Annotated in this window: 50 protein-coding genes (1 of these 50 only partly in view); 10 read left to right on the top strand and 40 right to left on the bottom strand. The window is 55.2% G+C overall.

Annotation, left to right across the window (positions count from 1 at the left end; genetic code table 11):
- The 12 genes from E8D52_05815 to E8D52_05760 form a co-directional block, all read right to left on the bottom strand.
- Nucleotides 1–104, bottom strand: the 5' end (the start) of a protein-coding gene (locus E8D52_05815; GenBank protein TKB68528.1) for a c-type cytochrome. 454 nt of this gene lie to the left of the window's left edge; only the first 104 of its 558 coding nucleotides appear in the window; it begins with the start codon at nucleotides 102–104; its stop codon lies off the left edge, out of view.
- Nucleotides 105–146: 42 nt separating this feature from the next.
- Nucleotides 147–1106: a polyphosphate kinase 2 gene (gene ppk2, locus E8D52_05810; protein ID TKB69415.1), complete on the bottom strand. Its 960-nt coding sequence runs from the start codon at nucleotides 1104–1106 to the stop codon at nucleotides 147–149.
- 123 nt (nucleotides 1107–1229) lie between these two features.
- Entirely contained in the window at nucleotides 1230–1589 is a 360-nt protein-coding gene (locus tag E8D52_05805; protein ID TKB68527.1) for a sulfur reduction protein DsrE, read from the bottom strand.
- 71 nt (nucleotides 1590–1660) lie between these two features.
- Nucleotides 1661–2128, bottom strand: a complete 468-nt coding sequence (locus tag E8D52_05800; protein TKB68526.1) for a hypothetical protein — start codon at nucleotides 2126–2128, stop codon at nucleotides 1661–1663.
- A 198-nt stretch (nucleotides 2129–2326) separates the two neighbouring features.
- A complete protein-coding gene (locus E8D52_05795) occupies nucleotides 2327–2821 on the bottom strand; it encodes a hypothetical protein (protein ID TKB68525.1) in 495 nt (164 codons plus the stop codon).
- Nucleotides 2822–2865: 44 nt separating this feature from the next.
- Nucleotides 2866–4275: a c-type cytochrome gene (locus E8D52_05790; GenBank protein ID TKB68524.1), complete on the bottom strand. Its 1410-nt coding sequence runs from the start codon at nucleotides 4273–4275 to the stop codon at nucleotides 2866–2868.
- An 11-nt stretch (nucleotides 4276–4286) separates the two neighbouring features.
- A complete protein-coding gene (locus tag E8D52_05785) occupies nucleotides 4287–4703 on the bottom strand; it encodes an OsmC family protein (protein TKB68523.1) in 417 nt (138 codons plus the stop codon).
- Entirely contained in the window at nucleotides 4700–5230 is a 531-nt protein-coding gene (locus E8D52_05780; protein TKB68522.1) for a hypothetical protein, read from the bottom strand. The genes E8D52_05785 and E8D52_05780 overlap by 4 nt, the downstream gene beginning before the upstream one ends.
- Entirely contained in the window at nucleotides 5227–5766 is a 540-nt protein-coding gene (locus E8D52_05775; GenBank protein ID TKB68521.1) for a hypothetical protein, read from the bottom strand. The genes E8D52_05780 and E8D52_05775 overlap by 4 nt, the downstream gene beginning before the upstream one ends.
- Before the next feature lie 109 nt (nucleotides 5767–5875).
- Nucleotides 5876–6691 (bottom strand): c-type cytochrome, encoded by an 816-nt coding sequence (locus tag E8D52_05770; GenBank protein TKB69414.1) that lies wholly within the window; start codon nucleotides 6689–6691, stop codon nucleotides 5876–5878.
- A 49-nt stretch (nucleotides 6692–6740) separates the two neighbouring features.
- Nucleotides 6741–6959: a DUF2892 domain-containing protein gene (locus E8D52_05765; protein TKB68520.1), complete on the bottom strand. Its 219-nt coding sequence runs from the start codon at nucleotides 6957–6959 to the stop codon at nucleotides 6741–6743.
- 86 nt (nucleotides 6960–7045) lie between these two features.
- The gene (locus tag E8D52_05760; GenBank protein TKB68519.1) at nucleotides 7046–7435 is read right to left on the bottom strand and encodes a cytochrome c; all 390 of its coding nucleotides are present in this window, start codon (nucleotides 7433–7435) and stop codon (nucleotides 7046–7048) included.
- A 405-nt stretch (nucleotides 7436–7840) separates the two neighbouring features.
- Between E8D52_05760 and E8D52_05755 the strand changes: the two genes are divergently transcribed.
- From E8D52_05755 to E8D52_05740, 4 genes are read left to right on the top strand one after another with little or no spacing between them, the layout of a single operon-like run.
- Nucleotides 7841–8785: a fatty acyl-AMP ligase gene (locus E8D52_05755; GenBank protein ID TKB68518.1), complete on the top strand. Its 945-nt coding sequence runs from the start codon at nucleotides 7841–7843 to the stop codon at nucleotides 8783–8785.
- Nucleotides 8593–10350 carry a hypothetical protein gene (locus E8D52_05750; GenBank protein TKB68517.1) on the top strand — a complete coding sequence of 586 codons (1758 nt, stop codon included), beginning with the start codon at nucleotides 8593–8595 and terminating at the stop codon, nucleotides 10348–10350. The genes E8D52_05755 and E8D52_05750 overlap by 193 nt, the downstream gene beginning before the upstream one ends.
- Before the next feature lie 48 nt (nucleotides 10351–10398).
- On the top strand, nucleotides 10399–12060 hold the full coding sequence (locus E8D52_05745) for a cyclic peptide export ABC transporter (GenBank protein TKB68516.1): 1662 nt from the start codon (nucleotides 10399–10401) through the stop codon (nucleotides 12058–12060).
- Nucleotides 12061–12075: 15 nt separating this feature from the next.
- A complete protein-coding gene (locus E8D52_05740; GenBank protein TKB68515.1) occupies nucleotides 12076–12855 on the top strand; it encodes a 4'-phosphopantetheinyl transferase superfamily protein in 780 nt (259 codons plus the stop codon).
- 80 nt (nucleotides 12856–12935) lie between these two features.
- Here the strand turns inward: E8D52_05740 and E8D52_05735 are convergent, their stop codons facing one another.
- The 17 genes from E8D52_05735 to E8D52_05655 form a co-directional block, all read right to left on the bottom strand.
- Complete coding sequence (locus E8D52_05735) at nucleotides 12936–13370, bottom strand: OsmC family peroxiredoxin (protein ID TKB68514.1); 435 nt, start codon at nucleotides 13368–13370, stop codon at nucleotides 12936–12938.
- A gap of 40 nt (nucleotides 13371–13410) precedes the next feature.
- Nucleotides 13411–13953: a hypothetical protein gene (locus tag E8D52_05730; protein ID TKB68513.1), complete on the bottom strand. Its 543-nt coding sequence runs from the start codon at nucleotides 13951–13953 to the stop codon at nucleotides 13411–13413.
- On the bottom strand, nucleotides 13908–14549 hold the full coding sequence (locus tag E8D52_05725) for a hypothetical protein (GenBank protein ID TKB68512.1): 642 nt from the start codon (nucleotides 14547–14549) through the stop codon (nucleotides 13908–13910). The genes E8D52_05730 and E8D52_05725 overlap by 46 nt, the downstream gene beginning before the upstream one ends.
- A 21-nt stretch (nucleotides 14550–14570) precedes the next feature.
- A complete protein-coding gene (locus E8D52_05720; protein ID TKB68511.1) occupies nucleotides 14571–15533 on the bottom strand; it encodes an MCE family protein in 963 nt (320 codons plus the stop codon).
- Between the two features lie 104 nt (nucleotides 15534–15637).
- Nucleotides 15638–16444, bottom strand: a complete 807-nt coding sequence (locus E8D52_05715; GenBank protein TKB68510.1) for an ATP-binding cassette domain-containing protein — start codon at nucleotides 16442–16444, stop codon at nucleotides 15638–15640.
- 116 nt (nucleotides 16445–16560) lie between these two features.
- Nucleotides 16561–17679 carry an ABC transporter permease gene (locus E8D52_05710; protein TKB68509.1) on the bottom strand — a complete coding sequence of 373 codons (1119 nt, stop codon included), beginning with the start codon at nucleotides 17677–17679 and terminating at the stop codon, nucleotides 16561–16563.
- Nucleotides 17676–19502 (bottom strand): ATP-dependent zinc metalloprotease FtsH, encoded by a 1827-nt coding sequence (hflB, locus tag E8D52_05705; protein ID TKB68508.1) that lies wholly within the window; start codon nucleotides 19500–19502, stop codon nucleotides 17676–17678. The genes E8D52_05710 and hflB overlap by 4 nt, the downstream gene beginning before the upstream one ends.
- A gap of 47 nt (nucleotides 19503–19549) precedes the next feature.
- The gene (locus E8D52_05700; protein ID TKB68507.1) at nucleotides 19550–20518 is read right to left on the bottom strand and encodes a DUF1207 domain-containing protein; all 969 of its coding nucleotides are present in this window, start codon (nucleotides 20516–20518) and stop codon (nucleotides 19550–19552) included.
- A 167-nt stretch (nucleotides 20519–20685) separates the two neighbouring features.
- On the bottom strand, nucleotides 20686–23085 hold the full coding sequence (locus E8D52_05695) for a phosphoketolase family protein (GenBank protein TKB68506.1): 2400 nt from the start codon (nucleotides 23083–23085) through the stop codon (nucleotides 20686–20688).
- Nucleotides 23086–23105: 20 nt separating this feature from the next.
- Nucleotides 23106–24308 carry an acetate/propionate family kinase gene (locus E8D52_05690; protein ID TKB68505.1) on the bottom strand — a complete coding sequence of 401 codons (1203 nt, stop codon included), beginning with the start codon at nucleotides 24306–24308 and terminating at the stop codon, nucleotides 23106–23108.
- 224 nt (nucleotides 24309–24532) lie between these two features.
- Nucleotides 24533–24997: a response regulator transcription factor gene (locus E8D52_05685; protein ID TKB68504.1), complete on the bottom strand. Its 465-nt coding sequence runs from the start codon at nucleotides 24995–24997 to the stop codon at nucleotides 24533–24535.
- A 224-nt stretch (nucleotides 24998–25221) separates the two neighbouring features.
- Complete coding sequence (locus E8D52_05680) at nucleotides 25222–25887, bottom strand: response regulator transcription factor (protein ID TKB68503.1); 666 nt, start codon at nucleotides 25885–25887, stop codon at nucleotides 25222–25224.
- Between the two features lie 68 nt (nucleotides 25888–25955).
- A complete protein-coding gene (locus E8D52_05675; GenBank protein TKB68502.1) occupies nucleotides 25956–27518 on the bottom strand; it encodes a PAS domain S-box protein in 1563 nt (520 codons plus the stop codon).
- Nucleotides 27519–27702: 184 nt separating this feature from the next.
- Nucleotides 27703–31029, bottom strand: coding sequence for an efflux RND transporter permease subunit (locus tag E8D52_05670; protein ID TKB68501.1), 3327 nt, complete (start codon nucleotides 31027–31029; stop codon nucleotides 27703–27705).
- 92 nt (nucleotides 31030–31121) lie between these two features.
- Complete coding sequence (locus E8D52_05665) at nucleotides 31122–32324, bottom strand: efflux RND transporter periplasmic adaptor subunit (GenBank protein TKB68500.1); 1203 nt, start codon at nucleotides 32322–32324, stop codon at nucleotides 31122–31124.
- A 70-nt stretch (nucleotides 32325–32394) separates the two neighbouring features.
- Entirely contained in the window at nucleotides 32395–32583 is a 189-nt protein-coding gene (locus tag E8D52_05660) for a DUF2892 domain-containing protein (GenBank protein TKB68499.1), read from the bottom strand.
- 170 nt (nucleotides 32584–32753) lie between these two features.
- Nucleotides 32754–33221 carry a hypothetical protein gene (locus E8D52_05655; protein TKB68498.1) on the bottom strand — a complete coding sequence of 156 codons (468 nt, stop codon included), beginning with the start codon at nucleotides 33219–33221 and terminating at the stop codon, nucleotides 32754–32756.
- Between the two features lie 571 nt (nucleotides 33222–33792).
- Here E8D52_05655 and E8D52_05650 point away from each other — a divergent pair.
- The 6 genes from E8D52_05650 (at nucleotide 33793) to E8D52_05625 (ending at nucleotide 44749) form a co-directional block, all read left to right on the top strand.
- Nucleotides 33793–35067 carry a hypothetical protein gene (locus E8D52_05650; GenBank protein ID TKB68497.1) on the top strand — a complete coding sequence of 425 codons (1275 nt, stop codon included), beginning with the start codon at nucleotides 33793–33795 and terminating at the stop codon, nucleotides 35065–35067.
- A 631-nt stretch (nucleotides 35068–35698) separates the two neighbouring features.
- Complete coding sequence (locus E8D52_05645) at nucleotides 35699–38869, top strand: hypothetical protein (protein ID TKB68496.1); 3171 nt, start codon at nucleotides 35699–35701, stop codon at nucleotides 38867–38869.
- Between the two features lie 382 nt (nucleotides 38870–39251).
- The gene (locus E8D52_05640; protein ID TKB68495.1) at nucleotides 39252–39722 is read left to right on the top strand and encodes a hypothetical protein; all 471 of its coding nucleotides are present in this window, start codon (nucleotides 39252–39254) and stop codon (nucleotides 39720–39722) included.
- A 94-nt stretch (nucleotides 39723–39816) separates the two neighbouring features.
- On the top strand, nucleotides 39817–40761 hold the full coding sequence (locus E8D52_05635; GenBank protein ID TKB68494.1) for a hypothetical protein: 945 nt from the start codon (nucleotides 39817–39819) through the stop codon (nucleotides 40759–40761).
- 203 nt (nucleotides 40762–40964) lie between these two features.
- On the top strand, nucleotides 40965–42197 hold the full coding sequence (locus E8D52_05630) for a hypothetical protein (GenBank protein TKB68493.1): 1233 nt from the start codon (nucleotides 40965–40967) through the stop codon (nucleotides 42195–42197).
- Between the two features lie 290 nt (nucleotides 42198–42487).
- Nucleotides 42488–44749 carry a hypothetical protein gene (locus E8D52_05625; GenBank protein ID TKB68492.1) on the top strand — a complete coding sequence of 754 codons (2262 nt, stop codon included), beginning with the start codon at nucleotides 42488–42490 and terminating at the stop codon, nucleotides 44747–44749.
- Nucleotides 44750–44901: 152 nt separating this feature from the next.
- On the opposite strand, the gene E8D52_05620 is transcribed toward E8D52_05625, so the two are convergent.
- The 11 genes from E8D52_05620 to E8D52_05570 form a co-directional block, all read right to left on the bottom strand.
- Nucleotides 44902–45204, bottom strand: coding sequence for a hypothetical protein (locus tag E8D52_05620; GenBank protein TKB68491.1), 303 nt, complete (start codon nucleotides 45202–45204; stop codon nucleotides 44902–44904).
- A 301-nt stretch (nucleotides 45205–45505) separates the two neighbouring features.
- A complete protein-coding gene (locus E8D52_05615; protein TKB68490.1) occupies nucleotides 45506–45982 on the bottom strand; it encodes a hypothetical protein in 477 nt (158 codons plus the stop codon).
- A gap of 39 nt (nucleotides 45983–46021) precedes the next feature.
- A complete protein-coding gene (locus E8D52_05610; GenBank protein TKB68489.1) occupies nucleotides 46022–46282 on the bottom strand; it encodes a hypothetical protein in 261 nt (86 codons plus the stop codon).
- 133 nt (nucleotides 46283–46415) lie between these two features.
- Nucleotides 46416–47456 (bottom strand): aromatic ring-hydroxylating dioxygenase subunit alpha, encoded by a 1041-nt coding sequence (locus tag E8D52_05605; protein TKB68488.1) that lies wholly within the window; start codon nucleotides 47454–47456, stop codon nucleotides 46416–46418.
- Between the two features lie 14 nt (nucleotides 47457–47470).
- Entirely contained in the window at nucleotides 47471–48193 is a 723-nt protein-coding gene (locus E8D52_05600; protein TKB68487.1) for a chlorite dismutase, read from the bottom strand.
- A 201-nt stretch (nucleotides 48194–48394) separates the two neighbouring features.
- On the bottom strand, nucleotides 48395–49339 hold the full coding sequence (locus E8D52_05595) for a hypothetical protein (protein ID TKB68486.1): 945 nt from the start codon (nucleotides 49337–49339) through the stop codon (nucleotides 48395–48397).
- A 236-nt stretch (nucleotides 49340–49575) separates the two neighbouring features.
- Nucleotides 49576–50439 carry a 2OG-Fe(II) oxygenase gene (locus E8D52_05590; protein ID TKB68485.1) on the bottom strand — a complete coding sequence of 288 codons (864 nt, stop codon included), beginning with the start codon at nucleotides 50437–50439 and terminating at the stop codon, nucleotides 49576–49578.
- 706 nt (nucleotides 50440–51145) lie between these two features.
- Nucleotides 51146–52555: a sigma-54-dependent Fis family transcriptional regulator gene (locus E8D52_05585; GenBank protein ID TKB68484.1), complete on the bottom strand. Its 1410-nt coding sequence runs from the start codon at nucleotides 52553–52555 to the stop codon at nucleotides 51146–51148.
- Nucleotides 52556–52568: 13 nt separating this feature from the next.
- Entirely contained in the window at nucleotides 52569–53033 is a 465-nt protein-coding gene (locus E8D52_05580; GenBank protein ID TKB68483.1) for a response regulator, read from the bottom strand.
- Between the two features lie 133 nt (nucleotides 53034–53166).
- Nucleotides 53167–55458, bottom strand: a complete 2292-nt coding sequence (locus E8D52_05575; GenBank protein TKB68482.1) for a PAS domain S-box protein — start codon at nucleotides 55456–55458, stop codon at nucleotides 53167–53169.
- A gap of 68 nt (nucleotides 55459–55526) precedes the next feature.
- Complete coding sequence (locus tag E8D52_05570; GenBank protein TKB68481.1) at nucleotides 55527–56906, bottom strand: sigma-54-dependent Fis family transcriptional regulator; 1380 nt, start codon at nucleotides 56904–56906, stop codon at nucleotides 55527–55529.
- Nucleotides 56907–57671 lie beyond the last annotated feature (765 nt).

The raw sequence follows: 57671 nt of genomic DNA, 5'->3' as shown, positions 1-57671 counted from the left end.
TTATCGGCAGGTACGATCGGCTGCATCATGTGGCGCTCTGCCGCACCGGCAGGGACCGCACAGCACAGCGCAGCGACCATGAACATCGACAGACTCGTCTTCATCCTCTCGTTCCTTTCGTCGTCGGTGCCAACTACCTTCCGACATTACAGATCCAGTTCCACCATTTTTCGGTGGAATCGGACGATCACGTTCGGATCGGGCGTCAGCCTGATCTGCGCTTCGTCCTTTCCTTTGTAGGGGAGCAGGTTCAGGACATAGCGCAAGCTTTCCAGTCGCGCAGCCTGCTTGTCGTTCGCCTGCACGATGATCCATGGGCTAAAGGTCGAGTGCGTTTTGCTGAACATTTCCTCTTTGCAGCGGGTATACGCGTCCCACAGCTCCTGCGCCTTCTCATCGACCGGACTCAGCTTCCACTGCTTGAGCGGATTCTGCCGCCTCGCTTCGAATCGCTTGGCTTGTTCGTCCTTGGAGATGGAGAACCAGAACTTGATGATGGTCACACCGTCTTCATAGAGCATGTGCTCGAATTCCGGTACCTGTTGCAGAAATCGCTGGTGTTCCTTTTTTGTACAGAATCCCATCACCGGTTCGACCACGGCACGGTTGTACCAACTCCGGTCGAAGAAGACGATTTCACCCCTGTTGGGGAGCTGGTGAATATAGCGCTGGAAATACCATTGGCCCCGTTCTGCATCGGTCGGCTTCGGCAGCGCCACGACGCGCATCGCGCGAGGATTCAGATGCTCGGTGAACCGGCGGATCGTGCCACCCTTCCCGGCCGCATCCCGTCCTTCCACCAAAATGGCGATACGCTCCCCACTGCTCTGCACCCACCGTTGCAGCCTGACCAGTTCAACTTGTAGTTGCCTCAACTCCTGCTCGTACAACAGGGTCTTGCGCACTTCTTCGACATCGACGGCTTTGTTTGCGAGGAGCTTCAGAAACCCTTTCCTTGTGTTGACCCTTCGGAGATCATCCGCAGTCAAGGCGTAGCCCGGCTCACCAATACGTCCGAGCCCCTGGGCGATCAAGGTGCTACGCGGGACCTGGTACCCGTCCCCCTCCCGCGGCACCCTCGTGGGAATCGTCTCCAGCCCATTCATATCTTCGTCGACCTGCTTCTCTTCGTCGACATTTGCTGGAGCTCTCCGCTCTTTCCGTTCTTTAGACTTCCCGGCCGATTCGCCATCAGCTGCCATGCGAGGACTCCTTCATTGCGTCTTCGATCAGAACATCACGTTTCGATCGCGCTCGGCCACAGCTTTGATATAGTCCGGCATCCCCTTGATGGATGCGCCGGCCACGAGATCAGTCGCACTAACCTGTCTAGCCACGGCACAGGCACCACAAACCCAGACCGGCACACCTGCCGCCTGGATGGCGGCAAGCAGTTCTTTCAACGGAGTCAGGTTTACACCGGTGATATGATCAGCGACACCTTTCCGACCCAAGGTGACGGCTTCGTTCCACAGCCAGAGCACGACATCATGCCCCTGCTCTTTCGCCGTCTTCGCCGCCATGAACGGCAATGTTGCCATTGTGGGGTCGTCCGTTCCTCGACTACCTGAAATAATGAACGTTGCCATGAATGACTCCTTGAATAGCTGTAGATTCTACACAACGTAGATCTTTGCCACGAAACGGTGCTGCGCTCTGGCTATTGCCCCACAATAACTCTGCCCCCTAGATCTACATCGGCTCGATGGAGAGGACAGTAGAATCGATAGGTCACCGTCTCCCCCTCGGCAGCGATCACATCGCTCGCCATCCGGTCCCTGTCGATTACGCTCTGCTCGGTCCCCTCTGGCGCAATAGTAATCCGAACCGGCCTGGTGATCCGAGCACCGTTTTCCTCTACCGACTCAAACAACCCCGGGGCTTCGAACACATGAGTCCGTACAGTTGGATTATCAAACCGAAAAATCAACGGCTCCCTGAAATCCGTGCTGCGGTGAATGATGATTTCACTGGGAAGCCACACCGCTTGCTGATCTTCCACATCACGTGCCACAAAGGCAATCTCCTTCGCCCATCCGGTGAGCGGCATGACAAGCGAACCTGTACTGACCACCAGTCCAAGATATATGACCGCGAGATGAGCGGAGCGTCTCCTGACCCAGTTCATGTGGGGTCTCCTTCATCCACTGCAGGACCGGCACAGCCGCTCACCCCAGCGTTACCTATCACAAAAACAGCTCCGCCAGTCCTGGCTCACTTCGGCAGATCTTCGCCGGCCAGGACTGGAGCTCTTGCCCTCTCACAGGGGAGATGCCCGCTTCCACACGTGCAGTGAGCGCGTTTCAGAGCGAGACAGGGATGCGACTCAGCCCCCTCCGACATCCCCTCGGGTTTCAATGACAAACAGTTCTCCTTTCACTTCAGGATGGATGTCGCACCATAGGGCGTGTCGCACACTTTCGGCTCCACCTGTCATCGGATCGAAGTTCGTGGGCGCCGTGGCAAAACGGAGTGTCATGGTCTTTCCCGCATCGACATGAAAGGCCTTGAACTGTTTTCCTCGCACTTCGAGACCACCTTCCACCTTCACGGGAATATTCTTGAACAACGCGGACGCCAACCCGTGCGTGACGGAATCCTGGTTTCGGACAACGATGATCGTCTCCTGCGACGGCATCGTGAACCCGGCAGTCTCATAGCCATGCTGACGATCCTTGATGATGATCTCCACCTTGGAGGGCGGCGCTGCCATCCCCGCAGCCTGTGCATAGGCACGATCATGACTACCAGCCAATACCGCCCACGCAGCGACAGCAAGCACCACGGCTGACTTCGCCGCCCCAGATCGATGCACTCTCATAATCTGCCTCCTTGTTGATAGATATACCTGCACTCTTCTCACTTCTACTTAGCTAGACTTCTGATGTAATGGATGAGTTGCCACACCTGCTCATCCGGCAATGTGCCAAACGGCATCATGCCTGTTCCTGGAGAACCATTCTTGATGATCCAGAACAGTTGCCCATCGGGTAAGTCTTTCATCATCGCGCCACAGGTAAAATTTCGTGGTGGCGGCATCAGGGCTGCGCCCATCACCCCTTTGCCATCACCTTGCTCACCATGGCACATGACACAGGCGACCGGCTGGGCCGTTTTCAGGAAGAGCTCTTTGCCCGCCTGGATTGAACCGGCAGAAGCTGGAACTGGATTCGCTTTGCTCAGGGAATCGCCCGGCGCCTTGGCTGTCTTTCTCGGTTGCACGCACGCACTGCCCTGACCATCTCCTGGTGCAGTGGCGAGATCCGGCACACCCTTGAATGTCACTTTCAAATAGGCAATCACATCCGCCACGCCCTGTTGACCGATCGTCAAATTCCAATAGGGCATGTTCGGCGATTTGCCTACTGCCGGTCCGCCATGATTGATGACGTTGTAGAGGTATTCGATCGGGAGCTTTTCGAATGGAATGTTGGCATGTATCGCCGGTTTTGGTTCCAGACCGGAAGCTGCTGGTCCGTCGCCTTTGCCCGTTGGACCGTGACACTGCGAACAATACTCTCTATAAACCACCTTCCCTCGATCCACGCTGGCCATCTCGAATTCACGGCTTGTCCATGGCTCGTAGTACTGAAAGTCCGGGACTCCTTGAACCATGAGATAGCCGATCACGGCACGCAGTTGCGGCTCCGTGGCATCTGCTAAAAACTCGCCGCTGTGTGGCGTGAAGTCTTGCGGGTTCAATCCGAACCGAAACAGCCAGTCCTTGTCGTACCGTTGACCAGACTTCTGCAATGCCGCGCTCTGTGGCCCTCCGATCAACTTGCCGTTCTCCTCGATCGTGTGGCAGCCAAGACAGGCGTGGGCTTTAAAAGCCGCCGCACCAAACTTCACGTCGAATTTGGTGACTTTCGAGAGATCGAACGCGCCGATGGTGACGCGCGGATCTTTGTTGTGTTCGGCAAAGTAATCCGCGAGTGCGTTCGCCTCCGACTCCGTGACCATCGGGTGCTTGGACGGAACGGTGGTCAGGTCCCACATATATCCCTTCGCATAGAGCGGAGCTTCCTTACCGGTCAACCAACGGATGAGCCACGACCGTTGGTACTTGCTGCCGGCCCACATCAAGTCAGGCGCGTGAAGCTTGAAGCGCGAATCCGGCTGACCTTCCAGCCGGTGACATTGCACACAGGTCTGTTGGATCAGCTCCTTCGCGCGCGTGTGATCGCTCCCAAATGACAATTGCGGGGACGACATGAGTCCCACCAACATGAGCGCAGCGCTTCCAACGACCATCCGAATTCTCACATTCAACATCGCTGCTCCTTTCACGAGGATTTCTCACCACGAGGATGAGGATTGAGTTCGATCGCCACGCCGGCAGGCACCGCGAGGGATTGATGCACAGTGCAGCCATGCGCGACCTTCAAGAGGCGTTCTTTTTGTTCTGCGTTGATGCGATGGGGTAGATGAATCCCGATGTCGATGCGACCAACACGGTGTGGAACTTCGGCCATCGTCCATTCCGCATCGACCATCAAGCCCTCTCGGGAAATGCCGTGCCGCCCACAGAATTGCCCGACGAAGTACGCCACACAACTCGCGACGGACCCGACAAAGAGTTCGACCGGACCCATTCCGGCATCCTGCCCTCCATCCTCCACCGCCTGGTCGGTAATAATTCGATGCTTGCCACTCACAACGTCGTAGCGTGTCCCGCCGTGAAAGGTCGCCGTGAGTTTCATCGTGTCCCTCGTGGTTCTGGGAGTTTCGCTGCTCCCCACAAACACAGCAGGCCCAATGGCCCTGCCACAAATAGCCCGCTTATCCCAATCGAGTCATGAATCGTCACCGGACCGAATCCCCCCAATGCGGCTAAAGACGACTCGAGATCCGGAAATAGGAAGGCAAACGTCAATGCGCCGAGCAAGCCGCCGAGCATCGTCATCCACGCATCGAGCTTCCCTTCAGCCGCCGCCGCGAGCGCTGTCCCTGGACAATAGCCCGTGACGGCAAATCCCACGCCGAAGATCACGCCTGCGATGAGGATCCCCGGGAGATAGAGATCCTTGACCTTCAGATGAGCGACACCCAACGCATCCAATCCATGAACCCCGATCAACCCGACACCGATGGCTGTCATGATGACCTTCATGATCGTCAAGTCTTTGAGCCGCAAGGTGTTGAGGATCTTTGTATAGCTCGACGCCCCGGAGAGTTGGAGGACCGCGCCAAAAGCCGCTCCAAGAAGGAGCCCTAGAAGCAAGTTCACTGTTTCACCTGCTCAGGGTACAACCAGCGGGCCGTAACAATTGCACTGGCAAACAACGCGGCTGAAAAAATGAATGAACTCACGGCCAACTGCGAGACCCCGCTGATCATGTGGCCGGATGTGCATCCCCCTCCAAACCGAGCTCCGAACAGCAGAAGAAAACCTCCGATAAACGACCACGCCAGACGCTTTCCCGGCGCCTGTCCAAATCGATAGGCCCACAGCGGAGGCACCACTCGGGTACTGAATCGTTTCGTGATCGCTGCAGCCAGAAACGCACCGATGGGGATCCCAATGACGAAGAAGAATTCGTAGGTGGCCAAGGTCCATCCCTTGCTGGCTTCCTTGAGATATGGGCTGTCATCGGCAAGGTCTGGACTCAGCGCATGCAACAGCACACCGTCTAACACCACATACTGCGTCGAGACTCCGATCGGTTGCACGAGTGCCACGGCGATGAGCAGAACAATCCCGATTCCGAGACCCCCGGCCCACCAGGGCAAAATTGGAACAACGTGCGTGTCAGGATTGATCATCTTCCTCTTCCCGTCCTTCGGTGTTCATATCGTATGAAAGCCACAATGTTGTGTTTCATGTGAGCTCACCATTCACAACTCAACAGTCACCTAGGCGACTCTCCCGATCTCAATAGGGTGCATCCGCCGGCTTGCCGCCCTTCGGCCAATCGTGAATCTTGTCGGGAAAGTCCGGTCGAGGCTGTGTGTTGATATAGACTGCAGCATCGATGGCTTCGTCATCGGTCACTGTCCAGCCCCAGCCTCGCGGCATGTTGGCCTTGATAAATGCAGCGGCTACGCTGATTCGTGCCATGCCTGCACCAATGTTGTACGAACGAGGCCCCCACACAGGCGGTGCCGTCATGGTGCCTTGCCCATCGGAACCGTGGCAGAAGACACACTTTTTCTCATAGACCTTTTTGCCGTTGAGAGGGTCAGGCTGATGGGTCGAGATGAGGCGTGGGATTCCTCGCCATGGGACCTCAACGCCGGGCGGCATATTCTGTGATAACCATGTGACGTACGCGACAATGGCCGTGAGCTTTACGCTGTCGGGCGGCAGAGGTTTTCCATTCATACTACGTTCGAAACACTCGTTGATTCGATCGGCTAGCGTCATCTGTCGGCCGGCTCGTTCACGATACTGTGGGTAAAGAGTGGCGATACCGACGAAGGATGCAGAATTCGGGTTGAGTCCCGCATCTAAATGACAATTGGTGCAGTTGAGCGCGTTTCCAACATACCGTTTCCCATATTCCTGCGTGTCGACGATCATCTTGTAGCCCAGGCGAATCTGCTCGCCTCTCAGATCACCTGGAATCGTTTCGGGCGATGGCGGGACAAACAGCGCATCGACTGGCGACCCCACGATCCGACGAACAACCCCCTCCTCACTCTCCGTCACTCGTGGAGGTGGGACACAACTGATCGTCCCCACTAACATACTCACCAACACGACGCCTGCAATGACCGGTCGGCTCACAGCATTCACCTCATTTCTTCATACCGGACGCCCGAGAGCAGGTGCTAATTCCGAACAACGTAAACAGCGGACAATATCCCAGCGCTCCCGTGAGCAGCAGTATGGCCCCCACCGCAAGTGCTGTTCCCGCTACTGCCGTCGAAAGCCCAGCAAAGATGCCGATCATGATGACCAGCAGCCCTGCTCCAATTCGTATAGGTCTCTCAATCCCTCCAACATTGCACGTCATGGCATTACCTCCTCATCAAACAATGGAGTTGATCGTATTTTCCTGACACCCTCGTATGAGACAAATCCTACCCATTAGATTCAACTTTATGGTTGCCCACCGGACTCCACCCCGAATGTGCGCACATAGGCCAGGACATCCCAAATTTCCTCATCGGAGAGCGCATGTTTCCACGCACCCATGGCGGTATTGGGTTTTCCTCCATGAATTCGTCGAAACAAGGTCCCGTCGAGGCGACTTTGAACGGTGAGCGAGGTCAGATCCGCCGGAGGTGGAACGAGTTTAATTCCGAGTGCACCTTTCCCGTCGATTCCGTGGCAGCGGATGCAGGTGTTCACGTAGATTTCGCGTCCACTGACTGGATCACCGCCCTTGGCCGAGACAGCAAGTTCTTTCACGCCAAGATTGCTGAACCCCAGCCCGAACAGACCGGCTAACATTGCGCAACAGACTACCAGTCGTCGTGTGATCTGCATTTGCACTCCCTTCGAGGGCCAAACCTTGCGATCAATGTGCCATTGTCTCTCAAGAGATCTAGGGAGTTTTCTCCTTATTCGTCAAGCATTTATATGGTTTTGCTACGATGGTTCTGGGAATTAGGGCCTGAACTGACGACAAATACCCCAGGACCTTCTCGCCCACTGGCGCAAGATGCTACAGCCTTCACAACAGAGCGTGACCTGTGCATCAGTTTGCGGAAAGGGTTTCTCCTCCAGGCAAGAGGGCTCGCCACACTACACGGTAGTCAATTTCTGAACCGGTTTCAAAACGAGAAAGTCTTCCCATTTATGATCAATTATTCTAAGTTTGTACTCGTCGTTAGACAGATAGTTGATTGCTGTTATTCTTAGCGATTCAAGGGCAGCCTGCGTCTCGCATCCATGGCTAAACTTCCACCTCGGGCGATCCACAACCTTCCAGATTTCTTCGAGCATCGATGCCGGCAACAGCCGGATGAGCTGGCCTATGCCCTGATTCGTGACAACCTCGAGATTGAGAGCCAGCTGACCTATGGCCAGCTTGAGCAGAGAGTCCGTGCCCTAGCAAGCCATCTCGCCCAGGCGGTTCCACAAGGAACCAGAATTCTTCTGCTCTACCCACAGGGGATCGACGTCGCCTGCGCCTTTTGGGCCTGTGCTTGTGCCGGGCTCATCGCCGTTCCTGCTCCGGCTCCCGACCCCATCAGACGGAAGCATAGTCTGCAGAGACTGCGCGCCATTATCGACGATGCTGACGCAGCGCTCGTACTCACAACCTCAGGTATTCACGCCCTGTCTTCGGAGCTTTCACTCACAAGAGCTGCAGATCCCATCAAGTGGATGGCAACCGATCAGGCCGACAGTGCTGCCGAGTCAGTCGAGTTCTCACGGCCTGCCAACAGCTCTCTCGCGTATTTGCAATATACCTCAGGATCGACGGCCACCCCTCGTGGCGCCATGGTCAGTCATGGAAACGTGCTCGCGCATTGCAAGGCCTTGAAGCGGGCCGGCGGATTATCCGACGGGAGCCGGATGCTCTCCTGGCTGCCGTATTTTCACGACTATGGATTGCTGCATGGCATCCTCGTCCCGTTTTATGCCGGGATTCCGTCCTATTTGATGTCCCCCGTCACGTTTCTCCGGCGACCCTTGCGTTGGCTGGAGGCGGTGTCTCGATTGGAGATTACACAAAACCAGTGGGTCCCGCCGTGGCAATCCCTCGTCGCCATTCAGCCCAGCGGATCAGGCATCCCCGTGTTTTTGGTTCCGGGAGTGGGTGGGATCCATTCCTGCAGCCGGCCCCAATCGGAGTCTCCGGTGAGCTGTATATCGGCGGCCATGGATTAGCCCGAGGCTATCGGGGGCAGCCTGACTTAACAGCGGAGCGGTTCATCCCGCATCCATGTTCTCCAGAGCCCCTCGCCAGACTCTATCGAACGGGAGACGTGGCACGGTATCGCTCAGATGGACGCATCGTCCATCTCGGTCGGATGGATCACCAGGTCAAGATCCGAGGGTATCGGATCGAATTGGGTGAGATCGAGACTGCGCTGAGCCGTCATCACGCGGTCCGTCAGGCGGCCGTCACGGCACGGGACGATCAGCAAGGAGGCAAGCAGTTGGTGGCGTATCTGGTCGGCCATGACGGCCTCATGCCAAGCCAGGCAGACCTGCGTTCATTTCTCCACGCACAGATTCCTGATTACATGATTCCGTCGCTCTTCATGTTTCTGACGGAAATGCCCTTGACGGCCAATAACAAAGTCGACCGGAACGCATTACCCGCTCCTACGCTCGCTCCCTCACCCGCTGTCGTGCATGTCCCACCGAGCAATCATCTCGACGTCCAAATGGCGGCCTTGTGGCAGCAGGTATTCAGCATCAATCCGATCGGAATTCACGACAACTTCTTTGATCTCGGCGGCCACTCACTCAAAGCCGCCCAGTTGTTCTATCTCATTGAACAAGTGTATGGACGCCATCTGCCTCTGGCCACTCTGTTTCAAGCCCCGACCATTGCCACCCTCACAGCGGTGCTGACACAAAACCAGTGGGTCCCGCCGTGGCAATCCCTCGTCGCCATTCAGCCCAGCGGGGCTGCAGTACCGATTTTCATGGTGCCCGGAGTTGGGGGTAATGTCTTGGTCTTTGCTCAGCTAGCAAAGCTGCTGGGGCCGAATCAACCCTCCTACGGATTACAGGCACGAGGACTAGACGGAAAAGAGGCGCCGTTTACATCGGTGCCGGAGATGGCGAGTCATTATGTTGCACAGATCCGTCGCTTTCGCCCGAACGGGCCGTATACCGTCCTTGGCAGCTGCACCGGCGGACTGATCGCGTATGAAATGGCTCAGCAACTGGTCGAGCAGGGACAGGCCGTCACACTTGTGGTAATGGACACATGGCATCCATCCACATATCGCCCACATCGTTATAAGTTGCCGATGACATTTGGGCTGCCCCTGTATCTACTGTGGAGGATAATGCGTACTATTCCCAGCCTCGTTCGTTTGCCGGTCAAAGACTGGGTTTCATTTCTCCAACCTAAATGCAAGAGACTCATGTCGTTATCGCAAACCAATGTCGCTAAGGATGAGCTGCTTGTCGAGTTCCAAGTCGGACAAGTGACCCGAGCCACGCTCCAGGCTGTGGCTCGCTACGACGTTCGCAAATACCCTGGGCATATTCTCAATATGATGGCATCAAAACGGTATGTCGCTCAGTCGGTAACGGATACCAGACGTATCTGGTCAGACTTTGGTGGCGAAGGGAGCAAGACCGTGCAGGTTGCAGCTAGCAATTCAGGACAGCTCCTTGTCGCGCCACATGTGGAAGAAGTGACAAAGCATCTCGAGGCTTTCCTTGGCGAGGATACTCAAAGCAAGCCAACCCCTTTGGCCAACGTCATTTAGGTGTGCACATCCACTCTCCTTTCCTGGTGGCAGTGAGGCTAGTCAACGATGCCCTTTGGACGATTTTTCCGCTTTATCGTGCAACGGTCGAGCTCCATGGCCTGGCTCATGCTCTGTGTCGGCGTCCTGTCTGGGCTATTGAGCGCCGGAGTCTTAGCCCTCATCAATTATGTGGTTCATCATCCCTCTGACCATTCCCTTCTTGTACTGCTAGGGTTTGTCGGCCTTGTCGCCAGCAAGATTCTGGCAAACCTTGGATCCCAGGTTCTGCTCGTCCGCTTTTCACAAGACACAATCCTGGACCTCTCGTTGTCTCTCTGCGCAAAGATCCTGCGGGCTCCGCTACTTCGTTCCGAGCAACGAGGGGCCAACCATATTCTAGTCACCTTAACGGATGACGTGAGTTGGGTTACCTGGGCAATCCAATGTTTCCCTAGTTTTCTCATGAATGGCGCACTTGTGTTGGGCTGCGGAATCTTCCTTGCTTGGTTGTCATGGAGCGTATTTCTAGCAGTGCTCGGAGTTGCTGTCGTGAGCGTCGTAGTACATCAGTGGTTACACACCAGTGTCCGCGACATCATTGCCGCATCCCGTGATGCCAGAGCTGAGTTGTTTCAGCGATTTCGCTCACTCACCGACGGGCTAAAGGAGCTGTTGATGCATCGGGCGCGGCGACAGGAGTTTGTCGATGAGGAAGTGCGAGGAGCGGCAGAACTCTATAGAAAGACGAATCTGGAAGCAACGCGGATACAAGCGCTGCTTGGAGCCTGGAATGCGGTCTCCCTCTACTCCCTCATCGGTTTCATCATTTTCCTATTTCCATCTTTTGGGCTTATCTCTTCAGAGGCACTGACTGGATACATTGTCGCCATGATCTATATGATGGGCCCCATTTCGAGCATCATCAGTACGGCACCAACTCTCGAACGAGGTCAAGTGGCATTGGAAAATATTGAACGATTGGGCATATCGCTGGATGTCTGTCCAGAGGACGTCCAGACGAGACACCTGATAGGTCTCGAGCCTGAGAGCTCTCCCATCGTGCAATGGACCGATGTCGTGTTTTCTTACGGGCAAGATACTGATGCCGAAACGCCCTTCACGCTGGGTCCCATCAGCCTCGAGTTATGTCCAGGCGAATTGGTGTTCATCATCGGAGGGAATGGAAGCGGGAAATCCACACTCGTAAAAGTTCTTTCGGGGTTGTATCAGCCGCTACGAGGAGACGTGAAACTGGCTGGTACGATGATCACTGATGCCAATCGAGAGTGGTACCGCGAACACTTCTCAGTCATATTTTCAGACTTTTACCTCTTCAAGAAACTCCTTGGTCATTCGGATTCTCAGGTCCATAGCCTCACGCCTCAATACTTGCGATTGCTGCATTTGGATCACAAAGTCACTGTACGCGATCGCACCTTCTCAACCCTTGATCTCTCTCAAGGACAACGCAAACGGTTGGCGCTTATTACGGCCTACCTGGAGGATCGCTCGATCTACGTGTTTGATGAATGGGCGGCGGATCAAGATCCGCAGTACAAGGAGGTGTTTTACAAGACATTGCTTCCAGACCTACGCGCGCGAGGGAAAACGGTCATCGTGATTACTCACGATGACCGGTATTTCCATCTCGGCAACCAGGTCATTAAATTGGATGACGGGAAGATTGTGGAGCATGTGAAGGACAGCGACGCAAGGATGACAACATGATGTCGGGACGTGTACATGTGGAACTGCAAGATGCTGATCTCGTTCCAATCACTTGAGCGCCTAGCCGATACACGTCGGCGAAATCATATCTATCTTTCATCGAACACCGTTCATCTGTGGGGGATCGAGCTCGACGGATCGCAGCGCTGTCTGGAGCAATGCACCAGCTGGTTGAATGAAAGCGAGCGGCACCAAGCGGCGCGCCTTGTTCGGGACGATATCCGGCAGCGTTACGTGCTGGCTCACGGAGGCTTGAGAGTAGTGCTGAGTAGGTACCTTGGAATCACTCCGGATGTGGTCGCGCTGGAGCGCAGTGCAACAGGCAAGCCCTTTCTGATGAGGGAACTACGAGATCGGTCAGCGATCACGTTCAATTTGTCTCATGCCTATGGCCGTGCGCTCATCGCAGTCTCACAGGTGCAGGAAGTTGGAGTGGATCTTGAATGTGTTCGTCCAGAAGTCGAGGTTGCAAAATTATCCAAGCGCTATTTTACTCATTCCGAACACATGGCGATCATGGAGGCTCCTGAGGAACAACGCGCCGCGAGATTCTTCCGCTACTGGGTTGCGAAAGAGGCACTGCTCAAGGCGCAAGGTATCGGTCTCCGGGGACTGCCCGACTGCGAAATACTTCTTGAGACCGACGGAGCCAACACAGAAATTCAAGCCCGATTGGGTGCACAGTTCACGGATACGTTCCGAGTTCGCCTTCTCCCTTGTGAAAAAGGATGGGAAGCAGCGGTGGCTGCCCAGAGCTTAGACTCGGTTATACAGTTCGATCTGGAGCAGGAGTAAACGCTCTCCGTTGACTGTAACCTCCAACTCCACTTTCGTGCTCACCAACACAAGCCTCAGTGACAAGGAGTTCTGCAGTGCTAGTGAATGACCGGCTCCACGATTACTGCGGCTTTCATCGAGTTGGAAATCAAACAATTCCGCTCGGCTTTTTCAATCAGCTCCTTGGCTTTACCCGCATCCTCCCCAGACTTCAAAGTGATGGAAGGCCTGATCGTGATGGTGGTGAATTGAAATTTCCCCTCCACCAACTCCAATCGACCTTCCGCCGCGCTTTCATAGGCAGAGAAGGCGAGTCCAGCTCGCTCCGCCACGGCTAGAAACGTCGTCATCAAACAGATGTTCGCGGAGGCCACAAAGAGATCTTCAGGAGACCAAATGCCCTCATGCCCCTTGAACTCCGGCGGAGTCGCCACTTCCACATCAGGTTTCCCTTCACAGGAGATGACCCCTTTACGTTGCTCGGTCCACTTCACCGCAGTGTGATAGATGTACACTTTGCTCTTCTGGTCCATGTGCGCTCCTCTGCTGAGGATACCGACTGCCCGCTCTTGGCTAGGGTTTGATATAGGCCCAGCCTTGTTCTTGTCGTTCGAGAAGCCTGACTATCGCCGGCACCGTCTCGCCTACTTCGCTGATTAAATCTTCCCGCATCACCTGCATCGTCTTCATGGTATTGGAACAGGCCGTATAGTTCACGCCGTATGTCTTCTTTAAATCAGCCAATTCAACAGCAAATGCCGTGCCCTTCTTGAGCAGTAACGGGAGGCCTGCCCCATGCACGACTAGCTCAAGTGTGAGGTTGTGTGTCCCTAATTCCTGGTAGAGGTTCCTGATATTATTCAGCGCGCCCCGTTGGACTTTGTCGTCGCCTGAATTGAGATGCATGACGACACGGTGCTGCTGATTTGCTGAATGTTCCGATACCGGCTCCACCCCCCAGGCCTGTCGCTCAAACATCAGGCAGGCACAGCACGCGATCGAGAGCAGGACCCATTTCCACGAAATATTCTCACTCACCGGCGGTGCCTCGTCATTCCGCCTCCACCCTTTTAACGACTGCACTCGGGCGAATGTTCTACACATTGCCGAAGCCATGCCACGATCTGGTCGAGCAATCCAGCCACGGCGCGGTTGGCGGCCAGCACACCTCCGTAGGCATTCTCGCTCGGAGCATTCTCGACCACTTCAAAGGCCCGCGCTCCCACAATCATGGACTCTTTCAGGTCGACGAATTGCGCACGGATCGTCACTCTGACGCGGCTCGGTTGCTGGAGAAACTCCTGCTGTACGACAAATCCTGAGGAGTCCAGGCGATAGTCCCCTCGAATCGAGCTCGGCAGGGGAATCACGGCCCGCCATACCCCACTGTGATTGAGCCCCTGGATCATCAAAGGACTAAGCATCTGCACCGGGCTATCGGCCCACTGATTGACGGCAAACGCTTCCAATTGATATGGGCGCTTCATGTACACCATGCGCTGCGTCTCAAATCCGGGCTCTGCCTGAGGCGGACTCACAAGCAACACCGACTCCGCAATCCCATCATGGCGAGCCTCGCGGTTCCAGCCGTCAAGGCTCAACTGATACGTGTGGATTTCTGGAGAATCCGTACGGAGCGACAGGCAACCGGTTGCGGTCACAACCAAGACCGCGCACGCTACTTGTCTCAACCGATCTATCATCATCGCCATAGCACCCAACGCTTCTCGATATTATTCGCCTGGGCCGCGTACAGACGGTTTTTTTCCAAACACTAACGAGCTCGGCTCTCGCTCCACCTCTCGGGCCACACGAGTCAACGTACTCGTGAGTTGTCTGAGCTCCGTCACTAATAAACCGGCTTCAGGCAGAGTTCGCCGCGTGAATTGCTGGAGCTCGGGTCTGGCTTCATTGACGACCATTCCCACGGTCTTGCTGGTGCGAGCTAGTTCGTCCGTCGCCGTACCGAGCGCCGCGACACTTTTGTTGATTCCCGCGAGCAAGGCAGGAACCTGCTCATTCAACGATGCCGTCAGCTTGACCAGATTGTCAGCGCTTTTTGCTGCACCATTCAAGCTCTGCTCGATCTGAGTCTTATGAGCCACAACGGTCTGGGCGACATCTGAGAGGTCTTTGATCGTTCGCTTCAAGGCCGTCCGATTCTCCTCATCGAGCACATCTGCCGCCCCCTTTGCTGCCAAGTCCATATCGGCAAGGAGCTTGTTCAGACCCTTCTCCGACAGCAGGCGAGAAACCGCATCGTCCAATCTGAAGAAGAGAGAGGGACCGGTCTTGATCACTGGATAGTCTTGCCCTTCCAGGACCGTTAAGGGCGGAGCGTCTCGACTTCCTCCTTTTAGATTGATGGTGGCCAGACCGGTGAGTCCTTGGGTCTCGAGTACGGCAATCGTATCGGTTTTGATCGGTGTCCCGCGCACAATATCCAGCGTCAGCAGCACTTCCTCCGGATTGTCGGACTTCAAGGCGATGGCCTTCACCCGGCCCACATCGACACCCCGATATTTGACAGTCGAATCGACGCTTAACCCTGCGACTGACTCCTGCATATGGGCCGAATACCGGTCGTACGAACCTCGATAGTCCGTCTTCCCTAACCACAAAATGCCGGTTAGGACAGCCGCTCCCAGAAAGAGCACAAACGAGCCGACGAGAATGTAATTGACCTTTGGTTCCATCGTCAGTCCGTCGCTGGAGCTACCCGATCTGTGGTTCTATTCGTCATTCGACATGCCTCATTCGTCAATCACGTGGGAGGTGTCCAACCTGTTTTGCTTACCGCTCAACCCCTCGCGCCCTCATTCCAGGCCGCCTGTTCACTGGCCGCACGCCCACGAGGACCATGAAAGTATTCACGAATAACGGGGTCGGCTGATTGGGAGAGCTCCTGCATCGTTCCGACCCCCAGCACTTTCCCACAACCCAACACTGCGACGCGATTCGTGATCCGCCACAGGGAATCCAAATCGTGCGTGACCATGACCACCGTGAGCCCCAAGAATTTCTTCAATGAGAGTACGAGATCATCGAAGCCCGCCGCAATGATGGGATCAAGCCCGGCTGTCGGTTCATCAAGAAACAGCAACTCGGGATCCATGACAATCGCTCGGGCGAGCGCGGCCCGCCGTTTCATGCCCCCGCTGAGCTGGTTGGGGAACTTTCCTGCGCTATCCGGTGGCAAATCCACCATCGCAATTTTCGCAGCCACAATATCATGGATCAGCTCTTCACTCAGCGTCGTCCGTTCACGCAACGGCACCGCGACATTCTCTGCCAGCGTCAATGAGCTGAACAATCCCCCCTGCTGAAACATCACACCGAAGCGGCGGTAGATTGGGTGACCGTCACCACCTTCCAATTGTCGGCTATCTAATCCAAACAGCCGTATCGTTCCGGCCGAGGGCGTGATCAGGCCGATGATCTCCCGCAAGAGCGTGGTCTTGCCGCACCCGTTGCCTCCGGCAATCGCGAAGATTTCTCCCCGTTGTATGGACAGACTGACGTCCTCATGCACGACGGTCTGTCCAAACGTCGTCGCGACGTGGCTCACGTCGATCACCGGTATCTCAATGTTCGTAACCGACGGCATCAGAAACTACCTCTTATCACGTTGCTCGCAGATCGCTACAAACTTAGAGACCCAGGATGTTCAAAAAGACCGTCCAGCAAGGCGAGAACGCCGCTGGCGGGCTTTTCAACATCCTGCTAGAGATCCCACCAATTGAGCAAGATACTGCAGAGTGCATCGAAGACGATTACGAGAAAAATCCCCTGCACGACACTGATGGTGGTGTGTCGGCCGACGTCGTCGACACCACCTCTGATCTGAAATCCTTGATAACAGCCCACCAAGGCGATGATCGCTGCAAAGAATGGCGCCTTCCCTAACCCAATCAGAAAATGTCGCATCGAAACCGCTTCCTGGAATCGAGCGACAAACTCGACGAAACTCACATTGAGTTCCCCCAACGCGATCAACATGCCGCCGAATACGCCTACGACATCCGCATACACCGTTAACAGAGGGAGCGCGATGACCAGGCCAAACGCTCGCGGCAGCACGAGCAAGTTCATGGGTGAAATACCCAGCGTCCGCACCGCATCCAATTCTTCCGTGACCTTCATCGTACCGATCTCCGCCGCATAGGCTGACCCGGAACGGCCGGCGATGAGGATCGCCACGATCAATGGCGCAATCTCTCGCAACAGCGAGATACCGACCAGATCCACGATGAAAATGTTCGTGCCGAACTTACGGAGTTGTTCTGCACCCTGATAGGCAAACACAACACCGACCAGAAACATCAGGAGGCCTGTGATCGGCAAGGCCCGCACACCATCCACTTCCACGATCCGCAAGAGCGCCCGCCATCGAATGGAGCCGGGCCGTATCAGTGATCGGCCAAAGGCGATGGTGCTTTCCCCGATGAATGCGAGGGCATGAATGGCGGATGCCTGTCGAGAACGCAGAATACCGGTCAACCATTCCATCCATCCCACGTCAGGGGTGGGATCTCGCTCAATCTGAGGCCATTGCGCCTCCATCAGCTGTAGCAACTCGGCAAATGCCGGTTTTAATCCTTGCTGAAAGGTCTGCTGACCCTTACGACGCACCCCATTCAAGTAGCGTTGTAATAAGAGCGCGCCGCCTGTATCCATGGCGGTCACCTCCTCAGCATCGTACACAATCGTTGGTGCTGTGGGCCATTGAAGCGTTTGACCTCGCCGCTCAAGCTGGGCCAAGTGTGGGAGCGTCCACGGCCCTCGGCAGTGGATGACATTGCCCTCGACAGAGATGGTTGCCTGCTGATTCACGGGTTTCACTCCGTCGGTTGGCGCTGGGCTGAGAGATTCTCCATAACGACCTTCAGTTCCGCGCCCGTAATCACCTCGCGTTCCAACAACAGTGTGGCCCCCTGTTGCAGAGCGGCTTTGTTCTCCTCCAGCAAGGACTTCACCCGTCCGTACTGCTCGTCAATGATCCGCCTCACTTCACAATCGATTTCACGCGCAGTCTCTTCGGAGTAGTCCCCTCGTTCCGACGCAACCGGAAGTTGGAGGAATTGAGACTGTCGTTCTCGCTCCAAGGTGATCGCACCGAGCTTCTCGCTCATTCCATAAACCTTCACCATACTTTTCGCAATGTCGGTAGCCTTGAGCAGATCATTCTGCGCCCCCGTGGAGGCTTCCCCAAAAATTGTTTCTTCAGCGATCCTCCCACCGAGTAGCACGGCAACCTTATTCTCCAATTCCGATTTCGTCATCAGAAACCGGTCTTCTGTCGGAAGTTGCAAGGTATAGCCAAGAGCCGCCACGCCGCGCGGAATGATCGAGATCTTCTGTACCTGATCCATCCCTGGCAAGGACATGGCGACGAGGGCATGACCCGTCTCATGGTAAGCCACCCGCTCTTTCTCCATCTTATTCAGGACGCGATTCTTCTTCTCCAAGCCGGCAATGACTCGCTCGACCGCCTCCTGCAATTCTGAAAAACCGACCTGATCCTTGCCGCGCCGCACCGCCAGCAACGCCGCCTCATTGATGATGTTCGCCAAATCTGCTCCGGAGAACCCGGGCGTCATCGCAGCGATGTTTTCCAGATCCGCGTCGGGGCCCAGTGTCACCTGTTTGGCATGCACACGAAGAATGGCAAGGCGACCGATCTTGTCCGGACGGTCCACCACCACATGACGATCGAATCGGCCGGCCCGCAGCAACGCAGGATCAAGAATCTCGGGGCGATTGGTCGCGGCCATGAGAATGACGCCGATGCGAGGATCAAAGCCGTCCATCTCGACCAGCAGCTGATTGAGCGTTTGTTCCCGCTCCTCATGCCCCATGGGCCCCGCGCCACGGGCTTTTCCGAGCGCATCCAACTCATCAATGAAAATAATGCAGGGGGCTTTCAGCTTGGCCTGATCGAAGAGATCACGGACCCGGGCCGCCCCGACCCCGACGAACATTTCGACGAACTCCGAGCCGCTGATGCTAAAGAACGTCACCCCAGCCTCACCGGCCACCGCACGAGCCAGCAACGTCTTGCCGGTCCCGGGTGGACCGACAAGGAGTATGCCCTTGGGAATCTTGCCGCCAAGTTTGGTGAACTTCTCCGGCGTCTTCAGGAACTCGATCACCTCACCCAGTTCTTCTTTGGCTTCGTCCACCCCGGCAACATCCGCGAACGTGACCTTAATGTCCTTCTCGACGTAGATCTTCGCTTTGGATTGCCCCACCTGCATGAAGCCACCCTGAGCCTGTCCAAATCGTTTTAGAATGAAGAACCAGATACCGACGAAGAGAGCAACCGGGATCACCCAGGATAAAACATCACGCCAAAACGTGGATTCAATGACACCGGTGAACGTAACCCCGTGTTGGTTGAGTTCGCGGACCAGGTCTGGATCGTCGACGCGCACGGTCGTAAAGGCTTTCTGCTCTTTGGATTCGCCTTCGGCCTTCAACTTGCCGGTCAGGATGCGGCTGGTCACGGAGACTTCCGCCACTTTCCCAGTCACTACCAAACTCTTAAACTGACTGTAGGGAAGCTCCTCGACCTTATTCAGGGCAAGGATGAAATCATGTACGAGCACCACGGCCATGATGGCGAGGAGCACGTACCAAATGGAAAAGGAGGTTGTTTTATTCATCGTTCTGAATCCTTTTCAAGAATACGGGGGTCGCGACCTGAGAGCCGCTAAAACATGAAGTAGGCCCCAAGTCCTATCGATTCGATCTTCTGGTTGAAGAATTGTCCATATGGATTATGGCCGTGGAAATAGGTCGCCATGATCCGGAAACGACGGTGGGAACCCGTCCGGGACCATTCAACCCCCCCGAGCACATTGGTGTCGATGATCCACTCGTGTGTTTGTATCGACTTGAAATCCGCCGATAGCACGGGTGTCACGATCACCTGGTTGAGGAACGGTTCCAAAATCCGCGTTCGCATCGAAGGAGCCCGTGCTTCGAATCCCCACTGGATCTTCCCGCGGTCGATGATGGTCGGTTCGCGATGGACCAAATACCCTCCTCCTCCGTAGAGGCGCAGCCATCGGTAGTCGTAGGAAAGGATCGCGTCCACCTCCTCAAGAATAAACGTGATCGCCTTGAATCCTGGGTTGGCCGCCAAAAACTCATCGCCGATGTGGCTGCTTTGGTGATAATAGCGCAGTCGTGCGGACCAATTTCCAGAGCGCCATGTAATCGGGATCCCGACATTAAAGTCCGTGTTGATCAATTGGGCGTTCTTTTCATCTAAGTCGAATTGAGCAAAAATTCCGGTGAGCAGGCTGATCTGCCACCCATTGCATCCTTCCCGCCTTGTATAAAAGCCAAAGTTTTCTCCAATCGCCACCGACCCGATGTTGGAGTTGGTGCGGTCGGTGCGCGATCGCGTTGATCGCCAGTTCGCAAAGAACTGCGGTTGCTTGGGATCCGCCATGAGCGGGCGAAAGACATCGTCGGAAGGAAACGCTTCCCCTATAGTTTCCCCATCAGTTTTCTCATAGCTCTGCCCATACCGACAATCAAGCAGCTCCTTCGGCTTCAGATCATCCGGCTTCTTGTTATTTGAATCATCCGCATAGGCTGGTCCTACCAGCAGACACATAAGAGAAAGTATTCCAACAATCCATCGATCGCAAGACAGCACCCTCCGGCCCATTCCTTTCCTCCACTGTGATATTCTTAAAAGAGGCACACTGTACGCTGTACACAGCTCTTTTCGATAGCATATTTACGAGAAGACATTCATGTGTTTTTGGAGGGTGGTTGGCTGAATTCACAAGGCCTGGTTGAACAGACCTCGGATGAGACCACCCTCTGTGATGTTTATCGAGTTGTCTTCTGAACAGACGTTCGGCTCCCACTCCACTTCCACTGGCTGATCTCCGGCATGTCTTCGCCATGCTCCGCAATGTACTGTTTGTGTTCGATGCGTTTGTCACGAAGCGCCTGCTTGGCATAGTCGGCCCGAGAGCCACGCAGCGGGATCCGGTCGATGACATCAGCAACGAGATGAAAGCGATCCAGATCGTTCATCACCACCATATCGAACGGGGTCGACGTAGTCCCTTCTTCTTTGTACCCTCGCACATGCAGGTTCTTGTGATTGGTTCGCCGATAGGTCAATCGGTGGATCAGCCAGGGATAGCCGTGGAACGCGAAGATAATCGGCTTGTCCGTCGTAAACAGCGCATCGAAATCTTTGTCGGACAATCCGTTCGGATGTTCAGTGGAAGGTTGCAGCTTCATGAGATCCACCACGTTGACCACTCGCGCTTTCACGCCTGGCAGATAGGACCGCAGTAAGGAGACGGCCGCCAGCGTTTCCATCGTCGGTACATCGCCGCAACAGGCCATGACCACGTCCGGTTCACCGTTCCGATCGTTGCTGGCCCATTCCCAAATGCCGATCCCGGCTATGCAGTGTTTCACCGCAGCATCCATGTCGAGCCATTGTGGTGCCGACTGCTTGCCGGCCACGATGACGTTCACATGGTTGCGACTGCGTAGACAGTGGTCGGTGACAGACAGCAACGTATTGGCATCGGGTGGCAAATAGACCCGGATCACCTCGGCTTTCTTGTTGACCACGTGATCGATAAACCCAGGATCTTGATGGCTGAACCCATTGTGATCCTGCCGCCAGACATGGGAGGACAACAAATAATTCAGTGAGGCAATAGGTCGTCGCCATGGAATGTGGTTACAGACCTTGAGCCACTTGGCATGTTGGTTGAACATCGAGTCGATAATGTGGATGAAGGCTTCATAGCAGGAAAAGAAGCCGTGCCGGCCCGTCAACAGATAGCCTTCCAACCATCCCTGGCACTGGTGCTCACTCAGCATCTCCATCACCCGTCCGTCCGGCGCTAGGTGATCATCGTAGGAATGGCGTTCTGCCATCCAAGCACGATTGGTGACGTCCAAGACATCCTGCCAGCGGTTGGAATTGTTCTCATCCGGGCTAAAGAGGCGGAAGTTCCGGTGCTCCATATTGATCTTCATCGTGTCCCGTAGAAACGCTCCCATGATGCGGGTCGCCTCGGCTTCAACGGCACCAGGCTTCTTCACGGCGACGGCATACCTGCGGAAATCCGGCAAGCGCAGATCTTTCAACAGCAGTCCGCCGTTCGCATGAGGATTGGCGCTCATGCGTCGATGTCCCTTAGGGGCGAATGCGGCTAGCTCAGACTTGAATCGCCCCGACTTGTCGAACAGGTCCTGAGGCTTGTAGCTTTTCATCCATTGCTCAAGAATCTTGACGTGTGCCAGTTTGCCCATGTCACCCATCGGGACTTGATGGGATCGCCAGGAGTCTTCCGTCCGCTTGCCGTCGATCTGCGGAGGACAGGTCCAGCCCTTTGGCGTGCGGAGCACAATCATGGGCCAGAGCGGGCGCTGCACAGCCGTCGCTCTGCGCGCGTCAGCCTTAATCCGTTGAATGTCCTTCACGACCGCATCGAGCGTCGCCACCATGAGCCGATGCATGGCCAGAGGATCGCGTCCTTCGACAAAATAGGGTTGATAGCCGTAGCCGCGGAAAAGGTGATCGAGCTCGTCATGGCTGATACGGGCCAAGACTGTGGGATTGGCAATTTTGTACCCGTTCAGATGAAGAATCGGCAGGACCACCCCATCGGTGACTGGGTTGAGAAACTTATTGGAATGCCAACTCGTCGCCAGTGGGCCGGTCTCCGCCTCACCGTCGCCCACCACACAGGCGGCAATCAGATCTGGATTGTCGAACACCGCGCCATAGGCGTGGGAAAGAGAGTAGCCCAATTCACCACCCTCGTGTATGGAACCAGGCGTCTCCGGCGCCACATGGCTGGGAATGCCACCGGGAAACGAAAACTGTTTGAACAATCGTTTCATGCCTTGCTCGTCTTGCGAGACATCCGGATAGACTTCGCTGTAGGTCCCTTCGAGGTAGGCGTTTGCGACCAACCCAGGTCCGCCGTGGCCGGGACCGGCGATATAGATCATATTGAGATCGTGTTGCGTGATGATGCGGTTCAGATGCACATAGATAAAATTCAGGCCCGGCGTCGTGCCCCAATGGCCGAGCAGACGTGGCTTGATATGAGTCCGCGCGAGCGATTTCTTGAGTAACGGGTTGTCGTAGAGATAGATCTGTCCGACCGACAGATAATTGGCCGCTCGCCAATAGGCGTCCAATTTCTTTAGTTGGTCCTGATTCAACATCTTCGGCTTTGTTCGTGGCATCGTCCCCTCCTACTGCTTCGTCACGACTCGGCGCTGATCATCTCTAGCACGGACCGGGCAATCTCACTTTCTTCATCCGTATGAATGACTCGCACGGTCACCCTACTGCCTTCGCTAGAAATCACGGCCTCATCGGCCTCGTTGCGCGTAGAATCGATGGCGATACCGAGAAATTCCAATCCTTCACAGATCCTCGCTCGTACGATCGGCGAGTGTTCTCCAATACCCGCACTGAAGACCAGTGTATCCAACCCGCCCAAGGCCGCAGCCAACGAACCGATGGCTTTTTTCGCGTGATAACAAAACAGCGCGACCGCCTCGGCTGCTCTGGCATCGTTCCGTTCCTCCTTAAGGAGATCGCGCATATCGGAACTGGTCTCCGAGACCCCGAGCAAGCCAGACTCGGCGTTGACCATCCGATGGAACCGATCCACGGTCATGCCTTCCGTACGAGCCAGATAGGACACAAGGCCAGGGTCGAGATCCCCCGATCGGCGGCTCATCGGCAGGCCGGAGGTCGGCGTAAAACCCATGGTCGTGTCGACCGCTCGTCCATTTTTGACCGCCGCCATGCTCGCGCCATTGCCAAGATGAGCCATGATGACGCGACCGCTGACTTCGTGTGGCGCACCGACCCGCTCTAGTTCTCTCATGAGAAAGGCATAGGACAGGCCATGAAATCCGTATCGTTGAAGGCCCAACTTTTCATACCGTCGGGGAATCGAGAAGAGACGAGCCACACGCGGCATGTCGCGGTGAAATGCCGTGTCGAAGCAGGCGACTTGCGGGAGATGCGGGTACCGTTGCGCAAACCACTGGATTAATTCGATCTCACCCGGGAGATGTTCTGGATCGCTGGAACTCAACCTCTGCAGCTCGTCCATCACAGCCGACGTCAGTGGTTGTGGAGCACGATAGTGCTGGCCACCATGCACGACCCGATGTCCGATCGCGACCACTGGACAGTGTCTCAACCGGTCGGCGATACAAGTTAGCAGGAGCTGAATGCAGGCAGCATGGTTCGGAGCGTCGACCGACTGAGGCCCGATGGTGCCGGCTCCCTCAGGCGCCCAGCTCAGTGTTGCTTCCGGTGATCCGATGCGATCGATCGAACCCGTCAGCTCACGAACTGGAGCCGTCCCGATGCGAAAGAGCGCAAACTTGAGCGTCGACGATCCTCCATTGATCACCAAAATCGAGCCGATAGGATCAAGCTGTGTCATGGTTATCCTTGATGCCTAGTCTATACAGTATCTGCTTCAACTGCGATATCGATACTCCTAACACCCACAGATAACATTATTGTCGATGGTAGCGTGGGAGGCCTGCGCGCAGGGGAAACTTGGGACAGAGAGAACACCACCACTGTCGCAGAAGGCAACAGGTCAGGGGATTAGGTGTGTGTAGTTTGAGGAGAACTGTGCGCGCCCTTTTGGCTGCTCTTCCACTATGCGAGGGAACAGCGACCGGGCGAGCCAACATCGAGGCTCTTGTCGACCGCCTGATAAATCGCATGGGGCAGGTGTGCATGCGCCGTTCCCTTGTCGAGCAACAGGCAGGCACCGGCATCCAAGAATGCTTCTCGATTTCCATTTCCGACGTAAAATGAGAGGCCAATGACCTGTAGGTGTGGATGCTTTCGCATGATGGATTCTGTCGCTTCAATACCGTTCATTCTCGGCATGTGAATGTCCATCACCACGACATCGGGCTTGAGCAGGTCTATCAGCTTCACTGCCTCTTCCCCATCCCTGGCCTCACCCACCAATTCAATGTCGAGATGATGGCTCAAATAGTTCCGTAATCCTTGTCGGACGAGGAAGTGGTCGTCCACCAGAAGCACGCGAATAGATTTCATCTTCGTCCGGTCAGCGATGGAACTCTGCGCATGGGAGACTGCATATGTCGGCATACGGCTCTCCTATTGGCTCATCAGGCTAAGACATGAAAACGGTTTGAAGCCTGAGCCTGAACGATTGTGCTCATGGATGGGCCTCTAATGGATTCTCCTTCTTACTTTCTTACTACTAGTGACTAATCTAGAAGAAAGAAGACTTCTTATGAACTAGGCAATGGCCCAGCTTTCGATGAGAACCTTGCCAGAGTCTGAGTTAGAGACATCCCAGACGGGAGAGGTTACAGTTGATCACTCGCGAGACCCTGCGTGATGGCGTAGCGCATCAATTCCGCTGTCGTGTGCAGATTTAGTTGCCTCATGAGGCAGGTCTTGTGAAATTCTACCGTTTTGACCGACACATGGAGTAGTGCGGCGATCGCTTTAGTCCCCTTGCCTTCGCCGATTAACTGTAAGACTTCACGCTGCCTCGGAGTGAGTGCTACTGCGGAACCTTTGAGCGCTGGTGCCTCTTCTCGCTCCAGCGTCTGCGCAAGCACCGGCTTGGTGATCGAGGGCGTCAAATATTGCTGCCCCTTCAGCACGGCCTCAATCGCCAGCGGCAGCTCCATGGGGGCCGACCGCTTCAGGAGATAGCCGCTCGCGCCGACGTGGAACGCCTCCGTCACATAGCTCGGGCTCGTATGCATGGTCAGAAAAATGAGCTTGGCCGAGTGATGGAGCTTCTGGATCTGACGCGCGGCGTCAATACCATTGAGCAACGGCATGCTGATATCCAGAAGGATCAGGTCTGGCTCCAAGCGCTGAGCCGCTTCTACCAGTGCCCGGCCGTCTTCTACCGCACCGACGACCTCGCAGGTCTCTTCGACCAGCCGACGAAGACCGGCGAGCATCAAGCTGTGGTCGTCGGCTAAGAGCACCCTCGGCCTCGGCGTCACTCCATTCATTGTTGTGCTCACATCTGGATCAGCATCGGTTGCTCGCTCGGAGTCCACGCGTCTATGGACGCGATCTCCTATCGGACATCGGGAAGCGGGACCCATGCATGCACTTCCGTCCCGTCACCTGGGCGCGTCCTGATGTGGAACGTGCCCTCCGCCAAACGAACCCGCTCTTCCATGCTGAGGAGTCCGAGCCCACGACTGCGGGCTTCCTTCCCGTCAAATCCTTTCCCATTATCGAGGATACAGACCCCGACTCCTTTGGACGTCCCAAGCAATCGCACCACAACTGTCGAGGCCTCGGCATGCTTCAGCACATTTTGGAGGGATTCTTGCGTCACGCGATAGAGGCAGGTGGCCATCTCGATGGGAATCGCTTTCGACACGTTTCGCGAGACGTACCGAACGGCAAGCACCGTGCGCTGTGCAAACTCGTGGGTATGATCCTGAATCGCCGCTTCGAGGCCTAGATGTTCCAGACTGGAGGGGTGGAGCCGGTAGGCGAAGGTGTGGACGTCATCCGCAAGCCGTTCGGCCGCCTCTCGAACATTCCGACAGTACGGCAACAGGTCCGGCGTAGACTGACACAATCGTTCGAGCGAGCCGGCATCGACCGCAAGACTGGCAAGCCGTTGCGTGATATCGTCATGCAGGTCGCGCGCAATGCGTTGTCGTTCGAGCTCTTGCGCCGTGAGCAGTTTCGAGGTCAGCTTCTCCAGTTTCGTCTGATGTCGGCGCAATTCCTCCTCGGCTCGCTTGCGCCTGGTGACGTCGATCTGGAAACCGATGAGCTCAACCGGTGCGTCGGCCTGATCGTGAAGGATGCGCACCTCATCGTGCAACCAGCGATACCTCCCGTCTCGATGACGAAATCGGTATTCATAGACATGCCGCCCCTGTTTAAGAACGGTTGATAAATTGGCAAGCACCTGCGAGCGATCGTCGGGATGAAGACGGGTGACCCAAAAGTCCGAATGTTCCACAAAATCATGTGGGCTGTAGCCAAGTTGCTCGACGACGTTCTCGCTGATGAATGTCGTGCTGAAGTCACCGGTGGTTCGACGTGCATAGAGTACCATCGGGGTGGATTGTAATAGTAGCTGTTGTCTCGCCTGCACAGTGCACAAGGCCGCCGTGCGTTCGGCGACTCGCTGTTCGAGCAGCTCGTTGAGCTCACGCAGTGCTCCCTCGGCTTGTTTGCGTTCGGTGATGTCACTGCCGATCGTCAGCAAACATCGTTTTCCGTTGAGGGTGATCAGATCGGTTGAGATGAGGAAGTGACGCAGGTCTTTATTCTTCATCCGCATCGACACTTCAGCATTCCTGACCGAACCTTCTGATCGAAGTCGAGCGATCAACTTGGCCCGTTCTTGAGGATCAGGCCAGATCCCCAACATCAGCGTCGTCTTCCCAATCACCTCGTGTCGCTGAAATCCATAGATCTGGAGGCAGGCATCGTTGATAGCAAGACAGCGCCCGGTGTCCAGTTCCGTGATGCCGATCGGGTGTGGACTTAAACGAAAGGCCTTGTCGAAGAGGTCTTCTTTCGGCTCGATCTTACCGGAGTGCGGGCGCGTGCTGGTTCGCCCACGCACAGCTCGTCGGCTCGGACTGTTCTTTGTGGATTTGGAGGGCATAGGCCAGCCTCCAATTCTAGGCCTGGAGTCACGGCCGAACAAGAGCGTGGACGCTCATCATGAAAAACAACTCTCGTTCCTAGTAGGAGAATCGACCAAACCAAGGCCAATCCCTAGCTTCCTCACAGTCGGGTCCCGATCGCAGCTGCCTCTCTCCAATTCTAAGCGCTATACACGGCTGGAACTACCCGTGACCGTTCGAAGCGAGAGACGGTATCTCTCCGTTTCCCAGCGTCGCATGATTACCCTCAGGACTTGACCCTCGTGGCCTCCCCATCACATGGTAGTACAGCACCGGAATCACGACGAGGGTCAGCAATGTCGAAGCGCCGACACCAAAGAGCAGCGAGACAGCCAGCCCTTGGAAGATGGGATCGAGAATGATGACGAAGGCCCCTACCATCAATGCCGCCGCAGTCAGTACGATGGGACGCGTCCGAATCGCGCCCGCCTTGATGACGGCTTCTGACAATGCAACCCCCGCCCGTTCTTGCAGCTGAATGAAATCGACCAGGAGGATGGAGTTCCTCACAATGATGCCGGCGAGCGCGATGAAGCCGATCATGGACGTGGCGGTGAAGTACGAACCGGTCAACCAATGCCCAGGCAGAATGCCGATCAGCGTGAGCGGGATAGGAGCCATGATGATCAACGGAGTCATGAACGATTGGAACTGCCCAACGATCAGGAGATAGATCAGCAACATCGCCACGGCAAACGCAATCCCCATGTCGCGGAATGTTTCATACGTGATGTGCCATTCGCCATCCCACTTCATGGCGATCTTCTCTTCCGACCACGGCTGCGAGGCATAGGACTGCTCGATCTGATATCCTTCTGCCGGTCGAAACTCTTCCAGCTTTTTCCCCACTCCGAGAACACCGTACACGGGACTTTCTGCTTGCTCTGCTCCTGGGCCGCCGACATCCGCGACCACGTAGACCACCGGCTTTTGGTTCTTGTGATAAATTGCTTTGTCTTGGACTGTTTGCTCAAGCTTGAGCAATTCTGACAGTTGGACGATGCTGCCGCCACTCGTCCGCAGCCCGATCTCACCCAGATGCTCTAGGCCGGTTCGCTCGGCGAGCGGCAGGCGGAGTACGATGTGAACTGGACTCTTCTCCTGAGGGATATGGACCAGCCCGACCTTCGTCCCCTGGAGCGCCATACGCAGCGTGTTCACAATATCCTCGGATGGAATACCGGCGAGGGCCGCTTTCGCCCGATCGACCGCGAAGACGTATTTCACTTGATCCGCCTCAATATAATCATCCACATCGACCACTCCTGGCGTGGATTCGAACAGCGTTCGAATCTCGCGAGCGACAGCGAGTTGCCTCCCGTAATCGGGACCGTAGACTTCGGCCACCAGCACTGATTGCACAGGCGGCCCCGGCGGCACTTCGACGATCTTCACGTTCGCTCCGTATTCACGAGCGATCTGTTGCACCGGTGGGCGAATCCGTTGAGCGATCTCATGACTTTGGGAGGCTCGGTCCTGTTTCGCGACCAGATTGAGCTGAATGTCGGCCTCGTGAGGCTGTTCCCTCAAATAGTAGTGGCGTATCAAGCCGCTGAAGTTAAAGGGCGACGCCGTGCCGACATAGGCCTGATAATCCCGCACTTCCGGTATCGTCTTCACATATCGTCCCAGCGCCTGCGTGACCCGTGCGGTCTCTTCAAGTGTCGTCCCTTCCGGCATGTCGATCACCAGTTGGAGTTCACTCTTGTTATCGAAGGGGAGCATTTTCACCACGACATGACGGGTGTAGAACAACAGGGTCGACGCCACGAGCAACAGTCCAATAATCCCTAGAAAGGCATACGCAAGCATCGGATGGGCCAGTAACGGAGAAAGGACTCGTCGATAGATTCGGGCCGTTATTCCATGTTCGTCGCCTTCATGATCGACACCCGAAACGACGACTCCCGGGCGATAGCAGGTCTGGCAAAACCAAGGAATCACGACGAACGCGACCAGTAGCGAGAAGAACATGGCAATGGAGGCGTTGACTGGAATCGGTCTCATATAGGGTCCCATCAACCCGGACACGAACGCCATGGGCAGGAGGGCGGCGATGACGGTAAATGTCGCCAGGATCGTGGGATTGCCAACTTCGTCGACGGCATGGATAGAGGCTTCGTCATGGGGCCTGAGACGCATCTTCAGATGCCGGTAGGTATTCTCGACCACCACGATCGCGTCATCCACGAGGATGCCGATTGAAAAGATGAGGGCAAAGAGCGTCACGCGGTTAATCGTGTAGCCGATCAGCATCGACGTGAACAACGTCAACGCGAGGGTGAGCGGAATCGCAAGGGACACGACAAGAGCCGGTCTCGGTCCCAAGGCAACTCCAAGAAAGATCACCACGGCGACGACGGCGATGAGCAAATGCCACAAGAGTTCATTCGACTTCTCCTGTGCCGTTTCTCCGTAATCACGGGTGACCGTCACCCGCACGTCCGATGGAATGGTCACGCCTTTCATATCCTTGACTTTGCGGATCACGTCCGCGGCAACGGTCACTGCGTTCATGCTGGCCTGCTTGGCGATAGCCACGGTGACTGCGGGAAATTCGCGAAGCCTATCTCGTGAAGCGTCGTCTGTCAGTTCCGCCTCACGTTTGACGTGTGACGTTTCACCGGCGCTTCCGGCACCCAAACCGAACCAGACATAGCTCGTCGCTTCCGCCGAACCATCTGTCACATCCGCCACTTGGCGTAGATATACCGGGCGCTGCTCACTGACACCGACCACCAATCTCTCCAGATCTTCGCGTGACCGGATGAATCGGCCAGTCTCCACGAGCAAACTTTGATTGCGGCTCTCGAAGCGGCCGGTCGACAAGGCCCGATTCTCTCCGCGCACAACGGTCGCAATCCGCAGAGGCGTCAGTCCGTAGGCCTTCAATCTGGCCGGATCGATCTGGATGCGTAGCTCGCGCGGCCGTCCGCCGACGATGAACCCGGCCGAGGTACCAGACACCTTCTTGACCTCCTCCAATACCTGTTCGGCCAGGCGATGAAGCTCGAATTCTCCGTAGCGAGCACTGGAGAACGTGAGGGTGACGATCGGCACGTCGTTGACATCCTTAGGCTTGACCAGAAAGGGTTCGGCACCAGGCGGCAAGAGATCTTGGTTCGACATCAACTTGTCGTAGAGATCGACCAGGCTCTGTTCCATCGGCTGGCCGACATAGAAGCGAACTATAATCAACGCGCCACCGGGACGCGAGATCGAGTAGACATACTCGACGCCTTTGATCTCGGAGAGTTTGCGCTCGAATGGTTTCGTCAGTTGTTCTTCAACGACCTTGGCGGACGCGCCGGGAAACGGCAGCCAGACATCGGCCATCGGAACCACGATCTGCGGTTCCTCCTCACGAGGCGTGACGGCCACAGCAAAGAGACCCAGCAACAACACGCCAAGAATGATGAGCGGCGTGAGCTTGCTATGGATAAAGAGGGCCGCGATGCGGCCTGAAAGGCCTGGTCGGTAGTCTGTCATTGGTCAACCGTCGTTCGTATCTCCGACGTGCAGGACGGATCGTGGCTAGATAGGTTTGCTGAACCCCACCATGCTGAAGGAGAAGATACGCATCACGGGGTTCGTCCCAACAGAGAGGCCGCCGTCTCTACAATCTCCACCGTGACTCCATCAACTCCCTGATGTCCGCCCACCAACACTCGTTCACCCACGTTGACGCCAGAGAGAATCTCCACATCCTTCTCGAAGTGCCGTCCGATTTTGACCCACCGGAGTCGCGCAATCCGATCCTCCCCAACAACAAAGAGGCTGGTGAGTTCACCCCGCTCGACGACGGCTGTTGATGGGATGAGCATGGTTTGAGTTGCGCCTGTATCAAGCTGGAACCGACCGAACATGCCGGTCTTCAGTCCGACTGTCCTCGGCAAATCAACCTTGACCATAAAGGTGTGCGTGTGCGGGTCGCCGGCAGGCAGAATTTGACTGACAAGACCGGCCAAGGCTTGGCCTCCCAAGGCATCAATGACGACCGGAATATTGTTCCCGCGAGAAACCGACTTCAGATCTCCTTCCGCTACCGTGGCTTCCAGACGAAGATGTAGAGGATCTTCCATTTTGAGTAGAGGCTGACCTGGTGAAGCTAATTCTCCTGCCTCCACTTTTTTCTCGGTGATAATGCCATTGAATGGAGCTCTTACCATCGTATAGCTCAGTTGAGCCTCCACCGTTCTGCAATTGGCGTCCGCCACGCTATTCCCTCTGGTTGCATTTTCCATTTCCTGCTTCGAGACCGCATCTTGAGCATACAGCTGGTTCATACGGTCGAGGTGCGCCTTTGCATTGTCGACCTCCGCATTGGCACGGGCCAAATCTGCCTGGAGGTCTCTGCTGTCCAGCTGGATCAAGAGCTGCCCCTTGGAGACCTTCGAGCCTTCCCGAACCAGTAAGGTATCGATGGTTCCTTGGATACGACTGGAGAGCGTGGCTTGGAAGATCGGAGCAACTTGGCCGGTCACTTCAACGCGAATCGGCACCGAAGTCTGTTGGACCTCGAATACCACAGCCTGAATAGTCTTCTGTGGAGCAGCTGACACCACCGTGGTGGCCGGCTCTTCTTTGGATCCGCAGCCAGCCAACAGCAGCAACAGTACAACGAGTATCTGCTTCCCTGGACTGAACCTTATTTGGACGATACTCCCTGATCCATCTCTCACATAGAAGGGATTGTGATCGAAGTAGACCTTTCGAGTCTCAATCATGTTCCGAAGGGTCTGCTCAGTCTCGAACGCGTCTTTCAGATCCAAAGGGATTGTCATGTGTATTGCACCAGATCCGGAACGGCGTACCCATCATTCAAGAATAAGACAACTCACCAGAAAGTCACGCTTATTCTTGCACGCCGAGCTTGCGCAGGAAGGCCATCATCGGACACCAGCCGGTAAAGGCCGATTGGATGAGATTCACCGCCACAAAGGCAGCGAAATAATTCCAGTAGGGGTGGACGGTCGCGCCCAAAATGACCGAGGCCAGCACAAAGACACCGGCAATCAACCGTAAACGTTCGTTGAGTTTCATCAGCGTCCTCCTTTCCTCTCGCCTATGTGAGGCACCGGTTGAGGAAAGGATTCAGGCTGGGAGGGGCCTTAACCCAATGACTTCTCGCTTCCCCATTGTGATTGCATCGAGAGTCGCCTTCTCAAAATTTTGGCTCTTCTCCTCTCTTCCTGGTTGTCCATCGTTGACAGCTACTCGCTCGCTTTGAATCTATACATGTCATGACAGGTCGTACAGCGGGCCATCATGCTCGACAGCCGTTGTAAAATCTGTTGGGGTGTCTCATTCTGTATAATTGCATCGGCCAACGCATCCATGTCTTTGTGGATCGACATGCCCATCTGCTTAAACGGCAGCGGCAGCTTGGCCATGATGGCCGGCTCCGTATCCGCAGCCATGTGCATTCCGACGGCCCTGGCCGCTGCTTCCATTTGCTTCAGATCAGGCTTCGGCTCTCCCAGTTCCCTGACGACGCCGTCCACGGCTTTCAAAAGGTGTCGCATTTCCGCAAGGATGTGATCGCGTTCAGCGGCTGCCAGCAGTATTTCCGTGCGGCCGTCGCTTCCCTTCGCCGTCAAACCCTTAACAAAGAACCATCCCAGAACAGCGATGGTCATGATCCAGAGAACAACGGCCACCATGCACCAGCGCGATTTCATGTCTGTTGCTTTGCCTTTCTGCTCATTGTCGGAGCAATACCCGCCATCTCTCTACACAATTAAGCCAGCTCTTCGACCAGTCAGTTCGTGTAGATTGCAAGGAGGGAACCGTGGGGTGGGTCAAGAGCACCTAACATTCAGCCTTTGAAATTGACCAGTTCCGCAGAACGATACCAGCAATGATCGACAAGAGTCGCCCTTTGCGACAGGAGCCGCCGAACCTTTGTCCCAGAAGGCGACAGTCTGAGTTTGGAGGAGGAAGGCCAGATATGAGGAACAGAGATAAGGCTCTCATAGCCGGCATGGTGTTCCGTCTCAGGGTGATTGGTTCCCTTCATGCTGCAGACCAACCGGGAGAGACTCTCTATACTCGCCGAAGCCCTATAGCGAACCCACATTCATCAACCATCAACCTGCAAAATGTGGTCGTTCGCTCAGTCTTCTTTATGCTTAGGTCACGTTATGGTATCTTTCCGACCATGAAGGCTGTATTCACGACGACGGTCGGTGCTCTGTACCAATAGGCAAGGCCCACTGCCATAAAGCAGTCACAAGTAGGAGGGACGCGTTGATGAGACAGACGCTAGGGGTGCTGGGTTTTGTCATATGTTTGAACATGACCGCCAACTCCATGGCGGCGCCGGCGGCCGAGACTGGTGAGCAGGACTTCGCCAAAGGGGAAAATCTCCTAAAGAACAAACAGTATGCCGAAGCGCGCGCGACGTTGGAGGCAGGGCTCATCAAGAATTCGTCTCATGTGCAGGCTCATTTCAACCTGGCTGAGGCCTGCCGGGGATTAGCAGCCTGGGACTGCGCGGAAGAACATTACGAGACCGCGTTACATCTGGATGCGAAATCCAGGATCACGGGGACGAGGGAACCACGGTTAAGTAAAATGAAGGTGTGGCAGTCGCTGGAGGAAGTGACAGCGTGGCGCTTGCTGGAGAAAGCGAAGAGTCTGCTGGCCGGTGGGCAGGCTCAGCCCGACAAGAGGAAGCAGGCGGAGGAGGCCCTGGACGGCGCTCATGAGCTGGGCCTCAATAACGAGCAACAGGCCGTCTATCAACAATTACAAGCGAAATTCCCTGGGCGACGGTCGACTACCTCGCCGGATAGTCTGAAACCAGACAGGTCAGCAGGAGAGGCGTTCCCAACCGATCCCCGCAGCGTACCGATGGCGCTGGTGCCAGCAGGGGAATTCACGATGGGGAGTACCCTGAAAGCGGACGAAAAGCCCGTGCATCGCGTCTACCTCAACGCCTTCTCCATGGACAAGTATGCGGTAACGGTGGGACAGTATGCCAAGTATTTGGAGGCGACGGACGTGGAGGCACCACCGGAATGGGACATCATGCACCAGCCCCAACATCAGAAGCGGCCAGTCGTGAACGTCAGCTGGTCGGATGCAGCCACGTACTGCAAATGGGCCGGCAAGCGTCTGCCGACCGAAGCCGAGTGGGAAAAGGCGGCACGAGGAACGGATGGCCGCCTCTATCCCTGGGGCAACGAGCCACCCACCAGGCTTCACGCCAATTTCGGCAAGAAGGAATGGGCTTATCATATGGCCTTAGTTCCGGTGGGGATGTTCGAATTAGGCAAGAGCCCCTACGGTATCTACGACATGGCCGGAAATGTCTGGGAATGGGTCAACGACTGGTATGACCATGACTATTACAGAAAGAGCCCAACGAAGAATCCTCAAGGACCGACAACGGGCAAGTCTAAAGTCGTACGGGGCGGTAACTGGCTGTATGTTCAGGAGTCTCTGCGTTCCTCGTTCCGTTTCAATGCCGATCCATCTGGTCGGCAATTCGGCTACGGGTTTCGCTGCGCAAAGACTCCATAGCTTTTTGATGGTCTCGATCGAGGCATCCCATCTGCTCGCGATGAGGGACGCCATTCCCTGGTTTCTCCAGCACCCCAGAACTGATTGGACAGGCGGCGCCGGGCCGCACTTCGACGATCCTCACGTTGGCTTCGTAAACCACGGATCTCTTGCACCGGCGGACAAATCCTCTTGGGATTTCATGAATATGGGTGTCCCGTCCTGCTTCGCGACAGTCCTGCCAGTTCCGAACACGCTGCGTGAAGTGGAATGCACTGGGGGTCTCGAATGGAAGCGAGGCACCTTACGCGAGTTCGATGTTGATTGAAATACTAATAGTGAGTAACAATAGGCGTTGTAGGAGGCTAGGAATGCAATGATGCCTTATCAGGGCACCCAAGAGGCAAGTGTTGAACATAAGAGTTGAATTGAACGGTACAACATACTCACCTAGGAGACGTCGACCGCGATAAATTGAGAAAAACATTGCATCGTCATCACACAGATAACAGCGAGCTGTGCACCAGATCGGACATGCTGAAGCCAGGGCAAAGGAAACGCGATCCGGTCCACCTAATGCTCAGGTAGCTGTAGCCTGAGATCTAATTAATTTCATAGACATCAAGAATTTTCCGCAGAAAGTGACGCGGAAATGCCAAGACAACCGACAACCCTTGCGAAGCTGACCCGCCCGAAACTCTTCGGTGTCGTTCCTCGTGACCGATTATTTGGGCTGTTAGATGAAGAGCGCCGTAACCGTTCGGTCGTATGGATTGCCGGCCCACCAGGCGCAGGAAAGACCGCGCTGACAGCGAGCTATCTTGAAACGCGCAAGCTGCCGGGTATTTGGTATCAGGTTGACGGTGGTGATGCCGATCCTGCAACATTTTTTCACTATCTAGCGCTGGCTGGTCGCACGGCGGCAGGCAGAAAGCGCCTACAGTTGCCGGTTTTGACGCCTGAGTTTGCGTCCGACCTCTCAGGATTCACAAGGCGCTTCTTCCGCGAACTCTTTACCGGCCTGCGAACAACTACAACACTGGTTCTAGACAACTACCAAGAAGTCAACTCAGAGTCTCCTTTTCACAGCGTCATCCAAGGAGCAGTGCTAGAGCTTCCTACCGGAATCGACCTCATCGTCATCAGCCACATCCCACCGCCGCCTCAGTATGCACGGATTCTCGCTAACAACTTCGTTGGGCACATTAGTTGGGACGAGCTGCGCTTAACGCTTGAAGAAACGACCGCTATCGCCGGCGCCGTTAAGGGGCCTAGTGACGAGAAACTGCTTCATTCACTACATAATCAAACTAATGGGTGGGTTGCCGGATTGATGCTCATGCTGGATCGATTCAAGCGAACGAGGCTGATCAACCATTCTACCCAGTCCGAAACTATGGAATCCGTGTTCAACTACTTTGCCGGACAGATGTTCGATCAAGCGACCGTGGAGTTGCGAGAATTTCTGATGCGCACTGCTATTCTGCCGCAGATGACGGTGAGCATGGCGATGGAGATCAGTGCTAATCCCCAGGCGAGTGACTTGCTTAAAGACCTGTATCGCCGTCGGCTGTTTATCAACCGTCGAGGTGGTGAGGAGATCGAGTATCAGTACCACGGTTTGTTTCGTGAATTCCTATTGGAGCGAGCTCGCCACTGTTGGTCCCTGTCGCAACTATGTGCAATCAGACGTCTGGGAGCGGACCTCGCCGCGCAAAATGGCCAAACGGAAGCCGCTGCCACCCTGCTTGCCGAAGCGGAAGAATGGGGCGAGCTCACCCGGCTGATCTGCGACCACGCCGCCGCCTTGATCGCTCAGGGTCGGCATCAGGCCCTTGGTGGGCTAATTGCCATGTGCCCTCTCCCGGTGGTGCAGTGTGCGCCCTGGTTGCTCTACTGGCGAGGCCTCAGCCGTATGAATTTCGACCCGCGCGCAGCGAAAACAGACCTTGAGTTGGCCTACGGCGAGTTTGAGATCGGGGACGATAGTACGGGATTGTTCCTTACGTGTGGGGCGATCATGGAAGCTTATTTCTACGCAGAGGCTGAGATGACACCAGTGCTAGCATGGGCGGAAAAGCTCCAACAGCTCCTGGCTCGCCATGAAGGACTTCTATCGATCCAAACCGAGGGGAAGGTACTGGGCAGCCTCCAAGGGCTGATGTATGCGGCGCCACATCATCCACTGCTTGTCTCCCTGGAAAAGCGAGCTGAGGATTTTCTGCGATCCGCCGCCGATCCGCTAAGTCGAATTGGAGTCGCCTATACGTTTTTGCAACTTATTTTATGGCGTGGCGATTTCTGCAAAGCACGGCGGATCATGGCCGAAATGAATCCATTGTTAGGGACTGGGCCCATGCCACCGATATTGCTCGTCCTCTGGCGGGTGACGGAGGGAAATTATGCCTGGAACACAGCATCCCATCTGCTTGCCGAGGAAAAGTTTCGCGAAGGACTCCAGATCGCGCAACAAGCCGGAATGCCGCTTTTGGATTGCATGTTGTACGGGCTCAACACCTATAGCGCACTGGCTGGTGGGGACTCAAGAATGGCGCAAGCATATCTGGATAAGGCGGAAGCATCCAACAACTTTCAGCTTAAGCATGCGATTGCACAGTTCTGTTTTCTCAGAGCCGGCATTGCATTACTCCAAAATGATTTACCAAGTGCCCTTGCCAACGCATCAGAGGCAATGGAGGGGCACAAAGCGCTAGGGAGACCATTTTTAATAGCGATCAACCGCGTAGGCTTGGCTCAGATCTTGATTGAGTCCGGCGATGTGGAAAAAGCTCGCTGCCACCTTGAGAAGGCAATTCATTATGCCCGCACGATGAGAAGTTCACTGATAGAACATCAAGGCCTGCTCGTGGAAGCGTACTCATGGCTCAAACAAGGCGAAAAACACAAGGCACTGACACCATTGCGCGAGGGGCTGCAGATTGCGCGGCAAAACGATTACCTCGTTCTGGATCCATGGTGGCGCCCGCATGTCATGGTGCGTCTGCTTTCACAAGCACTCCAGTCCGAAATCGAAGTCGTATACGTCAAAAGTGTCATTCGGCGTCGTAATATTACTGGTGAATCGCCTGGCATAGAAACCTGGCCGTGGCCTGTCAAGGTGTACACACTGGGACGATTCGAAGTGCTGTGCGACGACAAGCCGCTCCACTCTTCGGGAAAGTCTCAACGCAAGCCGCTTGAATTGCTTCAATGCTTGTGTGCCTTTGGAGGACAAGCCGTGCATCAGGACCGTCTGACCGATGCCCTGTGGCCAGAAGCCGATGGCGATACCGCGGCACAGGCTCTTAGGACGACGCTGCATCGCTTGCGCAAACTCTTGCAACATGAGCAAGCGGTTCGGCTCGAGGACCGGCAGGTATCTTTAGACCCTGGCTACATCTGGGTCGATTGTTTGGCCTTCGAACACGCTGTAACGCAGGTTGGAACGGCTGATCGAGCGTCGTTGGAACGTGCGATGAGCCTGTATAAAGGCCATTTCCTTCAGGGTGACTCGGTGCCCTGGGCCTTGACCTTTCGCGAACGGTTACGCGCGCATTATATGAGCCTGGCAGAACGGCTTGGCGGAACCTTCGAGCAGAATGGCGACTTGACGAGCGCCGTCGATTGCTATCATCGGGCTTTTGAATTAGAACCAGTGGCTGAAACCTTCTGTCGCCGGATCATGATTATATATGCTCGGCTTGGCCGACGTGCTGAAGCGGTGGCCATCTACCAGCGATTCGGTCAATCCCTCCGATCTCGCTTGGGCATGAATCCCACGCAAGAAACCCAAGCTCTCTATCAGGCATTGTCTAAAAACTGAGCTTGCCGAGTTCTCGTCCTCGCTCGGAAACCTTTCCGGCAGGTGAGGTTAAAGCATTCATCCCTTGATCCCCCGTCGAGTACTGCGGGAATGTCGGTACACCCTCCCCTAATCCAGGATAAATCTTTCAATCCGTCACGCATCTGTAACGTCCACGCTGGTACGCTGGCCACGTGATGACAAACAAGTATGAACGTTCTCTGAAATAAATCGTTTTGACATATGTAGTCGATTCGAAAGGCGTCTGGGGCATCAAGAAGCAGGAGAGGAGATGACCTTACAAAAGGTTACAAGGGATAGGTGCGCTGACGGATCAGCCGCTGCCTCGCCGCATTGACTAAACTACGGCAATACTAACCATTCTCTTAGGAAGGAAACACATATGGGAACACGTCGAGCGCATCGGCTATCACTCGTATTCTATATGGCAATATTTCTCAGTTGTGAAGGCGATCTGTTCGCTGAGAAGCTGCCGGGATTATCAATTGATCAATTTTGGGACAAATCACCAGAAACCACTGACGATTACCGGAAAGAAGGCTTTGTTGCCGGTTACAGTAGGCCCAATTCCAAGCCAGAAAGGTCAGTGGTGCTAAGCAAAGATCGCGCAGACGCTTTCATTGATGGTTGGAAACAGGGGCAGAAAGCCAACATGTCGCTGTCTGCCCAGTTCAGGAAACAGTTTGAGACCTTGCCTACAATAGAACCAGGTATCCGTGGGGAGCGATACGATGAGCTTGAACGGCAGTACCGCGAGCAGTTGGAAGCCATATTCCATAAACATATGCCGCACACAGAAGTAGAAGAGACTGCGAGGATCCCCATCGTAGTACCGGGACGTGGGGTGAGGTAGGCAACCTATGCTCCAGACTTATAGTTTGCAGCACTATTAGCCTGTCGCGCCCAATGCATAAGGCGAATCGGTTGACTGAGCAATAGGGAAGACCATGGACGTAACACGTCGATTGGTATTCGTGCTTCTAGCAACATTTACGCTTACTCCAGCATACGGCCAAAACGTGCTCTTTCTAACCATAGATGATTACCCAAGATATGGCATTAAATTGAAACCGGCACAACGAGAAGAGTTACGTAGAGTGGCAAAAGGCATTACAGGGGCATTGGTCACGGGCGCTGACGTGAGTGTATCCGTGATCGGTCATGCCGATTTCGATGCTAAAGGTCGAGACTTCGAGATTGATGTAAGCCGTAAGCGAGCCTTAGGTGCACAAGCTGCGCTAGAAGATCTTGTCAAAGAAGAATCGGCAAATGTGGGGTTGCCGGTCTCCCGCCTTCAATCTGTGCATTATAGTTCCGTGGGTCTTGGGACGGCCCATTCTCAATTTTCGACGCCAGCCACTGAGAATGAGCGTATGGCGAATCGTCGCGTAGATTTTACGTTCTTGGTAGCGCCCCCCTTACCCGTAGCATCGGAAACAAGTTTTGCGCGGTGCGTGAAAGCGTTGATGGGAGGCGCTCCACCAGGGCCTGTCCGTAGAATGACGTGCGCTTGCAATAAATTCCTTCAACAGTCGCCTCACGTTCAAGATAGCCACTATGATTTCCGTGCTCGCCAACAATTACCGGCACTCGCTAACCTCTCACCACATGATTTGGCTATAGCAGTGAGCTCGATGGTGCATCATATGCGACAAGATATCCGTGGATCCGATGAAGGCAGCCGTTCGGAATTAGAATTCTCGAACAGTTTGCGAAGCCTCGACGATACCGTGGGTCGCAACATCAATGATTTTGCTTCGCAGATGAATGCTGGGGCTGCAACGAGCGTCTTTGACAGGCTCGTCCTTGCAGACATTCAGGGTCGCATGAGCGATCCAAATCATGTCTACTCATGTTACGCAGGATACTCTCGCCGAAATCATGATCAGTAGTGATGTATGCCGGAAATGAATCAAATCGCCAGGAAATGGCTACTCGCCTTCCCTGAACAACCGCAGGCACTGGCGCATAAGGAGAGCTAAGTACTAGGGTCCTAGTTTTACAATATGGAGGAAACGTGAAAACTAATTCTTCGAGCGTTAACAGATCAACTAGGCCGTTCACTTTACCCCTGAGTTTAGCATTGGGATGCGTCTTGTTCTTAGCCCCCGAAGCTCAGGCAGATGGGTATGCAGAATGTAACCAAATTCTCTCGCAGGACATATTCAATAAGATTAATAAGAGTGATTCTAGCAATTCGGCATCTGCTGCAGCAGCCACCGAGACCTTTTTCAGTCAAAAGGACACAGAGGCCTTCGAGACCTATTCGAAGAAGTTCGACGAAGCCAAGAAGAATGGAACGACAATTGAGGCCGAATTTCACTATGGCCCTATTGGTGGGGAATTAGGAATAGATGTAACTTCTGAAAATAAGGTATCCGAGTCAGAATTTAAGCAGAAGTTTAATTCGGCCAAGGAAAAGCGTGGGGGATCAAAAACTTCAAATTCGTCGGCGAGCCAAAATTTGGTGACTACTTATGCAAGCTACGTGCGCGATCCTGGAACCGTTAATGCCTGGAAAGATTGCATCTCTCGAACGAAAGAGACTGATCTCTACGCGTTTGCGAGCCGCGACAAAGCAGGAAAATCCTACGTAAACGTTATGTGGGTTCCTGGAGTATTGGCCGGTAGCGTGCCCTCCATTTCCATTAGTTTTGTGACCGAAGGCGCGGAAAAGGAAGGTATAAAGATTCATGCGAAATCACAGGAACACATTGCCATGGGTAGTGGCCGTAACTTCGCAGTCACGTGTCAAAAACCATGTGACGAAGGATTCCAGGTAACTGTCAATGGTACCATCAAAAACTCCGGAGGCGGTCCAACAAGCTCCTTTACTGCTACTGTTGAAGTTCCTCCGAAAACTTCGCTCATTAAGAACTCACTGATCGCTACCTCCCCTAAAGGAAAAGGAGTAATCGTGAATGCGCATAGCAATTTATGCCTAACCGTTGCGGGAGGAGGAACTGCCACAAATACCACAGCCGTCCAATACCTATGCGACAGTGATCCGTCACGTTCCTGGAGTATGACCCCCTTGGAGGGGGCCGACACCCTGAAGATTACAAACGTGCATAGTGGGCTGTGCCTAACCATCGCTGGGGCAGGCAAAGATAAAAACAACACTGTCATTCAATCCACCTGCGACGATGGTCCTTCATATCGCTGGCGCTACACCAAAGTCGACGATCGCACGTTCAGACTCGTGAATGTGAATAGTAGCCTTTGTCTAACCATTGCGGGCGGAGGGACCGTCAAAAACACCGCAGCCGTTCAATACCTATGTGACGGTGATCCGTCACGTGACTGGCGCTTTCGCACAGCATCCTAATTACATTGGACCTCTAAATTCTTGGACCATCACAGAAGTACTTCATTGAACTTCATTGATTGATGACAGACATCTTCGATGCACCCTTTGGAGAGTGATGAATTTATCTAAATTTCAATTTCCATGTTTTGAGGCATATCTCGGCAAATGGCCTGCCTTGCTTCTTCTCGTCCAGCAGCGCTGATGATACACGTGTTCGTTTTAGCCTATGGACGGATTTTCACCATTGCCTTGATCGAGGTGTATGCCATGCAAGAGGATTCTTCATTTCGACACACGGAGGAACAACCATGCAGAACCCATCCGGCATTCCCACGCTCGATGCTCTTGCCGATGCCATTGCAGCACGTCTCTCAGGACGCGTCTCTTTAGGTCCAACGGGCGAGCCAGAGGCCCGAATACCTCTGGACTTGGAGATTCGCCCGCAGAATGATGATCCGCTTCGCGACCTTCGTGCGGGTTCGAGAGTTGAGATTGCCGGCATGGAGTTCACTCAGTCGATCCAATACAATGGAAGCACTGGTGCTAGTCATGGCGATGACAATGCCGTGTCGTTGGTCGCATACAAAACGATGGTTGCGCGCGTCTACCCCTTCGTGCGACGCGGCATGCTTGGTGCTGATACGCTCACCGGGCAACGCGTCACGGGGGAGTTAATCTTTTCCATTGGCAATCGCGTTATCTATCAAACAGGGCCGACACGTTCCGACGGAGCGCGCATCGGTTCCACCTCGGATCTCGACCGCGGGCTTTGGGATCAGGAATTCACATTCTCGGGCGGAGGTGGAGGCCTTGTTGTACGGCCTTCTACAACCCTCATTAATGTCAACTGCCCGCTCAACTTCATCGTCCCAGCATATTACTGCCGACGCGGCCGCATCCACATAACAGTGCGACTCTGGCCCGTAACCGACGGCGTAATGTCAGGGAGGTCTGCTACTGCTACGCAGTACCTACAATTCATTGATGTTCCGGCGCCAAAAGTCTGCTTGGTACGAGTCAATTGGACAGATAACGCGGGCAACGTCAACAAACCCACAGACGCCGCGATGCTCGCCACTCTGGGACTTGCAGAACGGATGCTCCCATTTCCCTACTTCGAGTCAACGATTCTTACCGCAGAAATCACGAGCAGTGCGGCCTTCGCGATGGTTTCGCCCGAGCCCGGTGGGTGTAACAACGCGTGGTTGAGTCTTGTGACAGAGCTCAATATGACGCGTATCTTCACCGCCCTCTTCCAGCTGGGCGACATTGTCTACGGGATGGTACCGCAGGCGGCGATTCCAGCAGGCAGCGAAAAAATTAATTCCGGTTGTGGCAGAGGGGCGGGGGGGGGCTTCGTCGGACTCGATTCAACCTTCGCCCATGAGATCGGTCATCTATATGACCGCAGCCACGTGGCTGTCCCGGGCGATACGACAAATGACCTCGGCTATCCGAACTATGGCGGCAGCGCGAGGTCGATCGGTGAGGTCGGGATCGACACGGGAACGTCGCCGCCCACGCTGTTCGATCCGTCGAGCAGCGACGATATTATGTCGTACGGTAAGAACCAATGGATCTCGCCTTACACCTATCAGAATATCTTTGATCGGCGCGGCACGTATCAGTCCGAGCCGATCAATCCTCGGCTGCTGCGGCCTTTACTCGTGCTCGACGTCCGTATCTACCGCGCGGTGCGAAACACGACTCGTGTCGAAATTCGCAAGTCGGTATGTATTGAAGCAGCGGGAATGGTGCCGCCTCGCCCGGTCGGCGCGTTCTCGCCACTGTCATTGGATTTGCTCGATGGCAACGGTCAAGTTCTGGCCACCCATCATTGCACATGGGCGCCGGCGCACGGGGGTGGCCAATGTGGCTGTAGTGGAGGCTCCGTGCCCCTCGAGCGTGAGCCTTGGCTTGACTTTCAAGAGGTAGTGGACTGGCCTGCCGGCGTTGCAAGCATCGCGTTCCATCGCGGTGAGGAAGCCTTACACACGATCAGCGTGGGTGAACCACCGCTCGTATCGATTGAAGGGCCTAAACGCAGTGAGACGCACCTCATGGTACGTGTCAGCGCGAGCCATCCGCGCGAGCGTGTGTCGGTGGTCGTGCTCTTCAGTGCGGACGACGGCGTGACTTGGCAGCCGGTTGCATTCGACCCTTCGAATGGTGAAGTGACGATCGAGGCTGATCGTTTACCAGGTGGAAACCGCTGTATCTTCAGGGCCATTGGCACCGCAGAGCTACAGTCGGCGACGGCGGTCACTCAGCCGTTTGATCTGCAACGTACGCCGCGGCAGCTCTATCTCACCCTGCCGTCGAACAAATGCGTTATTGCACCGGGGCCAGTGGCACTTGCGGTGATGGTGGACACTCGCGGGCTTGGCGCCATTCAACCTCAAGAAATCCGCTGGTCCTCCAGCCTCGACGGGGAACTAGGATTCGGATATGCATTGACACCTCATCTGAGCGAAGGGCGACATGAGGTCATTGCTACCGCGCCAGACGGGCTCGGTGGTGTACTGTCGAAGCGAGCGATCATCATCGTCGGAGGACGACGGTCGCAGTAAAACGGTCGAGTCTGATCTAACAGAACGGTCTGGAGGCCCATGTTTGGAGCACGCTCATATTACCCCAGATTATGAGCGTGCTAAGCGACCCTCTGCTACAAGGAGCTAGAAGTCCTGTCAGAGAAGGTGACAGATTACGGTGAGTTCTACTGCTAGAGATCGATCCGCAGGCCGCCGATAATGAGCAGCGGCTGGCCGAGAGTTTTGGTGCTCCCTGTTTGCGTGGCGATGTACTGACGGTCGGTGAAATTCTCGCCATTGATGAAGAGCTCTGCCCATGAGGCGATTCGTTTTCGCAGCGATGCATCAAGGATGCTGAAATCCGCGATCGGTTGCCTATTCAAATCATCAGCGAACTGCCGAGACAAGTATCGAGCCTGAATCGTCAGTTGCGCGAAGTCCGGACGGCCGATGGTGAGAGCGGCGGTGACTTGGTGCTGAGAAACATTCGGGATGGGTAGACCCTCACACGATGGATTAGCGGGAAAAAGTCATGATCATCGAATCGACGAACGAGTATCCGACCGTCATGTACAGCCTACCCAGACGACTCCGCAGTTCAATATCCATCCCGACAGATTGACCCTTCCCGATGTTCTGCCGCATGGCCAAGGTGGGCCCTAGGGTCACAAAAAGAATTTGATCTTAGATTTCGGCATAACTAGCCGGAGGCGCGGAAGTCGAGCAGACTCATCGCCTTGAGAAGGGGAGCGCACAGCTGGGGGAAACCCTGAACCGCACAAACGCCTGGCTCGGCTATGACCGTGCCAGCACCGTCGCCGCAACTATAACGGCCAGTGCAAGGAGCAACGAAAGACGTGGCAACCAGCGAGCAGATTTGAAGATGACTTGTTCTCCGGTGGTTCGCTGAGATTCTGCGATAGTGCTCACCCGACTGACCTGAGGGCCGAAGACAAGATCATGGAGTAGGGTCAGGAACAACAACAGGGCAACCAACGTCAGTTTCATGGTCACGATTCCCGGCCACGAAGCCGGTGCCATGACACTGAGGCCACGGTGTGAGAGTAACATCGGCCCAGTGATCAAGAGGATCGCCATCGCGATCCAGACGACAGGGCGAAACCTTAGTGCCGCAGAGCGAAACAGCGCCATAAACTCCGGCGCAGCTTTTCGCCCCCTGACCAAGGGAGCTAAAACCAAGGAGAGAAAGATCATGCCACCGACCCAACTGACCGCGGCAAGAATATGCAGGACGACCAGAGTGGAATACATACCGCGCTATCATAATCGATCTGGGGGAGGAAAATCGTCCTACCTTGTTCGCAAAGTCGAAACATGCTTGATGAGCTGAACTTTGAAAGGCTGGAGCCACTCAGGATTTGTCACGATGAGTTTTTCTAGCGCATCGGCGGCACGCATGCGGACCACCTCGTCGTCATGATGCATACCGTCTATGAGGGCAGGAAACAGCACCGGCTGCCGGCGTATGGTCTCCACCACCTGATTGGAGCGACCGACGGATCGCCGATCGCCGTCCTGAAGTTCATCCAAGATGGTGAGTTCTGTGCTCACAGGCAGACGGGTATCACCCTTCATCAGTCCGACGGACCGGTCTGAGACATTGAGCACATTCGGCGCGAGCCAAGACTGAATCCTCTACGCCGTCTTGTTCTTCAGTATGTGCGGTTGCAGTGGACCGTAGGTATCACGTGGTCCAGCTGAGCGTGGTCTTCTCAGGAACCGGATGTTGTGGGTCCGGCACACCGGCCAATTGATCCAAACGGTATCTCTTCAGCCGACGGTACCACACGGCCAATGTGTCTGATTCTAAGTTCAATAACATACTTCCCTTCTGGCCGAACCCCTGTTCCTGCAATTCCAGGATGTCCCGGTCCTGGCGAAGAATGGTGCGTAAAGTCCGGCGGACGAGCCATCCCACGGGTAGCCCGTGCAAGAAGTTCCACCCGACGCAAATGTCGAACCGGCTTCGTTCATCCGTAAGCGGTGTGGCCACCAACATAACAGACGCGAACCGTGTGCCGATCTCCCATCGTTCCAGATGGATGCCGGGCAGCACGAAGTCGACCGTGGTCGTGGCTGAGCTCAACCTCGGAGACAAGGCGCGAAAGATAAATGTGTCCGGTAGCACGACATTCTGCGAGATCGTGCGAAACCCCAACGGCAGCCGCGTGAACACTTTTTCTTTTCTTCTGGCTGCCTCGCGCCGCCGGAAATAGTTGTGATGCACGAACGGGACATGGGCGGGATCCATCAGACTATCCACTGCGAAATCCCACCGGACTTTCGCCTCTGCGGACTCGCGCACGGAAATCATCGGACTGCCATCGGCTGGAACCGGCAACGATGGTGGTGGAGATGAGGGTTTCGGGCACTGCTCACTACCAATGTAGACCCACACCCAGCCATCCTGCTCCTCGGATGGAAAGGTCTTCACGCAGGCCGAGGCCAGTGATGGATGTGCTACGTTGCCGATGGCTGGTACTTCCACACATTCACCGGAAGAGATAAAGCGCCACCCGTGAAAAGGGCACCGCAAGGAATCCCCTTCTTGCCGCGCCGACGAGAGCGGCACGCCCTTATGGGGACAGCGATCTTCCAACGCATGCACGCGACCCTGCCCATCCCGAAACAGCACCAACGGCTGATTGCAGAGCACCGACGCGAATGGCCGCCCGGCCCTGACCGCAGCACTTTCCCCGGCAATGTACCAGAAACCTTCGAGCATGCAGTTCTGTGGCGTTAGCCGCCGAGCGTGTCGAGCGTTTCTTTGAGACTCTTGCGAACGCAGGTGAAAATCGGCGTGTCACGCAGCGTGTAGCGTGAACCCTCGGTTTCGCGCAGCGCCATCACGAGCTCCAGAAAGTCTTCCGGCTTATCGCTTTCAAACGCCACCACCCATTCCTGATCATCCAACCCAAACGAATAGGCCGTATTCAGCTTCACGGACGGAAACCGATGGCCCACTTCGATATGCTCATCCATCATGCCCTGTCGCGCCGCCTTCGTGAGCAGGAACCATTCGCGTGTCTTGAGGAACGGATACACGAAGTTATATTTGCTCTTCCCCGGCACCACCGTCAGCCGTTTCCCTTCCTGTCCCGCGTGGGTGTGGTGGTCCACGTAGACGGACCGTTTGGTCAGCGCGAGATAGGAATACGGGGTCGTGAGGTATTGTCCTAAGCCGGAGGTGAGTATCTTGGTGCTCATATCCTGGAAGAGATCCAGATCGTAGCTGATGCGCCAGAGCATAAAGTCGCAGTCGCCGCGAATGCCGATAGTCGAATACGGCACCACCAGGACTTTGCCGGCATAGTCCTCCACGGCCCGCAGGAACTCCTGTTTACCCTGGGTGCGGATATCCTCTGGTAGACGCCGCCAGGCTGGGTCGACTTGATAGAAGACGAAATTGACATATTGACGTGGGGGGGCCTGGAGCGCTGGGGCTTGTTCAGGGATAGACATCGAAACTCCTTTGTAGAACTTCCAGAGAAGAAGACCGACCTATTCGTTCACAGTGGCCACTCGCTCGTCGAATCCAGCGAGCCGTCCCCATAATCTGGAAGGGTAGGGGGTAAGAGCAGGGAGCCGATCGCGGCTCCCTGCAAAGCACGACACAACACAGCCCACGGCTGAACGGGGGTACGTCCTGCAACATCAGGCTGTTTAGAATCCGATGGCCCCATAGATGCCGGTGGTCCAGAAATTATTCACCGTGTTGGTTTGATTGGACGCCAGATGGAATCGACTGTCGAGCCCAAGCCACAACTCTTTCCACACGCGAAACTCCGTGCCACCACCAAACTGAACCCCGATGTCCAAATAATTGATCTGACTTGATGTCGGACTGATGACATGGAAATCCAACCCGACCGGAATGATCCAGGGTTGGAAATCGGTCCCCTGCCTGAACTTGATCTTGGGGGCCACACTCGCCGTCAACATGGTCATCTGCACCTTGGCCGGAGCCGTATTCCCGACCAGGGCCTCCCCATTCACGACGCTGCTAGAACTCCATCTTTTGAATTCCAATCCGATCTCGCCCACGAGCGCAACGCCTGGCATCATACCCCACAGGTCCTTGGTGACCATGAGTTCCGCTCCACCGCCGATGTAATAGCCGCCGGTCCCGGTATTCCCCTTGGTATGGACGTCGGTGATCAACTCACCGGCACGATCGCTCGTGAGTGCGCCATAGCCTCCGCGAAAGAACACGCGGTTCCCAGTCGCCGTCGTACCTTCAGCTAAGACTTCAGTCAAATGCGTGGACGCACCCTCGGCATGTTCGGTGCACGCATCCGCATGCCCTGCCTTGCCGTGTTGCACCGCCTCCATCAGATGTATGACGCCCATATCCACATGCGGGTTTTTCACACCAGCCGCTTGTGCATGCTTAAGCCCTTCCTCCGCGCGCTGAACACAGGCGTCGGCATGTCCCTGCTTCCCATGTGACGCGGCACCTTTCGCATGCTCGACGGCTTCGCTCACATGTGGACTGACAGCGGCAAGCGCTGAGCTGCTCAGCCCCGGTGCTCCAAGTGCGAACACCCCAGCGAGCGAAGCCGCGACAGACCAGACTCCGATGTTCCTCCTGCTCTTCTGAACCTGCATGATACCCCCTCTGGTTATGCATCAAGGAGTACGGCCTCTCCTCAAGCGTCAACTGACAGACTCCCGTCGGCCCGAGAGGTGTCAGCTTGGTGAATAATCGATTCTGCGCCTACCCAATCGACTCCTGAACACAAGAGCCATGGACGTACGCCGCCCCCTATTCATCGGCCTCTACATCGCAGGCCGGCGCCATCCGGGCTATGCGTAGCAAAGTCGGGGCTTCAACCACCTGCGCCTCAGGAATCGCGATTGAGAGATGCACTCCATACTCTCGCGAGAAATTGCAGCGTCGGATGATCGGTCATCATGTCGGCTCGGATCATCACGCGGTCGTTGATCGAGGTCTGCTTCGCCTTGGGCCGGTGCATCAGTGCGGCCGGCCCGAAGTAGGCAAACGCATCCTTCATGTTGGAGAACAGTTTCTTGAGCGGCCCCATCCGCTGATCCGTCACGTATTGCAGCGTCAAGATCACCCGCCGTTCGTGAGCGCCAAGCGGTGTGACGGCATGCCAGAGTTTGTCGCCGTTGAAAACCACCATCGTTCCAGGATCCATCGGAATACGGGTTTCGCTGATCTCGGTGGGAGCCTTGCCCTTATGCCCCCGCGCCACCAACCGGCAATGCTCGGATTGCTCAACCAGGCCAATGAGAACCGTATAGCGGGCCCCCTTGTAATAGGACGTGTCATAGTGAAAGCCGATGTGGTCGCCTGGCTTGGTGTAGTAATACAACGCGCAGGCATGCGGATCGTCTTCTGAACAGAGCATGAGGGGAGCGTCGACCAGCCGACTGAGGAACATCCGAAGCGCGGGCGACCGATATAAGGCCAGAATCGACGGCGACGGCGCCTTCTCCTGGATGCTGTAAAAACTAACGCTGCCTCCCTGTTTATGGCTCGGCACATAATTACGATGGACTGCACCGCTGAGCTGCTCGATCTCGCACAGGCAGGGCTCGACAACCGACGGTGGGATAAACCGTTCCAGCAGCAGGAACTCGTTCTGATCGCAATAGGCTTGGTGGAGGAGAGATCGATCCACCTCCTCGACAGCTTCTACAAGATTGCTTTCTATCTCGGCCACAGGACTGACCCTCGGCATGCGCCTCCTCTTTCCCAAAGGACGACCTTCAGAGCATGTTCGTACCGCCACCCACCGTCACGTACAAGAGATGGTTTCCCCTCCTCTTGTATGCTGCGTCGCACTCAATCCCTGTATGCCATCCACTGGCCCTACCTGAATAGAAAACGAGGGGGCCACTCTCACCTGTGACCCCCTCATCGCTGACCCGTGGCGGTCGGGACAACCGCTCGCGTTCGAGCGAACAGAGCTAACTACTGACAAAGCGAATCACTAGCCAACTCCGACAGAGCAGGACCTCTGTATATGTTCCTGGCTACCGCAACGTTTGTGCCGTGCCTGCTCGCGGTCTCTACAACGAATCATTCGCGTGCCAGAAGAGCTGATTGGGAGTTTCACATCGAGTATCAGGGTCTGTTGCCTGTGCTCAATGCAATCCATCAGTTTGGACAATCGCAAAGGAGATCTCACTCGATCGTTCAGATATCATCCACTTATGCTGTCCATCACGATAGACGTCCATCCGCCAGAGAAAGGGCGAAAAGGCACACACGAGGAACACCCTTCATCTTCAGGTCTGTCCGGCCAGATACAGAAGCTGAAGCGCAGGTTTCACAGGGTTCCAGCAGGCATCCAGACCGTTATCCAGAGTTTCAATGGAGTAGGCTATGAAAATATGTGGAGAGCAGTGACCTGAAGAAAGAGTTGGACGGGGGCAACCACCAGGCTATTCGATGCTATAGGCTCGGAGCTTGTTATAGAGACTCGCTCGGCTGATCTTGAGCAACTTGGCGGCTTTCAATCGGTTTCCTGCGGTCTTCTCCAGCGCGTCCATGATCCGGATGCGCTCGGCCTGGGCAACCACCCCCCGCGACGTTGAGCGTAAACTCTCGTGCTCGTCAGCGATGCCAACGTCGAGGAGATCCTCGCACCGGAGCCACGGACCGGCGGTCGTCACCACGGCCCGCTCAATGTAGTGCTGCAATTGTCGGACGTTGCCTGGCCATGGCGCGTCGCGCAACGCCCGCATCGTTTTGCTATCGACCTGCCGAACCGGTTGATGATGTCGGGCACAGGAAGCGGCGACGAAGTGGTGGACTAGCAGTGGGATGTCGTCTCGCCGTTCCCGGAGAGCTGGCAAATAGAGAGGCAACACGGCTAGTCGATAGTACAAATCCTGCCGAAATGTCTTGGCCTTCACGAGTTCGGTCAGATCTTTGTTCGAAGCAGAAAGGACCCGCGCATGGATCTTCAACGACCTGGTTCCACCAACGGGCTTGATCTCGCCCTCTTGCAGAACGCGGAGCAGCTTCGCTTGAAAGGTCGGCGTGGTATCGGCGATCTCGTCGAGGAAGATGGTCCCGCCATCTGCCTCTTCGAAGAGCCCACGCTTATTGGCGACCGCCCCGGTGAAGGCGCCCTTCACATGCCCAAACAGTTCACTTTCGAGCAGTGTTTCTGGCAGGGATCCACAATCGACGACGACGAATGGCCGATCTTTCCGGTTGCTGAGCGCATGAATCGTTCTCGCCAGGATTTCTTTACCCGTTCCGCTCTCCCCTTGTATGAGGACGGTTGCCGAACTGTCCGCCACAAGACGAGTCATGTCGAACAGCTGCCGCATGGCCGGACTTCGACCGATCAAATTCCCCAGACCATCGCCTCCCGCCTGACCGGTGGCGTTCTCTGGCGTTGCTCGACTATGCAACTTCGGTGTGGGATGAAAGAGCACCAACATGGAGGCCACCGTTCCCTGCGCATCCGCTAAGGGAAAGGCTTGTTGCATCCCGCAGGCCGTGCCGTCTCCTCCGCTGGAACAAGATACGCTCTGGATCTCTGGTGCCTCAAACACCTTTATAGCCGGACAGGTCCCACAAGGGTCGGTCCGATGCGCAAACGCTTCATAGCATTTGGCATGAGGTCGGCGAGGTGCGTGAGTCTGGTCGACAGCCCAGGCTGCCTCGTTCGCGTAGACAATATTGAATGCGGGGTCCATCACCGCCACGCGGTCCGAGAGGCCCTGTGATAATTGCTTGATCGCTTCGATTCGCGCGGCAATGATGGGATCCGTCTGCGGCGATCCGTCAAGACGTTCTGAGTCACACAAAGCGGGCTCATTTCTCGAGATGAAGAGCATAAGGCCTAGACCGTCAGCGATCAGCTCCGGGTCTGTAGTCGAGCAATAGTTGCACACAAGCCTTCAGCTCGGCAAGACGGACGGGTTTGTCAAAGTACGCATTCGCTCCTGCTTTCAGTACCTGTGTTTTCAATGTCGGATCGCCGAATCCCGTGATGACGACGATTGGACACCTGGGTGCCACGGTCCTCAGCCGGCTGATGTAGTCATCTCCTCCCGCCGGCATCCGTAGATCCGTCAAAATCAGATCCGGCACGGACTGCAGCACGGCCAGAAATGCTTCGTCCCCATCCCTTGCTTCACGCAGCTGATATCCTGTTTCGCAAAATTCATCGCATAGCAGACTGCGCATTTCGCGGTCATCCTCGACGATCAGCAAGACAGCGGCTTTTCCATTCGTCATGCGCGACATCCTCTCCGGCCCCCATTCCGGTCTTCGCAAGCTCTTAGATTGGATAACTGGCAAGGGGCATGCCATGAGAAGGGGAACAGAAGGAGGGGGTAATTCCAAGAAAATCACGCCCTGATGAGGAATAACGATGCTTCACCTGATGAGAAAAACCACAGTCAAGGATGGATCAGCTGTCGCAGGATGCCACAGGAGATAGACGTCACTGGCTGTCAACTTGCGGAAGCAAAATTGTAAACGCCGTGCCCTTCCCTTCTTCACTCTCAACAATGATAGAACCCTGATGTTCTTCGATGATGCCCTTGACCACGGTCAGTCCCAATCCTGTCCCCTGACCGAATTCTTTCGTCGTGAAGAACGGCTCGAAGACTTTCTCGACCACATTCAGGGGAATTCCGTGGCCCGTATCGGCTATCGTGAGTTTCACCATGTGTTTTTCCGGCGCCAGGCCGATTCGTAGCATTCCGCCGTCCGGCATGGCATGCACGGCGTTCATCACGAGATTGATGAAGACCTGGCTCATCTGATCCGGATCGGCCAGCGCCCTCGGACAGTCGTCGGCCAATGCGAGCTCCACCTGGATCTGATTTCGTGCGAGACGTTCCTGAAACAACTCCATGCCGGCTTCTATCGTTTCTCGAAGGTCCAGGGGGCACTGCTCCGGGACTTTGCGTCGCGCGAACGTCAGCAACTGGTTCATCACCTTCGTAATCCGCTCAACCTGCATGACAATAGTTTGAAGCCCTTTTTTCACTGGCTCATCCGTCACACGGTCCATCAGATATTCGGCACGGCCGAGAATGACGTTCATCGGTGTCCCGATTTCGTGGGCCATGCCGGAGGCTAGCGTACCCAGTTCGGCGATCCGCTCGGTCTTCCGCAATTGTTCCTGCAGTCGTTTCCGCTCACTGATGTCTCGGAGCATAGCCAAGATAGCCGGACCTTCTTCATCCACGAACCTCGCCGCGCTGACCTCCACATCGATGGATGTTCCATCCAGTCTGACGATTTTCTCCTCGACCACCGGAACGAGCGAGCTGCCTTCCAGTAACTGATGAACCCGCTCTTGCACGGTGGCATGATAATCAGGATGAAACAGATCTAGGGGAGACTTTCTGAGTAGCTCGTCGGCCTTCACTACTCCGAATAGTTTGATCGCTTGATCGTTCGCAAAAATGACGCGGTCCTCACGATTCACCAGGATCGCATAGGGCGAGACGGCTATGAGGCGCCTGTACCGTTCTTCGCTCTGCCGTAGCAAGTGTTCGGCACGCTTGCGTTCTGTCACATCGGTGACAAACCCTTCGAGGTAGCTGAGGGTGCCATCCGGTGCGTAAATCCCTTCTCCCCGCTCCCAGACCCATTTGACTTCGCCCGATTTGGTTAAGATTCGGTAAGTTATTTCGAAGGGGTGATGGTGCTCTACGGCAATCTGGACCTCTTGCCACACATGCTCTCTGTCATCCGGATGCGTTGTCTCACCGTATGAGATGCTGCGTTGAACGAGATAGTCATCAGCGGTATACCCCGTCAAATCGAACACTCCCTCACTGAGATACTCAAGTGTCCAGTCGCGATCATTTTTGCAGCGATATGCGAAGCCCGGAAGATTGGCTATCAGCGTAAGAAGTTTCCGCTGGCTCTCTCGGAGGTCTTCTTCAACCCGCTTGCGCTCACTGATGTCTCTGAGAATGACGGTATAGTAGGTCTTCCTCTCCACTGTGATATGCGAGATCGCGGCTTCAATCGGAAACTCCTCTCCGTTCGAGCGGAACCCCATCACGGTACCGAGTTTGCCCATCTTCCGGCTCGTGACACCGGCTTGCCCGAACGCGTGGACATGATGACGATGGGCGTCTCGGAAGCGTGTCGGTAAGAATCGATCAAGCGGCTGCCCAGTGGCCTCTCGAACGGAGCAGCCGAACATCTCCTCGGCCGCGCGGTTAAATAACCGGACTCTCTGATCTTCGTCCACGGTGATGATCGCATCCATTGCGGATTCAATGATGCTTTCCAGCGTGAGCCGGCTGACCAGGAGCTGCTCTTCAGCTACTTCACGACCGACCACGGCACGCACCGCCTCCCTATCCGCATGGTCGCGGGCCTCTTGCGCCTCCATCATCAGACCTTCGGCATGGGCCTGTTCAACCAGCGAAGACATCAACTCGTGCTGGGTTCGCTTATACCGAATCAGACCGATGGCGATGACCCAGATGACCATCGTACCCAAGGTACGGTTAAACAGTGCATAGGGAATTGGGAGACCGGGTGGTTTCAGCAGAACGTCAGCCCACGTGAGTACCGTGGCCACAGCAGCGACGTAGAGCGGATCTTTTGTTCGGAAAGATGGATACGTCAGCAGCAATGGAACGAGATACAGAATCGACACCGCCACGCCGACCGGCGTCAACAGGTCTAGAACAAAAATTCCTACCGTAAGGAGGGGGGTTATCCAAAACACAGTGCGCATGGCAAGACGGTCAACATCCTTCATGTGATCGATCTCAGCCTAGAGCGGAAGTGTCAGTTCACGATCTTGTCGTGATGATCAGAACGTGGGAATTATTCCTCTGGATGAGGCTTACCCTCGATCTCGGCGAGCTTACGATACAGGGTCTTGCGATCGATGCCAAGGGCATGAGCGGCCTGGTATTTGTTGCCGCCGGTCTTTTCGAGGATCTTCTTAATGTACTCTTTTTCAAGCTCATGCAAGGACAACGCCTGCTCAGCCGCTTCGTCCAGCACACGCCGATCGCCTCGCGCTCCCTGCACCGCTGCCGGCAGATCATCCGGTGAAATTCTTTCACTGCGACTGAGCGTCACGGCCCGTTCAATCACATTCTCCAGTTCACGCACGTTCCCGGGCCAGACATAATCCATCAACATCGCCAAAGTGGCCTCGCTGACACCCTTGACCTCCTTCCCTCGGGCCTCGCCGCACTTCTTAAGAAAGGCCTCGACCAGGAGTGGAATATCTTCGCGTCGTTCCCGTAACGGCGGCAACTTCAGCTCAATGACGTTGAGCCGGTAGTACAAATCTTCTCGAAAGCGCTTATTTTTAACCTCCTCAGTGAGGTTCAGATTCGTGGCCGCGATGATGCGCACATCCACCGAAATCGGCCTGTTCGCTCCCACGCGCCGGATTTCCTTTTCCTGAATCGCGCGAAGAATTTTGGCCTGAAGCATGAGTGGCAGCTCACTGATCTCGTCGAGAAACAGCGTGCCTTTCTGCGCTTCTTCAAACAGCCCCCGCTTATCCATCTTCGCATCGGTAAAGGCGCCTCGCATATGCCCGAACAGTTCGCTCTCCAAGAGTTGCTCTGGAATCGCCGCACAGTTCACTGGAATAAAGGGAGCGTCCTTTCTGTCACTGTTGTAGTGAATGGCTTTGGCAACCAACTCTTTGCCTGTTCCACTTTCTCCCGTGATCAGGACGTTGGTCGGACTATCAGCCACCCGGCGAATCAAATCGAATACCGCCTGGATCGCCTTGCTCTTACCTAAGATGTGATGAAAACTGTATTCCTTGTGGACCTCTTTCCTGAGCCGTCTGACCTCCCGCCGAAGCGCCGCTTCTCTGATCACCCGTTCGACGACGCGGATCAGCTCATCTTTCTTGACCGGCTTGGTGAGGTAGTCGCTCGCCCCGTGTTTCATCGCTTCGACCGCCGTCTCCACCGACCCAAAGGCGGTCATGAGAATCACGTTGATATCTGGATGGTTTCGTTTGATCTGGGTTAGCAATTCAAGCCCCTGCATCCCTTTCATACGAAGATCCGTGAGGACGACCGCATGGTCTTCTTCGGCCAATCGTTTCAGAGCTTCCTCTCCACTTCCAGCCATCGTGACCTGATGACCCCGATCTTTCAGCATGTCATAGGCCAATTCCCGCATATCTGCATCATCATCGACGACGAGAATCGCGCCCCATTCTTCGGTCATGACATTCTCCCCTTAAGCAAGGCACAGGGCTTCGACTGCCCCATAATGCGCCAGCGAACCAGACTGCCTGGCGCATTATGCATCAGTTTGTCTCTGTTTGGTGCGTCGAACCAGTAGGTTTGCAAAGGCAGGACCACAAAAGAGGAGGACAAGTGACGGAGCGATGAGAGTAACTGAATGAACCGACCGAGACTCCAACCCCGAATAAATTCTGGATCAGTTCAAGTTGAGGAGATGGAGCTGGAGATCGTCCTGATGAATGGTGATGCCGGCCATGCGCTTCGCACAGGCGTTGGGGATCGCCACCATTCGACCGTCGATGGACTGCTCGTGGTTGTCCAGCTGAACCTTCTCTTCCAGCGTAATACTGAAAGCCAGCCGCGAGGTTATCCACGCCCTTCACCTATACCTTGACGATGGGGTCTTCGGAATGCTCGACGGCCAACGCTTTCAACCATTCAACGGCCGATCTGGTGAGCCGGCTGGTACTCGAACCCAGGGCCCTCGCCTTAAAAGTTCGAAAAGACGAATAATATCAATGGCTTGATTTTGCGAAGTTTTCCCAGTTTTATCTTTATAAGCAATGACTTAAGTGGTTTCTACTGATTCGATTGATTCTGAGGAATTCGGTCTGTTTTACAGATTTTTAGCACAAATTTAGCACACCGTTTTCTGTCCCTCTGATCAACACGGGACTCTGTAGATAGCAGGTTAAGTTGTCCGGTTTTTGTAGCACATGATCTGTCCGGTATTCGTTCTCCCAGA

It is taken from the genome of Nitrospira sp., assembly GCA_005116745.1.
GTDB lineage: Bacteria > Nitrospirota > Nitrospiria > Nitrospirales > Nitrospiraceae > Nitrospira_D.
The sequence above is the reverse complement of the archived record's forward strand: the minus strand, read 5'-3'. Positions and strand labels throughout refer to the sequence as shown.

Excerpts from the sequence above, each read along its gene's own strand:
- E8D52_05765 (TKB68520.1), bottom strand. The coding sequence starts at position 6,959 with ATGACGTGCAATGTTGGAGGGATTGAGAGACCTATACGAATTGGAGCA.
- E8D52_05570 (TKB68481.1), bottom strand. The coding sequence starts at position 56,906 with ATGACCGAAGAATGGGGCGCGATTCTCGTCGTCGATGATGATGCAGAT.
- E8D52_05735 (TKB68514.1), bottom strand. The coding sequence starts at position 13,370 with ATGGACCAGAAGAGCAAAGTGTACATCTATCACACTGCGGTGAAGTGG.
- E8D52_05675 (TKB68502.1), bottom strand. The coding sequence starts at position 27,518 with ATGCCCTCCAAATCCACAAAGAACAGTCCGAGCCGACGAGCTGTGCGT.
- E8D52_05640 (TKB68495.1), top strand. The coding sequence starts at position 39,252 with ATGGGAACACGTCGAGCGCATCGGCTATCACTCGTATTCTATATGGCA.
- E8D52_05775 (TKB68521.1), bottom strand. The coding sequence starts at position 5,766 with ATGATCAATCCTGACACGCACGTTGTTCCAATTTTGCCCTGGTGGGCC.
- E8D52_05605 (TKB68488.1), bottom strand. The coding sequence starts at position 47,456 with ATGCTCGAAGGTTTCTGGTACATTGCCGGGGAAAGTGCTGCGGTCAGG.
- E8D52_05655 (TKB68498.1), bottom strand. The coding sequence starts at position 33,221 with ATGAAATCGCGCTGGTGCATGGTGGCCGTTGTTCTCTGGATCATGACC.
- E8D52_05805 (TKB68527.1), bottom strand. The coding sequence starts at position 1,589 with ATGGCAACGTTCATTATTTCAGGTAGTCGAGGAACGGACGACCCCACA.
- E8D52_05645 (TKB68496.1), top strand. The coding sequence starts at position 35,699 with ATGCCAAGACAACCGACAACCCTTGCGAAGCTGACCCGCCCGAAACTC.
- E8D52_05595 (TKB68486.1), bottom strand. The coding sequence starts at position 49,339 with ATGCAGGTTCAGAAGAGCAGGAGGAACATCGGAGTCTGGTCTGTCGCG.
- ppk2 (TKB69415.1), bottom strand. The coding sequence starts at position 1,106 with ATGAATGGGCTGGAGACGATTCCCACGAGGGTGCCGCGGGAGGGGGAC.
- E8D52_05625 (TKB68492.1), top strand. The coding sequence starts at position 42,488 with ATGCAGAACCCATCCGGCATTCCCACGCTCGATGCTCTTGCCGATGCC.
- E8D52_05725 (TKB68512.1), bottom strand. The coding sequence starts at position 14,549 with ATGGCGATGATGATAGATCGGTTGAGACAAGTAGCGTGCGCGGTCTTG.
- E8D52_05715 (TKB68510.1), bottom strand. The coding sequence starts at position 16,444 with ATGCCGTCGGTTACGAACATTGAGATACCGGTGATCGACGTGAGCCAC.
- E8D52_05615 (TKB68490.1), bottom strand. The coding sequence starts at position 45,982 with ATGTATTCCACTCTGGTCGTCCTGCATATTCTTGCCGCGGTCAGTTGG.
- E8D52_05650 (TKB68497.1), top strand. The coding sequence starts at position 33,793 with ATGAGACAGACGCTAGGGGTGCTGGGTTTTGTCATATGTTTGAACATG.
- E8D52_05580 (TKB68483.1), bottom strand. The coding sequence starts at position 53,033 with ATGGCATGCCCCTTGCCAGTTATCCAATCTAAGAGCTTGCGAAGACCG.
- E8D52_05800 (TKB68526.1), bottom strand. The coding sequence starts at position 2,128 with ATGAACTGGGTCAGGAGACGCTCCGCTCATCTCGCGGTCATATATCTT.
- hflB (TKB68508.1), bottom strand. The coding sequence starts at position 19,502 with ATGAATAAAACAACCTCCTTTTCCATTTGGTACGTGCTCCTCGCCATC.
- E8D52_05760 (TKB68519.1), bottom strand. The coding sequence starts at position 7,435 with ATGCAGATCACACGACGACTGGTAGTCTGTTGCGCAATGTTAGCCGGT.
- E8D52_05585 (TKB68484.1), bottom strand. The coding sequence starts at position 52,555 with ATGCTCTTCATCTCGAGAAATGAGCCCGCTTTGTGTGACTCAGAACGT.
- E8D52_05745 (TKB68516.1), top strand. The coding sequence starts at position 10,399 with ATGCCCTTTGGACGATTTTTCCGCTTTATCGTGCAACGGTCGAGCTCC.
- E8D52_05795 (TKB68525.1), bottom strand. The coding sequence starts at position 2,821 with ATGAGAGTGCATCGATCTGGGGCGGCGAAGTCAGCCGTGGTGCTTGCT.
- E8D52_05635 (TKB68494.1), top strand. The coding sequence starts at position 39,817 with ATGGACGTAACACGTCGATTGGTATTCGTGCTTCTAGCAACATTTACG.
- E8D52_05790 (TKB68524.1), bottom strand. The coding sequence starts at position 4,275 with ATGTTGAATGTGAGAATTCGGATGGTCGTTGGAAGCGCTGCGCTCATG.
- E8D52_05770 (TKB69414.1), bottom strand. The coding sequence starts at position 6,691 with ATGTTAGTGGGGACGATCAGTTGTGTCCCACCTCCACGAGTGACGGAG.
- E8D52_05690 (TKB68505.1), bottom strand. The coding sequence starts at position 24,308 with ATGACACAGCTTGATCCTATCGGCTCGATTTTGGTGATCAATGGAGGA.
- E8D52_05600 (TKB68487.1), bottom strand. The coding sequence starts at position 48,193 with ATGTCTATCCCTGAACAAGCCCCAGCGCTCCAGGCCCCCCCACGTCAA.
- E8D52_05575 (TKB68482.1), bottom strand. The coding sequence starts at position 55,458 with ATGAAGGATGTTGACCGTCTTGCCATGCGCACTGTGTTTTGGATAACC.
- E8D52_05755 (TKB68518.1), top strand. The coding sequence starts at position 7,841 with ATGGCTAAACTTCCACCTCGGGCGATCCACAACCTTCCAGATTTCTTC.
- E8D52_05660 (TKB68499.1), bottom strand. The coding sequence starts at position 32,583 with ATGAAACTCAACGAACGTTTACGGTTGATTGCCGGTGTCTTTGTGCTG.
- E8D52_05730 (TKB68513.1), bottom strand. The coding sequence starts at position 13,953 with ATGGCTTCGGCAATGTGTAGAACATTCGCCCGAGTGCAGTCGTTAAAA.
- E8D52_05680 (TKB68503.1), bottom strand. The coding sequence starts at position 25,887 with ATGAATGGAGTGACGCCGAGGCCGAGGGTGCTCTTAGCCGACGACCAC.
- E8D52_05665 (TKB68500.1), bottom strand. The coding sequence starts at position 32,324 with ATGACAATCCCTTTGGATCTGAAAGACGCGTTCGAGACTGAGCAGACC.
- E8D52_05785 (TKB68523.1), bottom strand. The coding sequence starts at position 4,703 with ATGAAACTCACGGCGACCTTTCACGGCGGGACACGCTACGACGTTGTG.
- E8D52_05700 (TKB68507.1), bottom strand. The coding sequence starts at position 20,518 with ATGGGCCGGAGGGTGCTGTCTTGCGATCGATGGATTGTTGGAATACTT.
- E8D52_05670 (TKB68501.1), bottom strand. The coding sequence starts at position 31,029 with ATGACAGACTACCGACCAGGCCTTTCAGGCCGCATCGCGGCCCTCTTT.
- E8D52_05590 (TKB68485.1), bottom strand. The coding sequence starts at position 50,439 with ATGCCGAGGGTCAGTCCTGTGGCCGAGATAGAAAGCAATCTTGTAGAA.
- E8D52_05685 (TKB68504.1), bottom strand. The coding sequence starts at position 24,997 with ATGCCGACATATGCAGTCTCCCATGCGCAGAGTTCCATCGCTGACCGG.
- E8D52_05740 (TKB68515.1), top strand. The coding sequence starts at position 12,076 with ATGTGGAACTGCAAGATGCTGATCTCGTTCCAATCACTTGAGCGCCTA.
- E8D52_05720 (TKB68511.1), bottom strand. The coding sequence starts at position 15,533 with ATGGAACCAAAGGTCAATTACATTCTCGTCGGCTCGTTTGTGCTCTTT.
- E8D52_05695 (TKB68506.1), bottom strand. The coding sequence starts at position 23,085 with ATGCCACGAACAAAGCCGAAGATGTTGAATCAGGACCAACTAAAGAAA.